This is a genomic window from Xylophilus ampelinus (genome assembly GCF_003217575.1).
Classification (GTDB): Bacteria; Pseudomonadota; Gammaproteobacteria; order Burkholderiales; family Burkholderiaceae_C; genus Xylophilus; species Xylophilus ampelinus.
The window spans coordinates 1-56,239 of sequence record NZ_QJTC01000012.1; the positions used below are offsets into that span (position 1 = coordinate 1).

Below are 56,239 nucleotides of genomic sequence, written 5' to 3' on the forward strand. Positions count from 1 at the left end.
TACAAGGCCGAGCTAATCCATCGCCGGGGACCGTGGAAAACCGAGGAAGCCGTGGAGTTCGCGACCCTCGAATGGGTGTCTTGGTTCAACCACCACCGCCTGCTCGAACCCATCGGGTACATCCCGCCTGCAGAGGCTGAGGCAAACTACCACCGGCAACTCGCCAGTCAAGCCACAGCGCTGGTGGCATGACTTGAACCAAACAGCCTCCGCGAATCCCGGGGCGGTTCAGTTCTTACAACGTGACGCCCTGCATGTAGCTGTCGAAGCGCGCCTCGGCAAAGCGCGACCACAGCAGCTGGTCCTTCTGGAACGCGCGGTAGTCGGCGTACAGCGTCTTCCAGTCGGCGTTCTTCGCGTCCAGCTCGGCATACACCTCCATCGCGGCCTTGAAAGATGCGTCGAGCACCGGCTTGGGGAAGGCCAGGACCTTGGTCTTGGCGCCGACCAGCTGCTTCAACGCCGTGGGGTTGCGGGCGTCGTACTTGGCCTGCATGTCGACGTGGGCGTGCGAAGCCGCGGCCTGCACGACGGCCTTGTACTCGGGCGTGAGGGCGTCGTAGGCCTTCTGGTTGACCTGCAGGTCGAGCTGCAGGGTGCCTTCCCACCAGCCGGGGTAGTAGTAGTAGGGCGCGACCTTGTTGAAGCCGAGCTTCTGGTCGTCGTACGGTCCGATCCACTCGGCCGCGTCGATCGTGCCCTTTTCCAGCGATTGGTAGATTTCGCCGCCGGGGATGTTCTGCGGCACGGCGCCCAGGCGCTCGATTACGCGGCCGGCGAAGCCGCCGATGCGGAACTTCAGGCCCTTGAAGTCTTCGACCGTCTTGATCTCCTTGCGGAACCAGCCGCCCATCTGCGCGCCGGTGTTGCCGCAGGGGAAGTTGACCATGTTGTACTTGGCATAGAACTCGCGCGTCAGCTTCAGGCCGTTGCCTTCGTACATCCAGGCGTTGAGCTGACGGGTGTTCATGCCGAACGGAATGGCGGCGCCGACGGCGAAGGCCTCGTTCTTGCCGAAGAAGTAGTAGCCGGCGGTGTGGCACGCCTCGATCGAGCCCTGCTGCACGCCGTCGATCACGCCGAGGGCGGGCATCAGCTCGCCGGCCGCGTGCACGCTGATCTGGAACTTGCCGCCGGTCATCTCGCCGACCTTCCTGGCGAAGGTCTCGGCGCCGCCGTAGATCGTGTCGAGCGGCTTGGGGAAGCTCGATGCCAGGCGCCAGCGCACGCCGGCCTGGGCATGCACCGACGGCGCGGTGCCGGCGGCGAGGACACCGGCGATCCCGGCATGCTTGATGATGGAACGACGATCCATGGCGTAACTCCGAATTTTTGAATACCGATTCCGGCGGTGGCGCAGCGACGCCGCGCACCCCGGGGTGGGCGGCCCATTCTAGGAATCGTCTTTTGGGTGGCGCAGCGGGTTTTCCCGTGCGGCGGTGCCGGTATTGCAGCACACTGCAGGCTTGCGGCGCGGCCCGCGGCCCTCAGTCGCCGAAGCGCGCGGTGATCGAGGACGCGATGCCGGTCGCGTCCAGCCCCGCGAGCGCCAGCAGCCGCGCGGGGTCGCCGTGCTCGATGAAGCTGTCGGGCAGGCCCAATTGAAGCACCGGGCGCACGACGGCGGCGGCGTTCAGCGCCTCGGTCACCGCGCTGCCGGCGCCGCCCATCAGGCTGCCCTCTTCCACCGTGACCAGCGCGCGGTGGGATTCGGCCATCCGCAGCAGCATCGCGGTGTCGAGCGGCTTGGCCCAGCGCATGTTGACCACGGTGGCGTCGAGCTTCTCGGCCGCCTCCAGCGCGGCGTAGAGCAGCGTGCCGAAGGCGAGAATCGCGATGCCGCTCCCGCCCTGGCGGCGCACTTCGGCCTCGGCATACGGCAGAGCCTCCAGCGAGGCCAGGGGCACCGTACCGACCCCCGCACCGCGCGGGTAGCGCACCGCGACCGGGTGGTCCTGGGCGAAGGCGGTCGAGAGCAGTTGGCGGCACTCGCGCTCGTCGGCCGGGCACGCGACCGCCATGTTGGGGACGCAGCGCAGGAAGGCGATGTCGTAGGCGCCGGCATGGGTGGCGCCGTCGGCCCCGACCAGGCCCGCCCGGTCGAGCGCGAAGACGACCGGCAGGTTCTGCAGCGCCACGTCGTGCACCAGCTGGTCGTAGCCGCGCTGCAGGAAGGTCGAGTAGATCGCCACGACCGGCTTCAGGCCTTCGCAGGCCAGGCCCGCAGCGAAAGTCACCGCATGCTGCTCGGCGATGCCGACGTCGTAGTAGCGCGCAGGAAAGCGCCGCTCGAACTCGACCATGCCCGAACCTTCGCGCATCGCCGGGGTGATGCCGACCAGGCGCTCGTCGGCCGCGGCCATGTCGCAGAGCCATTGGCCGAACACCTGGGTGAAGCTGGTCTTGGGCGCGGTGGCCGGCTTGACCAGCCCCACCGACGGATCGAACTTGCCCGGCCCGTGGTAGGCCACCGGATCGGCCTCGGCCAGCTTGTAGCCCTGGCCCTTCTTGGTGACCACGTGCAGGAACTGCGGGCCTTCGAGAAGCTTGATGTTCTCGAGCGTGGGGATCAGCGAATCGAGGTCGTGCCCGTCGATCGGGCCGACGTAGTTGAAGCCGAACTGCTCGAACAGCGTTGCCGGCACCACCATGCCCTTGGCATGCTGCTCGAAGCGCCTGGCCAGCTCGAACAGCGGCGGTGCCGCCTTCAGCACGCTCTTGCCCACGTTCTTGGCGGCCGCGTAGAAGCGGCCGCTCATCAACTGCGCCAGGTAACGGTTGAGGGCGCCGACCGGCGGGCTGATCGACATGTCGTTGTCGTTGAGCACCACCAGCAGCTTGCCGTCGAGCACGCCGGCGTTGTTGAGCGCCTCGAAGGCCATGCCGGCGCTCATGGCACCGTCGCCGATGATCGCGACCGCGTGGCGGTCTTCGCCCTTCTGCCTGGCGGCCATCGCCATGCCGAGTGCGGCCGAGATGCTGGTCGACGAATGCGCGGTGCCGAAGGTATCGTAGTCGCTCTCAGCGCGCTGCGGAAAGCCCGAGAGGCCGCCGTGCTGGCGCAACGTGAACATGCGGTCGCGCCGGCCGGTCAGGATCTTGTGCGGATAGGTCTGGTGGCCCACGTCCCAGACCAGCCGGTCGCGCGGGGTGTCGAACACCGCGTGCAGCGCGATCGTCAGCTCGACCGTGCCCAGATTGGAGCTGAGGTGGCCGCCGGTCTTCGAGACGCTGTCGATGACGTACGACCGCAGCTCGCCCGCCAGCTGCTTCAGCTCGTCGCGCGACAGGGCGCGCAGCGCCGCCGGATCGTCGATGCGGTTCAGCAGCGCCGGGCCCGCGGCGGCGTGGTGTGGCGTGTGGGCATTGGAATCGGCGTGGGACATACGGATCTTCTTGCTATATCTTTGATAGCTGGTAGCCGGCGTACCGCGCCGACTGGAGCATGGTCTGGCACCGCATCGGCATGGCCCGGCCTAGGACGAGCGCTCGATCACCATGCGGGCCAGGGCCTGCAGGGCGGCGGTGTCGGCGAGATCGGAATCGGCCAGCGCCCGCAGCGCCTCGCCGAGCAGCTCGGCCGCATAGGCGCGGGAGCGGTCGAGGCCCAGCAGCGAGACATAGGTGGGCTTGTCCTGCGCGGCGTCCTTGCCGGCGGTCTTGCCGAGGGTGGCCGAATCGGCCACCACGTCGAGGATGTCGTCGACCACCTGGAAGGCCAGCCCGACCGCGGCGCCGTAGCGCTGCAGCGCGGCCAGCGACCGTGCCGGCGCGGCGCCGCAGGTGGCCCCCATCAGCACGCTCGCCTCCAGCAGCGCGCCGGTCTTCAGGCGGTGCATGTGGCGCAGTTCGGGCTCGGTCAGGGGCAGGCCGACGCTGGCGAGATCGATCGCCTGGCCGCCGGCCATGCCGGTATGGCCGGCCGCCACCGCCAGCCGGCGGCAGAGCGCGGCCTGCACCGCGGGCGGCACAGGCACCGTGTCGGGCACCAGCAGCTCGAAGGCCAGGGCCTGCAGCGCGTCGCCCGCCAGCAGCGCGCCGGCCTCGCCGTAGCGCACATGGACCGTCGGCTTGCCGCGGCGTAGCACGTCGTCGTCCATGCAGGGCATGTCGTCGTGTACCAGCGAATAGGCGTGGATCAGCTCGACCGAGCAGGCGGCGCGCAGCGCGGCCTCGTCCAGCGCGTCGGCGAGCGCCGCGGCGTCCAGGCCGTGGCCCTGCATCCGCGCATCGAAGGGCGCGACCGCCGCCCTGGCACCCAGCACCAGCAGCGGACGCAGCCGCTTGCCGCCGTCCAGCACCGCATAGCGCATCGCCGCGCCCAGCAAGGCCGGCGCGTCCTGCGCGACCCAGTCGCAGAGAGCCTGCTCGACACGTGCGAGGTGGCGGGAACTCCATTCCTTAAAGCCGAAGGCCGGTGCGGGTGCTGTCGCTTCGGCGGCGGCAGATACGGAAAACGTCATGTCGGCGTCCAGGGCTTGATGCCGCTGTCGTCCAGCACCTTGATCTGCGCCTCGACCGCCTGCAGCCTGGCGCGGCAGAACGTCAGCAGCGCGGCGCCTCGCTGGTAGCCGACCAGCAACTGGTCGAGCGGCAACTGGCCGGCGTCGAGCCGGGCGACGAGCTGCTCCAGCTCCTGCACCGCTTCCTCGTAGGTGGCGGGCAGTGCGGCGGCGGTGGGGGTGGCGGGTGCCTTGGGCATCGTGGGTAAATGCGGCGCAAAACCGTCTGGGTTAAACGGTCGATTCTAGGGGGGCATGCCAACCAAGAACGTGTGAAGCCCTGCGGGTGCCACCGACGGCATCCGCCAAGTCCCTACGGCATGCCCACACACCGGCCCGCGATCGGGGGCCGGCGGGTACAATCGGGCTTCCCCGGCCGGCTTCATGCCGGCTTCGCTTTTTCTACTGTGCTCCGCGCACTCCTGTTTCTCCCTGTGGGGAGTCTTAAGAGCGTGTCATGCACTTCGACGTACCCGCGAAAGCCGGAGAGAGGCCCGGCGGCGAGGCGCAGGACGCGCCGTGGCATGGATACCGCAGGCGGACTGCAACGCGGCGGCCGGGCCTCTGCCCGGCTTTCCCGCAGGCAGGCGCTCGCGGGACCCACACGGGCACGTCCAAGTGCATAACACGCTCTAGGTCAGGTCACCCATGTCTGATTTAAGTCTTCGACTGCAGCAGGCCACGAGCCAACTACCGGTTTCCAGCTATTTCGACGAGGCGCTCTTCCGACGCGAACGTACCCGGCTCTTCGAGAACGGGCCTCGCTATGTGGGGCATGCCCTGGCCGTGCCCGAGAAGGGCGACTACTGCGCACTGCCCCAGGAGGGCGAGGGCCGTGCCCTGGTGCGCGGTGCCGACGGCGTGGTGCAGCTGGTGTCGAACGTCTGCCGCCACCGCCAGGCGGTGATGCTGAAGGGCCGCGGTTCGCTCGACGGCCATGCGCCGGGGCATGCCGGCGGCAACATCGTCTGCCCGTTGCATCGCTGGACCTACGACAGCCGCGGCCAGCTGCTGGGCGCGCCGCATTTCGCCGAAGACCCCTGCCTGAACCTGCGCAACTATCCTCTGCAAGAGTGGAACGGTCTGCTCTTCGAGGCCGGACACCGCGACGTGGCCGCCGACCTGGCCGCGATGGGCCCGCGCGCCGACCTCGACTTTTCCGGCCACGTGCTCGACCGGATAGAGATGCACGAGTGCCACTACAACTGGAAGACCTTCATCGAGGTCTACTTGGAGGACTACCACGTCGGTCCGTTCCACCCCGGCCTGGGCCAGTTCGTCACCTGCGACGATCTGCGCTGGGAGTTCGGGCAGGACTATTCGGTGCAGACGGTGGGTGTGGCCAACCGCCTGGGCAAGGCCGGCAGCCCGGCCTACCAGCGCTGGCAGGACCAGCTGCTGCGCTACCGCGACGGCCGCCCGCCCAAGTACGGCGCGATCTGGCTCACCTACTATCCGCACATCATGGTCGAGTGGTACCCGCACGTGCTCACCGTCTCGACGCTGCACCCGATCAGCCCGACCAGGACGATGAACATGGTCGAGTTCTACTACCCCGAGGAGATCGCCGCCTTCGAGCGCGAATTCGTCGAGGCCCAGCAGGCCGCCTACATGGAAACCTGCGTGGAGGACGACGAGATCGCCGAGCGGATGGACGCCGGCCGGCGCGCCCTGCTCCAGCGCGGCGACGACGAGCGCGGCCCCTACCAGAGCCCGATGGAAGACGGCATGCAGCATTTCCACGAGTGGTATCGCGGCGCGATGGGCGATGACCCGACGGCGCGCCTATTGCTATCGAATTGATAGCTACGCATCATCGATTTACGCCGGCTGCAGCCCTTTTCATGCTTAAAAACGGTACCGGCGGCATGAAAGCCGGCTGGATGCTGCTGGCGGCCTTTTTCTTCGCGACGATGGGCGTCTGCGTGAAGATGGCGTCGGCCAGCTTCAACCCGCCCGAGCTGGTCTTCTACCGCGGCCTGATCGGCATGGCGGTGATGGGGTCCTGGCGCGGGCGCGCCGGATACCGCTGGCCACCCGCTACCCCGGCATGCACGCCTGGCGCAGCCTGGTCGGCGTGTTCTCGCTCACCGGCTGGTTCTACGCCATCGCCCACCTGCCACTGGCGACCGCCGTCACCCTCAACTACATGAGCAGCGTCTGGATCGCCGCGTTCCTGGTGGGCGGCACGCTGATGGCCTGGCGGCCGCGCGTCGGCAACGACCGCCCGCCGCTGCAGGGTGCGCTGGTGCTCACCGTGCTGACCGGATTCGCTGGCGTGGTGATGATGCTGCGGCCGACGATCGATCCGCAGCAGATGCTGGCCGGCGTGGTGGGCTTGTTCTCGGGCGTGACCGCCGCCTTCGCGTACATGCAGGTGATGGCGCTCGCGCGGGCCGGCGAGCCCGAGGCGCGCACCGTCTTCTACTTCGCGGTGGGATCGGCCGTGGCGGGCCTGGCGGGCATGGCACTGGTCGGCGTCTCGCCCTGGTCGTGGCAGGCGGCGCTGTGGCTGCCGCCGCTGGGCCTGCTGGCCTCGGGCGGCCAATACTGCATGACCCGCGCCTACGCCACCGCCGGCAACCACCGCGGCATGCTGGTCGTGGCCAACCTGCAGTACACCGGCATCGTCTTCGCCGCCGGCTACGGCGTGCTGCTGTTCGGCGACACGATCGCGCCGATCGCCTGGGCCGGCATGGCGACGATCATCGCCAGCGGCGTTGCGGCCACCGTGCTGCGCGGCCGCACGCCCGCGGCGGGTGACACGGTGCGGCGGCGCTAACGCCACCGCGGCGGTCCGCCCCGGCCGGGGCTACCATTTGGGGCAGCGGTGCGCCACCCCGACGCATCTCCCGCACCGAACGCCCAGGAGCCCCGCCATGCCCCAACCGCACGCCCCCTTCACCACCCTGATCTCCGCGGAGGAATTGCAGGCCCTGCTCGCCGCCAAGGCGCGGGTGATGGTCTTCGACTGCAGCTTCGATTTGACGCGGCCCGAGGCCGGCGCGCAGGCCTTCGCCGAGCGCCACATCCCCGGCGCTCTGCATGCCGACCTGGACCGCGCGCTGAGCGCCAAGCACGGCCTGCCCGGTGCCCACGGCACGGTGGTGGTCGCCCGCGAGGCCGACCGCCCCGCCAGCGGCGGTCGCCACCCGCTGCCGAGCCGCGAGAACTTCGCCATCTGGCTCTCGTCGGTCGGCTTCGCCAACGACATGCAGGCCGTCGTCTACGACCGCAACAACGCCAACTACTGCGGCCGCCTCTGGTGGATGCTGAAGTGGGCGGGGCACGACGCGGTGGCGGTGCTCGACGGCGGCCTGCAGGCCTGGGAGGCCGCGGGCGGCGCGGTGGCGACGGGGCAGGAGCCGTCGCATTTCCAGACCAGCTTCGATCTGCGCGCGCCGCTGCGCACCCTGGTGACGGTGCAGGACGTGGCGGCGCACCTGGGCGAGCCGGGTCGCACCCTGGTCGACGCCCGCGCCCCGGCCCGCTTCCGCGGCGAGGTGGAGCCGCTCGATCCGGTGGCCGGCCATATTCCCGGCGCGCTGAACCGGCCCTTCACCGAGAACCTGGGCCCGGACGGCCGCTTCAAGCCGGCCGAGGTGCTACGCCGCGAGTTCGATGCACTGCTGGCCGGCCGCTCGACCCAGGGCATGGCCGCCTACTGCGGCAGCGGCGTCAGCGCCACGCCGAACGTGCTGGCGGCGGAGCTGGCGGGGCTCGGCCCGATCGGCCTGTACGCCGGCAGCTGGAGCGAGTGGTGCAGCGATCCGTCGCGCCCGGTCGCGACCGGTGAATAAAAGGCCCGGCAGTGACGTCGTGGCGCGGCCTCGGTACCGCGCACGGCCTGAAAATTTTTTTCCGGCGACCTGCCAGCCGCTCCCAAAAAGGTAGCGTGCCATCCTTTTTTCGGCAGCACGGGTCGCGGGTTTTGTCCGACACCGGTTTCCCGCGACCCGCCGGAGGACACGGGCGGCGCGGAAGGCATCCCTCGCGGTGGGTGCGGTTTGCGCGGGACCGCCCGTCGCAACGCCTGATGTAAGGCAAATTCCTACAGAACCGGAGGGAAACCAGACAAAACGCACGGTGAGACGCTGACTTAATTTCTGTTTGGGACGTCTTCACAATCCATTTCACCGAATCGCCTCACATGCAATGTTGCATACGGTCGGAATCGGACCTGAAAAGGACTGACCCCATGAACACCGAACAAATGCTTGCCGAGATCCGTGAAGCCAACCTGACGTATCTGATGCTGGCCAAGAACCTGATCCGCCAGGACAAGGCCGAAGCCGTCTTCCGTCTGGGCATCAACGAAGAATCCGCCGAGCTGCTGGCTTCGCTGTCCTCGGCCCAGGTCCTGAAGCTGGCGACCGGCAATACCCTGCTGTGCCGCTTCCGGGTCGACGACGACATGGTCTGGAACCTGCTCACCAACCAGAGCACGCCCGCCAAGATCGGCAACGAAGCGACCAACCGCCTGCACGGCAACATCCTGATGGCGGGGCGCCTCTCCGAGGTCATTTAGAGCGGCTAACACAACCCAGCGAAGCGGTTCTGGCTAGGCGCCGCATCGCAGACAGTACGAGTAGTACGACAAGGTGCGGCAACGACGCCAGAAGGGTTGTGTTAGCCGCTCTTAGTTCCCCCCAGGCTTCGCGCTTCGCGTCTTCGCCTGCCCCTCGAGGGGCGAAGCCGGCGGACCGGCTGAGCCGGATCCGCGGCTTCCCTGGTGACGGCACCGCCTCCCTCTTCTCAGTTCAGTTTTCAGGAATACCAGCCATGACCGCAGTTGCAGCAGCACCCAAGAGCGTCCTGAACGAATCGCGCCAGATCGAGCGGGCGGCAATGCTCATCAAGATGGGTGCGCGGATGCAGGTGCTCGAGTCCGAGACCACGCTGTCGTACGAGCGGCTGATCCGGCTGTACAAGGAGATCGCGGGCAAGTCGCCGTCGAAGGGCCAGCTGCCCTTCTCGACCGACTGGTTCCTGACCTGGCAGGAGAACATCCATTCGTCGCTGTTCCTCAACATCTACGAATACCTGAGCAAGGGCGCGTCGCTCGAGCCGGTGGATGCGCTGACCAAGGCCTACCGCCTCTACAACGAACAGGTGGACGCCGCCGGCATCGAGCCGCTGCTGTCCTTCACCCGGGCCTGGCGCCTGCTGAAGTTCGTCGATGCCTCGATGCTGGAGATGACCACCTGCTCCAAGTGCACCGGCCGCTTCGTCACCGAGCCGTACGAGAACGCCCGCCACTTCGTCTGCGGCATGTGCAACCCGCCAGCCCGCGCCGGCAAGAGCAAGGCCGCCGGCGCCCTGATGCTGCACTGAGCGCCCGGCAGGCGCCACCGGCGACCTTCGCCTACAGCGTGCCGCAATACCGGGCCACAGAATCGCCCGAATGCAACAACCGCCGCCCTCCCCTCCCCCTGCCGACGGGCCGGACGCCGTGCCGGGCTCCCCCGTCGACGTCGTCACGCCGGCCCCCAACACCCGCCTGATCGAACTGCCGCCCGGCGCCGATCCCGACCAGCCGCGGGTGCTGCTGCAGATGCCGGTGGACGTGCGCAGCATCTCTTTGGTCGTGCTGGCGGTGCTGGCCAGCATCGTCGTGCTGCGCTGGGCCGGGGCCGTCTTCGTTCCCCTGCTGCTGGCGCTGATGCTCACCTATGCGCTGGCACCGGTGGTCGAGTGGTTTTGGCGCCGGCAGGTGCCGCGGGTGCTGACCACCACCGTGCTGCTGCTGACGATCGTCGGCTCGATCGGCTCCACCGCGTACTGGCTGAGCGACGACGCGGCCGAGCTGTTCAACGACCTGCCGGTGGCCGCCAGGAAGGTGCGCGACACCTTGCGCGCCCACAGCCAGCACGGCCCCGGCGTACTCGACACGGTGCAGAACGCCGCCACCCAGATCGAGCAGGCCACCCGAAGCCAGGCTGCGCCGCTGTCGGCCCGCGGCGTGACCAGGGTGCTGATCGAGCGACCGCCCTTCAACATCCGCGACTATCTGTGGAGCGGCACCGTCGGCCTGATGGGCTTCGCCGGGCAGATGATGGTGGTGCTGTTCCTGACCTTCTTCGCCTTGTGCGCCGGCGACACCTTCCGCCGCAAGCTGGTGAAGATCACCGGGCCCAGCCTGTCGCGCAAGAAGATCACGGTGCAGCTGCTCGACGAGATCACCGGCCAGATCGAACGCTACCTGCTGGTGCAGCTGCTGATGAGCCTGGTGGTAGGCGTGGCGACCTGGCTGGTGTACTGGGCGCTCGGCATCGAGTATTCGGCGGTCTGGGGCGTGGTGGCCGGGTTGCTCAACTTCGTGCCTTATATCGGCTCGCTGGCGGTGACCGGCGGCTCGGCGCTGGTGGCGTTCCTGCAGTTCGGCACGGTCGACATGGCGCTGGTCGCCGGCGGCGCGTCGCTGGCGATCCACACGATCAGCGGCAACCTGGTGACGCCGTGGCTCACCAGCCGGGCCAGCAGCATGAACCCGGTGGTGGTTTTCGCCAGCGTGCTGGCCTGGGGCTGGCTCTGGGGCATCTGGGGCCTGCTGCTGGGCATGCCGATCATGATGGTCATCAAGGCCGTTTGCGACCGGGTGGAAGACTTGAAACCGATCGGCGAACTGATGGGCAAATAGGCCTCGTCTTGCTCGTGACAAATCCGAATCCAGGCAGCCCAGCAGTGCGCCGATGCTTACGCGATACCAACGCAAACTCTTACGCCTCTCAGGGAGTGTCAGCGGCGAAACCATCCCCCAGCAAGCGCCGCAGCGTCTGCCGCAGCGGCGTTTCCTCCGGCGCATCGGCCTCGCCGGTGATGCCGTGCCGGGCCCGGCTGCGCGCCTCGGCGGTCCGCATGTCGATCTCGCGCAGCACCTGGCCCTGGTCGAACACGAAGGCGACGTCGGCCAGGGCCAGTACGTCCTCGACGTCGTGGGTGATCATCAGCACCGGTATGCCCCAGCGGGCCTGGACCTGCTTCAGCTCCTGGCGCAGCGCGGCGCGCAGCGCGGGGTGCAGGGCGGCGAAGGGTTCGTCGAGCAGCAGGACGCGGGGTGCGCAGGCCAGCGCGCGGGCCAGGGCGACGCGCTGTTGCTGGCCGCCGGAGAGTGCCCGCGGCCGGCTGTCGGCGAGCGGGGCCAGGCCGAAGCTGTCGAGCAGCGCCTGCACCCGCGCGGCCTCGTCGGGCGACAGGCGTCGCTTGCGCCAGCTGCGCAGGCCGAAGGCGACGTTGTCGCGCACCGAGAGGTGCGGGAACAGCGCGTAGTTCTGGAACAGGAAGCCGACCTCCCGCGCCGGCGCCGGCAGGTCGATGCGGGCCGCCGCGTCGAACAGGGTGCGGCCGTCGATCCGCACATGGCCGGCGTCGGGCTTCAACAGGCCGGCGATGGCCTGCAGGGTGAGCGACTTGCCGACGCCCGAGGGGCCGTACAGCGCGGCGAACGGCGCGTCGGTGGCGAAGCGCGCCGCCAGCGCGAAGCGCCGCTTGCCGTCGACCACCGACAGCTGCAGGTCGACGTCGATCACGGTGTGCGGCGCCCGTTTTGCATCACCGGCACACCCTGTGCATCGCCCTGCGCGCAGGGCCGCTCACGGCTTGCCGAAGCCGTAGCGCGCCAGGATCTGCTGCCCGGCGTCGGAGCCCAGGAAGGCGATGAAGTTTTTCGCCAGCGCCTTCTGCTGGCTGTCGGCCACCACCGCCACCGGGTAGCTGACGGGCGTGTGGCCGGTAGGCGTCAGCACGACCTTGACCTTGTCGCCGGCGATCGCGGCATCGGTGCGGTAGACGAAGCCGGCCTCGGCCTCGCCGCGGCCTACGTAGTCGAGCACCTGGCGCACGCTGTCGGCCTGCACGAACTTCGGCTCCAGTACCGTCCAGAGCTTGGCGGCCTCCAGCACCTGCCGGGTGTAGCGACCGACCGGCACGGTGGCGGTCTTGCCGACGGCGATCCTGCGGACGGCCGGGCCGGTGAGGTCCTGCAGGGTCTTGACGCCGGCACCGTCCTGCGCCGGCTCGATCAGCACCAGGCTGTTGGTGACGAAGTTGGCGCGGGTGGCCGGATCGACCAGCTTCTGCGTGGCGCCGCGGTCCATCGTTTCCTGGTCGGCGCTGGCGAACACGTCGACCGGCGCGCCCTGGGCGATCTGCTGCAGCAGCGTGCCCGAGGCGGCGAAGTTGGTGCGCACGTTGGCGCCGGGGTGCGCGGCCTCGAAGCGCGGCGCCAGCTCCTTGAAGGCGTCGGTCAGGCTGGCGGCGGCCGACACCGTGAGTTGCTGCGAAGCGGCGGTCAAGGGCAGCGCGAGCGCCAAAACGAAGGAGGCGAGACGGGTGGCAGGCATGACGATTTCCTATCGACGGAGGGAGAAGAAGCGGCTGGACAGCACCAGCACCGCGATCGAGAGCACCGAGGTGACGACGACCAGCACCAGCGCCCTGTCGTCGTGGCCGGCCTGCACCGCGTCGTAGATCGCCATCGACAGCGTCTGGGTCTGCTGCGGGATCGAGCCGACCACCATCAGGGACGCGCCGAACTCGCCCATCGCCCGGGCGAAGGCCAGCAGCGCGCCCGCCAGGATGCCCGGCCAGGCCAGCGGCAATGTGATGCGCAGGAACACCGACCAGCGCGACTGGCCGAGCGTGCTGGCCGCGGCTTCCAGGGCGCGGTCGACGCCCGAGAACGCGGCGCCGGCCGACTTCAGCACCAAAGGCAGCGCCACCACGGCCGAGGCCACCACCGCGCCGTGCCAGCTGAAGATGATGGTGTAGTCGAGGTGCTCCCGCAGCCAGCGGCCCGGCGGGCTGCGCCGGCCGGCCGCCACCAGGATCGCGTAGCCGATCACGGTGGGCGGCAGCACCAGCGGCAGCATGAAGACCGATTCGAGCACCTGGCTGCCGAAGAACCGTTTGCGGGCGAACAGCCAGCCCAGCGCGACGCCGGCCACCAGGGCCAACAGCGTGGCCAGCCCCGCCACCTTGAGCGAAAGGGCCAGCGGGAACCAGTCCATGGACAGCAGCAGCGGGGGTATCGTCGTATCCATGCGGGTATGACGGATTGTGGCACAGAGGCTTCGCTGGACGACCGGGTAGGTGCATACGACCCTCGCAGGCAGTTTCGACTGCCGAATCGTGCTCCAGCCGGCGAACGGCGCCGACCACTAGCTATCGATAATGTAGCAAAAGCACTTCCGGGCGCGGCATGCGGCGGGGACGTCGTCCCCCGGGTGCCGCTATCGCGAGCCGCTCAGGGCGCCAGCATCCCGGTCAGCGCGTCGATGTCGGCCGCGGCCGCGGTGCGTGCAGCCGCCTCGATCGCCCGATAGTGCCGCACCACCGCCTCGCCCACGGCGGTGAGCGAGGTGCCGCCGCCGTGCGCGCCGCCGGCGGCGGTCTGCACCGCGGGCGTGCTGAGCGCCCGGTTGGTCTCGTCGACCAGCAGCCAGGCGCGGCGGTACGACATGCCCATCTGCCGCGCAGCGGCCGAGATGGAGCCGGTCTGCGCGATCGTCTCCAGCAGGGCGACCTTGCCGGGGCCGATCGCGATGCTGTCGTCGCGGTAGATCCTCAGCCGGAACTGCGCCTTGGGTGTCATGCCGCCCGCGTCATTCTTCGCCCAGCACCTCGCGGATGGCCTCGGCGGTGTTCTCCGCGTGCTGGGCCACCTGGTCGACGTTGCGGCCGATGACCTCCAGCGCGTAGGTTCCCGAGACGATGCCCCGGTACCAGACCTCGGCCGCCAGCACGTCGGGCGCCATGCCTTCCACCGCCCCCACCAGGCAGTCGATCACCGACTGCAGGCCGGCGTCCGCATACAGCTCTTCGGATTCGAAGCTCACCCGGTACTCGTAGAAACCGGCGCGGCTGCCCTCCACCTCGATACGCACAATCATCGTGCCCTCCTTCATGCTGGGGCACCGATTGTGAACGGCACCGGCCGCGCCCGCCGCGCTCGGCTCGGGCATCGACGGGCAGTTGGCTCGAGAAGCAACCGCCGCCGAGCGGGAAAGGGATACCGCAGAACGTCTGACCGCACGACAACACAAGACGGCGATCATGCTGCTGCGAAAGGTTTACGCCGGCCAAGAGTGTGCTGCCGGGGCGGCCCGACATCGGCCGGTGAATAAAAAATTCGCTTTTATGGCCAAGAAGAGGAATAAACATGCTTTAAATTCGAGCATCTCAACTTAATGGATCAATTTTCCCATGTCCATGCAGTCTTTTTTCGGTAGCGCATTTGTGATTTCGCTCGGAGCGCTCGGCGTCTCGCAAAGCCATGCGCAAGGCGCCTACGAAGCCGTACACAGCGGGCGAGGCACGTTCTACGGATACAACGGTGGCGGCAACTGCAGCCTGCCCGTGCCGAGCGATGTCTTGACCGCGGCCATGAACCAGAGCGACTACAACACGGCCCAGGCCTGCGGTGCGTATATCGAGGTGACCAATCTCAATACGTCCCAATCGGTCCTGGTGCGCATCGACAACCGTTGCCCCGAATGCGCTCCGGGCAGTGTCGATCTGTCGGAGCCAGCCTTCGAGCAGATTTCCCCGCGAGAGGCGGGAATTATTCCGATCCGCTGGCATTACGTCTCGGGCCCGTCGTCTTCCGCCAGCGTGTATTTCAAGGAAGGCTCCAGCCAGTGGTGGGCCGGCATCCAGGTGCGAAACCACCGTAACCCGGTGGCCTCGCTGGCATACCGCGCCAGTGGCTCCGGCGCCGAGTACGTGACCCTCGACAGGGAGATGTACAACTACTTCATCGCACCGAGCGGCATGGGACCGGGCCCGTACGACCTGCGCATCACCGACGTGTTCGGGCAGGTCATCGAGGGGAATGGCATCTCCTTGCAAGTCACCACCGAGATTCCGCTGGGCGCGCAGTTCCCCGAGGTATTGCCGGCGTCGGGCGTAAGCGCGAATGGCAGTAATTCTGCTCCTGCTCCGGCTCCTGCTCCTGCTCCTGCTCCGGCTCCTGCTCCGGCTCCGGCTCCGGCTCCGGCTCCGGCTCCGGCTCCGGCTCCGGCTCCGGCTCCGGCTCCGGCTCCGGCTCCGGCTCCGGCTCCGGCCCAAACGTCCGCCGGCACCCAGGTCAGCGCGATCAGCGACTGGGGACAGGGTTACTGCAACAACGTGACCGTGCACAACCCGAACTCGGCACCGCTGAAATGGTCGGTCACGCTGCCGGTGCAGGGATCGATCTACACACAGTGGAACGCCACGCTCGCACAACACGGTGCGTCGATGTCGGCCAGCGGCGTGGACTGGAATCGGACGCTCGCCCCGAACGCCAGCACCCAGTTCGGTTACTGCGCCAACCGCTGACGCGGGTCAGGCCGCGGTCGCACAAGAGAGGGGTGCGATCGCCGCATCCAGCAGCTCGACCCAGTGCCGCACCGGCACCGCGCTGCCACTCTGCAGATGGGTGATGCAGCCGATGTTGGCCGAGACGATGGTGGTCGGCTGCAGCGCATTCAGGTGGCCTAGCTTGCGGTCGCGCAGCGGATAGGCCAGGCCCGGCTGCAACACCGAATAGGTACCGGCCGAGCCGCAGCACAGGTGCGATTCGCTGGCCGCCATCCGGATGTCGAAGCCTAGCGCGCGCAGGTTCACTTCGACCCCGCCGCGCAGCTTCTGGCCGTGCTGCAAGGTGCACGGCGGGTGGTAAGCGACAACGCCCACGGGCGGTGTGACGCGGGATTTCAACGCCGTAACCAGCTCGGGCAACAGCTCGCTCAGGTCGCGTGTCAAGTCGCTGATACGGCGGGACTTGGCGGAGTAGACCGGGTCGTCGCGCAGGATGTGGCCGTACTCGCGCACCGTGGCGCCGCAGCCCGACGCGTTCATCACGATCGCCTCTGCCTCGCCGCGCTCCACGATCGGCCACCAGGCATCGACGTTGGCACGCATCTGCGCCTTGCCGCCGTCCTGGTCGTTGAGGTGGAATTTCACCGCGCCGCAGCAGCCCGCCGGGGGCGCCACCACCGCCTGAATCCCGGCCGCGTCCAGCACCCTTGCCGTGGCGCTGTCGATATTGGGCATCATCGACGGTTGCACGCAACCCGCCAGCACCAGCACCTTGCGCGCATGGCTGCGGGTAGGCCAGGTACCTGATGGCTGACGCGCGGGCACCTTGGTTTTGAGCATGCCGGGCAGCAGACCGCGCACCGCCTGGCCCAGCTTCATCGCCGGGCCGAAAAGCGGCGACGGCAGCGTCTCCTTCAGCATCCACCGAACGGCCGCCTCCCCGGCCGGCCGCGGCACCTTGCTGTCGACTACCTTACGGCCGATGTCTACCAGATGGCCGTACTGCACGCCGCTGGGGCAGGTGGTCTCGCAGTTGCGGCAGGTCAGACAGCGGTCGAGGTGCAGCTGGGTGCTGCGGGTCGGCGCATGGCCTTCGAGCACCTGCTTGATCAGGTAGATGCGGCCGCGCGGGCCGTCCAGCTCGTCGCCCAGCAGCTGGTAGGTCGGGCAGGTGGCGGTGCAGAAACCGCAGTGCACGCACTTGCGCAGGATGGCCTCGGCCTCCATACCGTCGGCGGTGCCCTGGAATTCGGGGGCGAGTTCGGTTTGCATGGGATGCTGTGGCGGCAGTTGCGCTGGAGGTCTATCGTGTCGCGGTCCCGTCGTCGGGCGCGCGTTCGGGCCAACTACCCGCCGGAGCGGAGCGCGCCGGCCGGTTGAAGATACCAGCCGGATCGAACTCTCTCTGCAACGCACGCTGGATGCGCTCCAGCACCGGCGAGACGGCGTCGAACCGCGGCGAGTGCGCCGATACGGCAGACGCGCGAAACAGCGTCGCATGGCCGCCCGCGGCACGGGCCACGGCCCGCATCCGCGCCGCCGTTCCGGGCGCTGCACGGTACCAGCGCTGGCCGCCGTGCCACTCGACGAGCGGCGTCGGGTCGAGCCCCAGGGCCGGCGCGGTCTGCGCGACGGACAGGCGCCACAGATCAGAAGGTTCCGCACCGCCGTCGAACCAGGCGAGTCGCTGGTGCCTCAGGGCGTTCCATATATCGGACGCGGCCGTGACCCGCTCGCCTCCAAGCTGGGTACATGCTGCCTCGACCGCCGCCACTGCGCCCCGCAGACGGAGGTACAACACGCCCCCGCCGTACTCCTGCGTCCACGCACTGGCATTGAGCGGCAACGGGCGCCCGCCCCAGCCGTGCAGCAGCGCGAGCGCCTCGGTCTGGCTACAGCCGAAACGCAGCGTGGTTTCGGCCGGCATGGTGGGCAGCACCTTCAAACTGACCTCGGCGATCAGGCCCAGCGTGCCCATCGAGCCGGCCAGCACGCGCGACACGTCGTAGCCCGCCACGTTCTTCATCACCTGGCCGCCGAAGGTCAGCACCTCGCCGCGGCCGTTGACCAGCGTGGCACCGAGCACGTAATCGCGCACCGATCCCAGATTGGCGCGGGCGGGGCCGGCCAGCCCGGCCGCCACCATGCCGCCGACGGTTCCGCCGGCAGCGAAGTGCGGCGGCTCGAAGGGCAGGCACTGGCCTTTCTCTGCGAGCGTGGCTTCCAGTTCGGCCAGGGACGTGCCGGCGCGCACAGTGACGAACAGCTCGCTCGGCTCATAGCTGGTGATGCCCGAAAGCGCGTGCGTATCCAGAATTTCGCCGTCGACCGCTCCGCCGTAGAAATCCTTGGTGCCACCGCCGCTGAGACGCAGCGGCGTGCCGTGGGCAGCCGCCGCACGGATGCGGTCGACCATCCTGTCGAGCGTGGGGCAGGCCGAAACCATGTGCCTGTCCTGGAACGTGTTATGCACCGCGACGTGCCCGCGAAAGCCGGGGAGAGGCCCGGCGGCAAGGCGCAGGACGCGTCCCGATACGGATGCCTCTCCCCGACTTTGCCGAAGGGTGGGTCCCGCAGGCGAATACGTCGAAATGCATAAGACGTTCTAGAAACGGGGGATATCGGCGAACGGCTGGGTCTTCCCGCCGCGGACTACCTGCTTGCCGTATTCGGCACACCGCTGCAGCGTGGGGATCACCTTGCCCGGATTGAGCAGGCCCGCCGGATCGAACGCGCGCTTGACGCCGAACATCTGCTCGTTCTCGGCCGCGCTGAACTGCACGCACATGCTGTTGAGCTTCTCGATGCCGACGCCGTGCTCGCCCGAGACCGTGCCGCCCATCGCGACGCTGGTTTCCAAAATGTCGGCACCGAAAAGCTCGCAGCGGTGCAGCTCGTCGGGGTCGTTGGCGTCGAACAGCACCAGCGGGTGCAGGTTGCCGTCGCCGGCATGGAACACGTTGCAGCAACGCAGGCGGTATTTCTTCTCCATCGCCTGGATCGCCAGCAGGATGTCGGCGAGCCGCTTGCGCGGGATGGTCGAATCGAGGCACATGTAGTCGGGGCTGATCCGGCCCGATGCGGGAAACGCGTTCTTGCGGCCGCTCCAGAATGTGAGCCGCTCCGCCTCGTTCTCGCTCACCGCGATCGCGGTCGCACCGCACCGGCGTAGCACGTCGGTCATGCGGCCGATTTCTTCGGCTACCTCTTCGGACGTGCCGTCGGATTCGCACAGCAGGATGGCCTCGGCGTTCAGATCGTAGCCAGCCTTGACGAAGTCCTCGACCGCTGCGGTCATCGGCCGGTCCATCATCTCCAGGCCCGCCGGAATGATGCCCGCCGCGATCACCGCTGCGACGGTATCGCCTGCTTTGCGCAGGTCATCGAAGCTGGCCATGATGCAGCGGGCCAGCTGCGGCTTGGGCACCAGGCGCACGGTGACTTCCGTGGTGATCGCCAGCATGCCCTCGCTGCCTATGACAAGCGGCAAAAGGTCGAGACCGGGGCTGTCCAGCGCTTCGCCGCCGAACTCGACCGGATCGCCCGCAGCGGTAAAACCGCGCACCCGCAGCACGTTGTGCAATGTGAGCCCGTATTTGAGGCAATGAACACCACCCGAGTTCTCGGCTACGTTGCCGCCGATGGTGCATGCGATCTGGCTTGAGGGGTCTGGCGCATAGTACAGGTTGAACGGCGCTGCTGCTTCGCTGATCGCCAGGTTGCGCACGCCGCACTGCACGACCGCTGTCCGGCTCAGCGGGTCGATCTTCAGAATGCGACTGAGCCGCGCCAGCGAGAGTGTCACACCCATGACATGCGGCATGGCGCCGCCGGACAAACCTGTTCCTGCGCCGCGTGCCACTACAGGGATGCCCAGGCCGTGGCAGATCTCGAGTATCGACGCCACCTGCGCCTCGGTGTCCGGAAGCGCCACCACGAGCGGCCGCATGCGGTAGGCCGTGAGCCCGTCGCATTCGTAGGGCGCGGTGTCTTCGTCGTGCCAGATCAGGACGTGCGGTGGCAGTTCGCGTTTCAACGCACGAACGACATCCCGCTTGCGTGCCGCACGTTGCGCAGGGTCCTGCAGAATCGGTGGTGTGGCAACGTTCATCGCGCGTTGGATCAGCGTAAGTCCGACAAGATACAGGATCGACACGAAGATCAAAGAGGGATAACGCGGCCCCCTACTCACCTAGAGCGTGTTATGAACTACCGGGTAGGCAGCCAGGTGCGCAGCCGGGCGGGCAGGTCACCTGATGCAGGCCATGGTCGCGCAGCCGGGCCGCGATCTCGGCCACCGGAAACGGGTACGGTGCCAGGTATTCGACCGCGCCGAAGCCGTCGCGTGCCGCGGCGGCGAAGCGGTCGAGGAAATCGAGTTCCTGGTACAGGAAGGAGAGGTTGGCGGCGAAGCGGGGCATGGGGGGGGTTTCGGCGCGAGGGTGGATCGTGCACAGGCACCCCGACTTACCGCATGTCATGGTCCAATGTCTCATCGCCGAAACGACAGCATCGAAGCTCTTCCGGCAATGGAGGCACTGGCCTTAACGCGCACTTCTTCAGCCCGTTTTCCTGCACAGCTCGCCGCAGAGCTTCTCCCAAATTTTTACGGACTACGGTCTGTACTCGGCCTCCGCAAGAAGCTCACAACACCAGCACCGCCCGAAAATCGTTCACATTGGTATTCGTCGGCCCCGTCACCAGCAAATCCTCCACTGACTCGAAATACCCATAGGCATCGTTGCGCTGCAAATAATCGGCAATCTTGCAGCCCGCCGCGGCACTCCGCTCCAGCGTATCCGGCACGACGAAGGCCCCCGCGTTGTCCTCCACTCCGTCGATGCCGTCGGTATCCGCGGCCAGCGCCCAGACATTCGCTTCGCCTTGCAGCGCCTGCGCCAAGCCCAGGCAGAACTCCCCTGCCCGCCCGCCCCGGCCCTTGGCGGCACCCTCTGCGCGGGGCCGCACGGTGACGGTCGTCTCGCCGCCGGAGAGGATCACGCAGGGTTTCGCGAAGGGCTGGCCGTGGCGGGCGACGGCACGGGCCAGGGCGGCGTGGACCTTGCCGACCTCGCGGGATTCGCCTTCGATCTCGTCGCTGAGGATATAAGCGGGCAGGCCCGCGGCGCGGGCGGCTTCGGCTGCGGCTTCAAGCGATTGGCGGGGGGCGGCGATCAGCCGGACCGTTTGGCCGTCGAAGGCCGGAGCACCGGGCTTGGGGGTTTCGAGGGCGCCGGTTTCCAGCCGGGTGCGCACGGCGGAGGGGATGTCGATCCCATAGCGGGCCAGGATGTCGAGCGCTTCGGCGCAGCTGCTGGCATCCGGCACGGTGGGGCCGCTGGCGATGACCGACGGATCGTCGCCCGGCACGTCGCTGATCGCCAGGGTCACGACCCGGGCCGGCGCGCAGGCGGCGGCCAGGCGGCCGCCCTTGATGCGGGACAGATGCTTGCGCACGCAGTTCATCTCGCCGATGTGGGCGCCCGATTCCAGCAGGGCGCGGTTGATGCGCTGCTTGTCTTGCAGCGTCAGGCCCTCGGCCGGCAGCGTGAGCAGCGCCGATCCGCCGCCGGAGATCAGGCACAACACCAGGTCGTCGGCGGTCAAATCCTGAACCATCTGCAGCATGCGCTCGGCGGCGGCCAGGCCGGCGGCGTCGGGCACCGGGTGGGCGGCCTCGACGAGTGCGATGCGCCGCGGCAGCCCGGGGGGGCGCGGCGGAATGTGGTGGTAGCGGGTGACAACCAGGCCCTCCAGCGGCGCATCGGCCGGCCACAGCGCCTCCAGCGCCTGCGCCATCGCGCCGCCGGCCTTGCCGGCGCCGACCACGACCGTGCGGCCCTTGGGCGGTGACGGCAGAAAGGGACCGAGGGTGTGGATCGGCTGGGCGCGGCGCACCGCCACGTCGAAGAGATGCTGCAGGAAGGCGCGGGGATCGGCGGTGGAAGGCGTCATGGGGCGGGGCTCGGCGGCGGTGGACGAATGGCGGCAGGTGCCGCATTCTGCCGGTCCGGCCGTGGCGCCGCACCCTGCAATACCCTGCACCCGCCGGTGCATCGCGGCCTTTGAAACCGGGTAAATCGTCATGGCCGCGTCACGGCCGACCGGCAGGATGGGCGGGACATGCCCGTCCTTACCGCCCTCCCCGCCGCCGCGCGTCCTGCGGCCTTCACCTTCGCGCAGCGCCGCCGCGATCTGCGCACGCTGGCGCGGCTGATGCGCTATCGCCAGCTCAACGTACTCTTCCAGCCGCTGGTCGATCTGCACGAGGGCACCATCTTCGGGCACGAGGCGCTGGTCCGTGGGCCGGTCAACACGCCTCTGCACACGCCCGATGCACTGCTGGCGCTGGCCCGCGGCGCAGGCGTGCTGGCGATGTTCGAGCTGCTGTGCCTGGAGACGGCACTGGCCGACTGGCACCGGGCGCAGGGCAGCGGGCGGCTGTTTCTCCACATCGGCGCCGATGCGCTGGTGCAGGCGCTGCGCCGCCATGGCGCGGCGGCGCTGCTGGCGCATCTGCAGCGGCTGAAAATCGACCCGCGCATGCTGGTGCTGGAGCTGACCGAGCACGAGCGGATGGCCGACAAGGAGGCGCTGCGCGACGCGGTATGGCTGCTGCGGGCCGGCGGGGTGGGGCTGGCGCTGGACGACTTCGGCGACGGGCGCTCCAGCCTTCTCCGGTCGGAGCTGCGGCCCGAATTCGTGAAGCTCGACAAGTGTTTCATCCGCGCGCTGCACGGCAGCGACGGGCCCGAGAACCTGCGGCTGACGCAGGCGCTGCTGGGCGTAGCCGAGGCGTTCGGCACCCAGCTGGTGGCCGAGGGCATCGAGACGGCGGCCGATCTGCGTTTGCTGCGCGAGCTGCGCATTCCCTGCGGCCAGGGCTACCTGATGGGCCGGCCGGCCCCGCTGCCGCGCCAGCAGGTGGCGCAGGCCGCCCGCACCGTGCTGGGCGAGACGCCATCGCGGGTGCCGCTGCGCCAGCGGCCGCCGATGCGGCCGGGCATGCTGCGCGGCTTTCCGCGGATCGTCGACATCGAGGACGATATCGACGCGCTGGCCGCGATCCTCCCCTCGCACGACCGGCGTTATCTGAGCGACGGCTTCACCGCCGACGGCCGGTACACGGGCATGGGCATCGGCGAGCAGCAGGTGCGCACGGTGACCGCGGCGCCGGCCGCCCGCGCGCACGGCGGCATCCACGGAGATAACCGCGACGGCCAGCCGCGCTTCTTCTACCCGTGCACCACGCGCCCGATCGGCGTGGAGGCGGCGCGCGGTGGCCAGTTCCGCCATGCGGACGAGGTGGCCAGCCTGGCCGCGCCGGCCAAGCACGACGCCAGGTTGGCGCGGCAGCCGGTCCTGGTGCGGACGCCGGAGGCGCCGCGGGCCGCCGCGACGCCGACGGAGCGCGAGCCGTATCTCGGCGGCCGATAGCCGCGGCATCGCCCGGCGCCCCGCCGGCCGCACCGACCGGGCGGCTACCGCACCGGCGCGCCGGCCTGGAACCAGCGGCCGAGCAAGGCGCGCTCGGCCTCGGTGATGCCGGTAGCGTTGTTCAGCGGCATGGTCCGGGTCACCACCGCCTGCTGGTAGACGCCCTGGGCATGGGCCTTCAGCTGCTCGGGCGAGTCGAGGCGCACGTTCTTCATCTGCATGTCGGCGCCGTGGCACCTGTAGCAGCGCTGCTCCAGCACCGTCTTCACTTCGGCATAGAAAACCGGTGCAGCCGGCTCTGCACGCCGACCTCCAGCTACAGAAATAGTAGCAACCGGCGCGGGGCGCAGCGCAAAGATGGTGGCGGCGATCACGGCCACGCCCACCAGCGCCCAGGGCAGCGGATGCCGGTTGCGGCCCAGCTTCCAGCCGTGGCGCAGCACGAAGAACTGGCGGATCGCCGCGCCGGCGAACATCATCGCGATCAGCACCAGCCAGTTCTGCGGATGGGTGTAGGTGAAGCTGTAGTGGTTGCTGAGCATTGCGAACAGCACCGGCAGGGTGAAGTAGGTGTTGTGCACGCTGCGCTGCTTGCCGCGCCAGCCGTGCACCGGGTCGACCGGCTGGCCGGCCTCGATCGCGGCGATCACCTTCTTCTGGCCCGGGATGATCCAGAAGAACACGTTGGCGCTCATGCTGGTGGCGATCGTAGCGCCCACCAGCAAAAAGGCCGCGCGGCCGGCGAACCAGCGGCAGGCCAGCCAGGCCGCGGCGCAGACCAGCACCGGGGTCAGCGCGCCGACGATGGCGTCGCCGTTCCTGCGGCGGCCGAAGAGCTGGCAGATGGCGTCGTAGAGCATCCAGAACACTATGAAGAACGACAGCGCCACCGCTACCGCCGCGCCGGGCGACCAGTCCATCTTCGATGTGTCGACCAGGTAGGCGCTGGCGTTCCAGATGTAGGAGACGGAAAACAGCGCGAAGCCCGATATCCAGGTGCTGTAGCTCTCCCAGAAAAACCAGTGCAGGTGCGGCGGCAGCTGCGGCGGCTTCACCGCGAACTTCACCGGGTGGTAGAAGCCGCCGCCATGCACCGCCCACAGCTCTCCGGTGGCGCCCTGGCGCCTCAGGTCTTCGTCCTGGGGCGGCGTGAGGCTGCTGTCCAGGAAGACGAAGTAGAACGACGAGCCCACCCAGGCGATGGCGGTGATGACGTGAACCCAGCGCAGCAGCAGGTTGACCCAGTCGAGAAGATAGCTTTCCATGTGTCTGGAACGCCGCGCGGAGGACGCGGTCTGCGAGTGGCACGCTGCTCACCACTGCGGGCGCTCTGAGCAGAAATGGCCGCGAACCCGGGACGTGTCGCCGTCCCCCGCTCCGCTGCGACCTGTGCCGGCAAGTGTATGCAATTCGCAGGCCGCCGGGTGGGGCAGCGCGTCAGGACCCGCCCTGCGAGCCCAGGGTTTGCAACAACTGTGCCGCCACCGCCACGGCGATCACCTCCGGCGCCTTGCCGGCGATGCCGGGCAGGCCGATCGGGCAGACGACCGCATCCAGCTCGGCCGGCGCGAAACCGCGCGCCTCCAGCCGGCGGCGGAAGGTCGCCCACTTGCTGCGGCTGCCGATCAGGCCCAGGAACGGCAGGTCGCCGTGGCTCCGCCGGCGCCGCAGGCAGGCGGCGACGATGTCGAGGTCTTCCGCATGGCTGAAGCTCATCACCAGCACCCGCGAGCCGGCGGCCAGCCCGGGCACCGCCGCCTGCACCGGATCGGAATGCTCGCAGGTGGCATCGGCCGCCGCGTCGGGCGGAAAGATGCCGTCGCGGCTGTCGATCCAGGTGAGCGCGAAGGGCAGCGGCGTCAGCACACGGGCCAGCGCGGCGCCGACATGGCCGCCGCCGAAGAGCGCCACCGGGCTGCGTGCCGCCGACAGCCGCGCGCGCAGCGCCGCCCCATCGGCCGCGCCCACCGGCTCGAAGCGCAGATACACCACGCCGCCGCAGCACTGGCCGAGCGACGGGCCCAGCGGATAGCGCCGTACCGGCTCCGTGCCGCCCTGCCCGGCCAGCCGCAGCCGCGCCTCGGCCACCGCGTCGAACTCGAGCCGGCCGCCGCCGATGGTGCCGACCAACGCATCGGCGAACACCGCCATCCAGGTGCCGGCGCCGCGCGGCACCGACCCTTGGGTAGACTCCACCGACACCAGCACCGCCGCGGCCCGCGGCAGGCGCTGCAGCAGGGCACTCAAGATGTCCACGTCGCGTATTTCCTTTGTTCGCATTCTGACCCGAGGGCCGTCACCCATGCCGCCTGAACCGCCCCGCCGCCCCTGGATCGTGGCCGTGCTGCTGTCGGCCGCAGCCGCCATCGTCGCATCCTGCAGGTCGGGCACCGACACGCCCGCACCGTCGCGGCCGAAGACGCCCGATCCCGCCGCGCCGCCGGTGGCCAGCGGCCCGGTGCCGGGCGATCAGGGATCGGCCCGCGCCTCGTCGGCCGCCACGCCGCGCGCCTACCGGCAGGACGGCGCCACCCACCTCTACGGCCTGAACGCGCAGCGCATCTACAAGGGCAAGCTGCCGCCGCTGCTCTATGCGATCGGCACCCTGCAGGTCCACATCGACGCGGCCGGCAAGGTCGGCAAGCTCGAATGGATGCGCGCCCCACGCCATGCGCCCGAGGTGATCGCCGAGATCGAGCGCACCGTGCGCGCCGCGGCGCCCTTCCCTGCGCCGGTACGCCTCGGCAAGGTGGTCTACACCGACACCTGGCTCTGGGACAAGAGCGGCAGGTTCCAGCTCGACACCCTCACCGAAGGGCAGAACTAGGCGCTGCCCGGCGACATCAGCTGCCGCGGTAGGTGGAATAGGACCAGGGGCTCACCAGCAGCGGCACGTGGTAGTGCCGGTCGGCATGGGCGATGCCGAAATCGATGCTCACCACGCTCAGGAAGTTCGGCTCGGGCAGCCTCACGCCGCGGCTGCGGAAATAACCCGCCACGTCGAAGGACAACCGGTAGGTGCCGGTGCGCAGGCTTGCGTGGTCGAACAGCGGCGCATCGGTGCGGCCGTCGTGGTTGAGCACCATGCGCTGCAGCAGCGTGGCCGCGTCGCCGTGGGTGGCGTAGAAGGTGACGGCCATGCCCGCGGCGGGGCTGCCGTGCATCGTGTCGAGAACGTGGGTGCTGAGGCCCATGGGCACTTCCTTCGGCTGTGGGGACGGGCGAACGCGGCGCGGCATCATCTTCGCGCGCAATGACGCCCAGTGTATGCAGGCCGTCGCGTCGCTCCCCTGAAAGCGGCTGCCGCGCATGCGTGCGGAGATTTACAAATCGATTCCACACGGGACAGCGCCGATCCGCGCCTTCGATGGCACCAATACCTGCTCTTCATGCACCCGATGTCGGGCATTCCTCCATCCATCCACGTAATGGGAGATCTCCATGCGACGCACCGCTGCTTTCCTTCTGGCCTTCTCGTCTTCGCTGCTTGCCCTGCCGGCCCTGGCCCAAGTGCGACTCGACCAGCTGGCCGATATAGAGCGGGCTCTGGCAGCCGGCGGCGATGTCGCCGTGTCCATCGACCTGTCGCAGTGCACCGGCAAGGACGGCGCGCGCCCCACCCAGACCCGCGGCGGCCTGCGCATCGGCGCCTACCGGATCGTGGAGGACGGCACGCTCTCCTTCAGCGATGCCCATTTCACCGTCGCCCGTGACGGCCAGCCGATCCAGCAACTGCTGCGCTACCAGGTCCGCCCCGATCGCAGCATCGATTTCACGATGTTCGTCTTCGATCTGCCCAGCTACCAGGCGCGCTCGGCCGTGCTGGCCTACCGATGCGGCATCAACCAGGGCATCCAGTTCCACGTCCGTTGACAACCACCGCCGCGTTGCAGCGCAGGCCGGGGCGATGCGCCCCGGCCCGGCGCATCAACGCACTGCGCAATAGCCGAACTCGGCCTGCGCGTTCGGTGCCAGCGTCTTGTTCCATGCGACGCCCGAGGCCGATAACTGATTGCCCGATTGCGTCCAGACGGCGTTCCACACGTTATTGACGGTGCCACGTGTCGTCAGCTGGATCTTCCAGTCGCCGCTGGCACTCCCGGTGTTGGTGACCTGTACACGCTCGCAGTAGCCTGCGTTCCATTCGCTGGTCGTCGTTTCCTGGACGCTGAAGCTGACGGTGCCAGGTGCAGGTGCAGGTGCAGGTGCAGGTGCAGGTGCAGGTGCAGGTGCAGGTGCGGGCGAGGGTGCGGGCGAGGGTGCGGGCGAGGGTGCGGGCGAAGGTGCTGGCGCCGGGGCCGGGGCCGGGGCCGGGGCCGGGGCCGGGGCCGGTGCCGGCGCGGGGGCAGCGCTGCCGTTTCCCCAGAGCCGCTTCAGCAACGCAATCTTGTCGGTTCGCACCGTGGTCCAGTCGTCGTCGACCAGACCGCCGGTGTCGCCGCTGTTGGGATTCCACGACCAGTAGAAGCCGCTGCGGATGCCCTTGCTGATCAGGTAGTCGACCAGCTTGTTCTGCCACTGCACGTCCCGTGCGTCGCCGCGGCCGTACTTGCCGCCGAATTCGCCGAGCAGCACCGCTTGGCCCGCCTGCACGAAACGGCCGAAGTGCTGCTCCCAGATCGCCGGCATGTTGTTCGGGAAATCGGACGCGTTGAAGTACGACTGCACGTAGACGTCGGGCCCGTAGGCATGCGGCGCCAGCAGCAGTCTGTCGGCCGGGATGTTGAGCGGCGTGCAGGCCAGGGGCTCGATATTGCCGCCCCACCAGTGGCCGCCGCTGCTGGAGCAGTTGGCGCTGTCGACCACGCCTTCGACCACGATCAGCCACCGGGGTGCCACCTTCAGCACCTCGGCCGACGCACGCTCGGCCGCACGGTTCCAGTCGGTTGCGGCGTTGCCGGCGCCCCAGGTGGCCTGGCCATGGGGCTCGTTCTTCAGGTCGATGCCGATCACGCCCGGCAGGTTCTTGTAACGCTGCGCGACGAAGACCAGATCGCTGATCCACTGCTGTTCACTGTAGTTGGAGGTGTACCAGAGTTCCGAGATGCTCTGGCAGTCGGGGGTGTGGTGGTCGAGCAGCACGTACATGCCGCGGCTGCTGAACTCCTGGACCACCTTGTCGAGCACCTGCAACGCGCTCAGGCCTTGCAGATCGGGGTTGCGGCTGTAGTCGATGCTGTTGGGCGCACCGCCGCGCAGGGTCTGCGGACAGAACGGCAGGCGCACGGCGTTGAAGCCCTGTCCCTGGATCTGCGTGACGACGTCCTTCCAGTTGCGGGCCCACAGCCCATGCACCACCTGGGTGCCAGTTTCGAAACCGAACCAATTCACGCCGCGGAGTTGGACGGGGGCCCCGTTATCGTCCACAACGCTTCCGGCGTCGATGGCATAACTCCAGGAAAATTGGCTGGCGGCCAACAGAGTGCTTCCCAGGACAAATGTTTTCAAGAAATTTTTCGTTGCCATGATCATCCCTTTTTTAGTGGTCATCAAAATGCGGCACCGCAGCAATCGCTGCCTTGCCGCGCATATCGACGGATTGCCCGCCAAAACCAGCGCCCGCGCATTGTCATTTGACACAATGAATAAACAATGCAAAAAAATTGCAAGTGCGCTTTGCAAGCGTGAGCAAATGAACCTAAGCGCCTTTCCTTGTCCAGGCACCCCATGACACGGCCCTCCCCGGCTTACGACTCCACCCTTGTCTATCCGCGCGACCTGGTCGGCTACGGCCGCCATCCACCACAGGCGCAGTGGCCGGGCGGCGCGCGGATCGCGGTGCAGTTCGTCCTCAACTACGAGGAAGGCGGCGAGAACGCCACGCTGCACGGCGACGCCGGGTCGGAGCAGTTCCTCTCCGAGATGTTCAACCCGCCGGCCTTCCCCGATCGGCACATGAGCATGGAGGGCATCTACGAGTACGGATCGCGCGTCGGCGTCTGGCGCATCCTGCGGGCCTTCGAGGAGCGCGGGCTGCCGCTCACCGTGTTCGGCGTCGGCATGGCCCTGCAGCGCCATCCGGACCTGACCCGCGCCTTCGTGGAACTGGGCCACGAGATCGCCTGCCACGGCTGGCGCTGGATCCACTACCAGGGCGTGGACGAAGAGACGGAGCGCGCCCACATGCGCCTGGCCCTCGACACCATCGCGCGGATGACCGGCGTGCGGCCCGAGGGCTGGTACACCGGCCGCGACAGCCCCCGCACCCGCCGCCTGGTGGCCGACGACGGCGGCCTGGCCTACGACAGCGACTACTACGGCGACGACCTGCCCTTCTGGATGAAGGTGCGGCGCACCGACGGCACGGTGGTGCCGCGCCTGGTGGTGCCCTATACGCTCGACACCAACGACATGCGCTTCTCACTACCCCAGGGCTTCGCCCACGGCGAGGACTTCTTCACCTACCTGCGCGACAGCTTCGACGCGCTGTACGCCGAAGGCGCCGAAACGCCCCGGATGCTCAGCATCGGCATGCACTGCCGGCTGCTCGGCCGGCCGGGACGCATCGGCGCGCTGCACAAATTCCTGGACCACATCCAGAAGCACGACCGCGTCTGGATCTGTCGCCGCATCGACATCGCCCGCCACTGGCAGGCGGTGCACCCCTGCACGGAAGGCACCTGATATGCCAGTCACCCTGGACCAACTCAATGCCGCGTCGCCCGCCGAGGCGGCGGTGCTGCTCGACGGCCTGTACGAGCACTCGCCCTGGATCGTCCTGCAGACCGTCGCCGCCGCCGCGCCGTTCCGCTCGGTGGCGCATTTCAAGCATGCGCTGGCGGCCACCGTGTCGGCCGCGCCGACGGAGGCGCAGCTGGCGCTGATCCGCGCCCACCCCGAGTTGGCCGGCAAGGCGATGGTGGCGCAGTCGCTCACCGCCGAATCGACGCACGAGCAGCGCGCCGCCGGGCTGACGCAGTGCACGCCCGAGGAGTTCGCCCGCATCCAGCAACTCAACGCCGACTACAACGCGCGCTTCGGCTTCCCGTTCATCCTGGCGGTGCGCGGGCCGCGCGGCACCGGGCTGGGCAAGGCGCAGATCATCGCCACCTTCGCCCGCCGGCTGCGCCACCACCCCGACGCCGAGCGCGACGAGGCGCTGCGCAACGTCCACCGCATCGCCGAGATCCGGCTCGCCGACAAGTTCGGCACCGCGCCCACGCTGGGCGACGCGGTGTGGGACTGGCAGGAGGCGCTGGCCGCGTTCAGCGATCCGGGCTTCGCCGAGCAGGGCCAGCTCACCGTGCTCTACCTCACCGAGGCGCACCGGGCCAGCGCCCGCCGCATCGCCGAATGGATGCGCGAGAGCGGCTGCGACAGCGTGGCCATCGACGCGGTCGGCAACGTCGTCGGCCGCTACGAGGCCGGCGCCGGCCCGACGGCCCCCACCCTGATGACCGGATCGCACTACGACACGGTGCGCAACGGCGGCAAGTACGACGGGCGGCTGGGCATCTTCGTGCCGCTGGCCTGCATCCGCGAACTGCACCGCCAGGGCCGGCGCCTGCCCTTCGCGATCGAGCTGGTGGGCTTCGCCGAGGAGGAAGGCCAGCGCTACAAGGCGACCTTCCTCGGCTCGGGCGCCCTCACCGGCGACTTCCAACCCGAGTGGCTCGACCAGCAGGATGCCGACGGCGTCACGATGCGCGCCGCGATGCAGCAGGCGGGCCTGCCCGCCACGCTGGAGGCCATCGCCGCGCTGCGGCGCGACGCGGCGCGCTACCTGGGCTTCGTCGAGGTGCATATCGAGCAGGGGCCGGTGCTGGCGGAACTCAACCTGCCGCTGGGCATCGTCACCTCGATCAACGGCAGCGTGCGCTGCGTCTGCGAGGTCATCGGCACCGCCAGCCACGCCGGCACGACCCCGATGGACCGCCGGCGCGACGCCGCCGCGGCGGTGGCCGAGCTGGCCGTCTACCTGGAGCAGCGCGCCTCGCTCGACGGCGATTCGGTCGGCACCATCGGCATCCTGGAGGTGCCGGGCGGCTCGCTCAACGTGGTGCCCGGCCGCTGCCGCTTCACCCTCGACATGCGCGCCCCCGACGACCCGCAGCGCGACGCCCTGGCCGCCGACGTGCAGGCGATGCTGGCCGCGATCTGCGCCCGCCGCGGGGTGCACTTCACCTTGGAAGAGACCGAGCGCGCCGCCGCCGCACCGAGCGCGCCCGAGTGGCAGGCCCGCTGGGAGGCGGCGGTCGAGTCGCTGGGCGTGCCGCTGCACCGCATGCCCAGCGGCGCCGGCCACGACGCGATGAAGCTGCACCGCATCCTGCCGCAGGCGATGCTCTTCGTGCGCGGCGAGAACGGCGGCATCAGCCACAACCCGCTGGAGAGCAGCAGCAGCGAGGACATGGACCTGGCGGTGCGCGCTTTCCAGCGGCTGCTCGACCGACTGGAGACCGACACCGCCGCCGCCGTCGCGACCTGATTCGCAACGCTTTGCTATAGTATTGATAGCTATAGGTCGGCGCCATTCGTCGGCTGCAGGCACTTTTTATTCCTAAATCAGCCACTGCGCGCCGCAGCGGCTTGCGCCATGACCGACTCCGCCCACGCCACCGACTACGACCGCCTCGACGCCTGGATCGACGCCCACTTCGACGAAGAAGTGCGCTTCCTGCAGGAACTGGTGCGGGTGCCCACCGACACGCCGCCCGGCCACAACGCGCCGCATGCCGAGCGCACCGCCACGCTGCTGAAGGCCTTCGGCTTCGAGGCCGAGCGCCATCCGGTGCCGCAGGCCGAGGTGCGGGCCTGCGGCATGGAATCGATCACCAACCTGGTCGTGCGCCGCCGGTACGCGGACGGCGGCCGCACCATCGCGCTCAACGCCCACGGCGACGTGGTGCCGCCCGGCGACGGCTGGTCGCACGATCCCTACGGCGCCGAGATCGACGGCGGCGCCGTCTACGGCCGGGCCACCGCGGTGAGCAAGGGCGATTTCGCGAGCTTCAGCTTCGCGGTGCGGGCGCTGGAATCGCTGGGCGCGCCGCTCAAGGGCGGGGTGGAGCTGCACTTCACCTACGACGAGGAGTTCGGCGGCGAACTCGGCCCCGGCTGGCTGCTGAAGCAGGGCCTGACGAAGCCCGACCTGCTGATCGCCGCCGGCTTCTCCTACGAGGTGGTGACCGCCCACAACGGATGCCTGCAGATGGAGGTGACGGTGCACGGCAAGATGGCCCACGCCGCCATCCCCGCGAGCGGCGTGGACGCGCTGCAGGGTGCGGTCGCCATCCTGAATGCGCTCTATGCGCAGAACGCGGCCTACCGCCAGATGCGTTCGCAGGTCGAGGGCATCACCCACCCCTACCTCAACGTCGGCCGGATCGAGGGCGGCACCAACACCAACGTCGTGCCCGGCAAGGTGGTCTTCAAGCTCGACCGCCGGATAATTCCCGAGGAGCACCCGGCCGAGGTCGAGGCGACGATCCGACGGCTGATCGCCGACGCGGCCGCCACGCGGCCGGGCATCACCGTCGACGTCCGCCGCCTGCTGCTGGCCAACGCCATGCGGCCGCTGCACGGCAACGCGCCGCTGGTGGAGGCCATCCAGAAGCACGGCCAGGCCCTCTTCGGCCAGCCGATCCCGGCGAGGGGCACCCCGCTCTACACCGACGTGCGGCTGTACGCCGAGGCCGGCATCCCCGGGGTGATCTACGGCGCCGGCCCGCGCACCGTGCTCGAATCGCACGCCAAGCGCAACGACGAGCGACTGCATCTCGACGACCTGCGCCGGGCGACCAAGGTGATCGCACGCGCCCTGCGCGACCTGCTGGCCTGAGCGGCGCATCGGCAGCGGCGGCAGCAAGACCCCACCCATGTTCCGCTTCAAGATCTCGATGGCCCTCGGCTTGCTGGTCGCGCTGGTGTGCGTGCAGGCCGCCTTCGTCTACATGGGATCGGTGCGGGTCTACGACTATGCGCAGCACAGCCGGCTGGCGAGCGACATCATGGCCGAGCTGGTGGATCTGTCGGCCAACAAGCAGCGGCTGCGGGTCTGGGCCTTGCAACGCCTCATGAATGCGGCCGAAGCGTCGCCCGAGACCCGCATAGCGCTGCTGGCCCAGATGCGTGCCAGCGCCACCACCCTGCAGGACCTGGCGCGCCGCGACCAGGAACTGCTGGAGAAGCTCTCGGGCCAGTCCATGGTGGAGCCGCCCGCGGACGGCCAGCGGCTGGTGGCCATCGCCGACCTGCTCGACGACGACATCGTGGCGATGCAGCACCGGCTGCTGGAGCTGGCGCCGCTGACCACCGGCTCCGACTTCGGCGCGGTGTGGCAGGAGCTGGACGGTGTGTTCAACCCGGCCCGCGTCCGCAATCTGCGCGACCTGGTCGACAGCGCGATCAAGCGGCAGCGCCAGGTGGTGCCGGCCGCCCGGGCCGTGACCGCCAGCATGCTCGACGCCTTGCGGATGCAGGCGATCGGCATGGCGGCTGTCACCCTGCTCGCCTCCATCGTGATGGCGCGCTGGCTGGGCAGCCACCTGCAGCAACCGCTGGCCCGTTTGATGACCGGCATCCGGCAACTGCAGGCCGGCCAGCTCGACCACCGGGTGCGGATCGAATCCGAGGACGAGTTCGCCAAGGTGGCCGAGCAGTTCAACGCCATGACCGACGAGCTGCAGCAGCACCGCACCCGCGCCGACGCCACCCGACAGCAGCTCGAGGCCGCGGTGCAGGACCGCACCGCCGAACTGCGCCAGGCCCACGAGACGCTGCAGCGCATCGACGAGCGCCGGCGCCAGCTCTTCGCCGACCTGAGCCACGACCTGCGCACCCCCGCCACCGCGATCCGCGGCGAGGCCGAGATCGCCCTGCGCGGCGCCGACCGGCCGGTCGCCGAATACCGGCAGACGCTGTCGCGCATCGTCGACGGCGTGGGCCAGCTCTCGGACGTGGTCGACGATCTGATGCTGGTCGCCCGTGCCGATGCCGACCAGCTGATCCTGCGGCCGGCCCCCGTGGAGTTGCTGCCCCTGGTGCAAGAGGCAGTCGAGCAGGCCGGCGTGCTGGGAGCGGCACGCAGAGTACGCGTCTGCCTGGAGTTCCCCGAGAACGCGATGTCTGCCTCCATCAGGCTGCATGCGGACGAGGACCGCCTGCGCCGCGCTTTGATGGTGGTCCTGGACAACGCGGAACGGTATTCGCACGAGGGCGGTACCGTACGCGTGCGGTGCTCGCGCGACGGCGACAGAGCCCGCGTCACGGTGCAGGACGAGGGCATCGGGATCGACACCGACGAAATGCCCCTCGTCTTCGAACGCTTCGTGCGGGGGCGGCGTGCCCGGCTCCACCGCGCCGACGGCAGCGGCATCGGCCTGTCGATCGCGAACGCGATCGTGACAGGCCACGGTGGCACCATCTCCATCGCCAGCCAGCGGGATGCCGGAACTGCCGTGCACATCGTGCTGCCGCTGGCTGGCGCGGCCACGGTGCCTTCGGCATCCGACGCCGATGCCTAGAGCGTGTCATGCATCACACGCTCCGAGGCCACATCACGGGCGATCGCAAAATCATTTCCGCAGGCAGAAACCGTGCAGCGCATGAAAGTGGAACCATGAGCATCCTGGTGGTCGAGGACGATATCCGCGTAGCCGATTTCCTGTTGCGCGGCTTGCAGGCCGAAGGCTACCGCGTGCAACTGGCCCGCAGTGGCCCCGAGGGGCTGGAGGCCGCGCGCACCGGCAATCTTCAGTTGCTGATCCTCGACCTGATGCTGCCCGGCATCGGGGGCCTGGAGCTGTGCCGGACGCTTCGCGCGGAGGGCCATCAGGTGCCGATCCTGATGCTCACCGCCATGGGCAACCTGGAGGACAAGGTGCATGGCCTGCGACTGGGCGCGGACGACTACCTGACCAAACCTTTCGCCTTCGATGAACTGCTGGCACGCATGGAGGCGCTGCTGCGCCGCAGCCGCAGCCGCACCCAGCCACCACGGCCCGCGGCGCTTCGGGTGGCCGACCTGGTGTTCGACCGGGAGCGGATGCAGGCGAGCCGTGCCGGGCAGCCGCTGGCGCTCACGCCGAAAGAACTCGCTTTCCTGGAGGTGTTGATGGCCGCGCCCGGCCGGGTGCACAGCCGCGAGCGGATCCTGTCGCGCGTCTGGGGCTCTAGCGAGGATCCGCTCACCAATGTGGTGGACGTCTACGTACGGCGCCTGCGCGCCAAGGTGGACGAAGGCCACGCCCTCCGGCTGATCAAGACAGTGCGAGGCTACGGGTACAGGCTCGACGATACCGCCCATTAGAGCGTACGGCGGCGGCGATGCAGTTAAGCTCGAACCCCCGAAACCCGGGGCACCGAATCCAGGAACCCTCCTCCAATGTCCCAGACCCTCTCCCCCGCCGAACAAGCCCTGCGCGACGCCGCGCGCGAGTACCACCGCACCCCCGTCCGCGGCAAGATCTCGGTCACGCCTTTGAAGCCCCTGTCCAACCAGCGCGACCTCTCGCTGGCGTATTCGCCCGGCGTCGCCTATCCCTGCCTCGACATACAGGCCGACCCGTCGCTGGCCTACGACTACACATCGCGCGGCAACCTGGTCGGCGTGATCACCAACGGCACCGCGGTGCTGGGCCTGGGCGACATCGGCCCGCTGGCCGGCAAGCCGGTGATGGAGGGCAAGGGCTGCCTGTTCAAGAAGTTCGCGGGCGTCGACGTGTTCGACATCGAACTGGCCGAGCGCGACCCCGACAAGCTGGTCGAGATCATCGCCGCGCTGGAGCCGACGCTCGGCGGCATCAACCTCGAGGACATCAAGGCGCCCGAGTGCTTCTACATCGAGAAGCAGCTGAGCGAGCGGCTCAACATCCCGGTCTTCCACGACGACCAGCACGGCACCGCGATCATCTCGTCGGCCGCGCTGCTCAACGGCCTGGAGCTGGTGGGCAAGCGGATCGGCGAGGTGAAGGTGGCGGTATCGGGCGCCGGCGCCGCGGCCATCGCCTGCCTGGACGTGATGGTCGGCCTGGGCGTCAAGCGCGAGAACATCTTCGTGGTCGACTCCAAGGGCGTGATCCACGACGGCCGCACGAACCTCGACATCTCGAAGCAGCGCTACGCCCAGAAGACCGATGCCCGCACCCTCGCCGACGTGGTGAACGGCGCCGACGTGTTCCTCGGCTGCTCGGCCCCCGGCGTGCTGACCGCCGAGATGGTCAAGACCATGGCCGACAAGCCGATCATCCTGGCGCTGGCCAACCCCGAGCCCGAGATCCGGCCCGAGCTGGCCAAGGCGGTGCGGCCCGACTGCATCATCGCCACCGGCCGGTCGGACTATCCGAACCAGGTCAACAACGTCCTGTGCTTCCCCTACATCTTCCGCGGCGCGCTCGATTGCGGCGCCACCAAGATCACCGAGGCGATGAAGCTCGCCTGCGTGCGCGAGATCGCCGACCTGGCCAAGGCCGAGACCAGCGACGAGGTGGCCGCCGCCTACCCGGGCCAGGAGCTGGTCTTCGGCCCCGACTACCTGATCCCTACGCCGTTCGACGCGCGCCTGATCCTCAAGATCGCGCCCGCCGTCGCCCGGGCCGCGCAGGCGTCGGGCGTGGCTACCCGGCCGATCGAGGACTTCGACGCCTACCGCGAGAACCTGACCCGCTTCGTCTACCAGACCGGCATGTTCATGCGGCCGGTATTCGCCGCCGCCAAAGTGGCGCCGCAGCGCGTGGCCTATGCCGAGGGCGAGGACGAGCGCGTGCTGCGCGCGGTACAGGTCGTGATCGACGAGCAGCTGGCCCGGCCGATCCTGATCGGCCGCCCCGCGGTGATCGAGGCGCGGGTGCTGAAGGCCGGCCTGCGGATCAGGCTGGGCCACAACGCCGAATGCGTCGATCCCGAGGACGACCCGCGTTTCCGCCAGTACTGGGAGGCCTACCACGGCGCGATGGGCCGCAACGGCATCACGCCCGAGGCCGCCAAGGCAGCCGTGCGCCGCAGCAACACCCTGATCGCCGCGCTGATGGTCCAGCTGGGCGACGCCGACGCGATGCTTTGCGGGCTGGTCGGCCGCTACGACCACCACCTGCAGCATGTGCAGGACGTGATCGGCCTGAAGGAGGGCGCGCACGAGTTCGCAGCCCTCAACGCGCTGATGCTGCCCGAGCACACGCTCTTCATCGCCGACACCTACATCAACGACGCGCCCGACGCCGAGCAGCTGGCCCGCATCGCGCTGGCCGCGGCCGAAGAGGTGCGGCGCTTCGGCCTGCCGCCGAAGGTGGCCTTCCTGTCGCATTCCAATTACGGCACCTCGACCCGGCCGTCGGCGCTCAAGATGCGGGCCGCGCACGAGCGCTTCCGGGCGTTGGCGCCGCACATCGAATCCGACGGCGAGCTGCACGGCGATGCGGCCCTGTCGGAGACCGTGCGGGGCAACGCGGGCCTGGCCGACAGCGCGCTGACCGGCTCGGCCAACGTGCTGGTCTGCCCCAATCTGGATGCGGCCAACATCCTGTTCAACGTGCTCAAGACCACCAGCGGCCAGGGCATGACGATCGGCCCGATCCTGCTGGGCGCCGCCGCGTCGGTGCACATCCTCACGCCGTCGTCCACCGTGCGCCGCATCGTCAACATGACGGCGCTGGCCGGGGCGAAGGCGCTGACGGGTTCTGCGCAGACCTGATCCCGCGCGGTCCATGGTCGGGAATGGCGGGGCGCGCAGCCCGTGCCGTTCCCTTCACCGACCGCCAACCGCCCGATCCATGCCGAACGACCCCACCCCCGCGCAGGACGACGCCGCCAGTTCCCCCGATCCCCTGACCGACGGCGCACCCTGGATGCTGTGGGGGCCCTACCTGGCCGAGCGCCAGTGGGGCACGGTACGCGAAGACGCCAGCGAGAACGGCGAGGCCTGGGAAGCGCTCACCCACGACATGGCCCGCAGCGTGGCCTACCGCTGGGGCGAGGACGGCATCGGCGGCATCAGCGACGAGCATCAGCGCCTGTGCCTGTCGCTGGCGCTCTGGAACGGGCAGGACCCGATCCTGAAGGAGCGGCTCTTCGGCCTGTCGAACGCCGAAGGCAACCACGGCGAGGATGTGAAGGAGCAGTACTGGTACCTGGACAACCTGCCCGACCACCGCTGGATGCGGATGGTCTACCGCTATCCGCAGACCGCTTTCCCCTACGCGCAACTGGTCGCCGAGAACGCGCGCCGCAGCCGGGCCGAGCCCGAGTACGAACTGGCCGACACCGGCATCTTCGACCAGGGCCGCTACTTCGACGTGGAAATCGAGTGTGCCAAGGCCGGCGAGCACGACCTGCTGCTGCGCTACACCGCCCACAACCGCGGCCCGGACGACGCGCCGCTGCACCTGCTGCCCACGCTCTGGTTCCGCGCCGACCCCGCTGCCAACGGCGATATGCCGGCGGGCCTGTCGGCCGGACCCGATGGCGGCCTGATCGCACAGCACCCGACCCTGGGCCGCTACACCTGCCATGTGCAGAGCGACGGCGGGGCGCCGCAGTGGCTCTTCACCGACAACGCCACGAACGCCGCGCGTGCCGAGTCGCTCGGTGCCCGGTCCTGGCCCACGCCGCCCGGCACCCGCGGATGCTTCAAGGACGCGTTCCACGACCGGGTGGTGCACGGCGATGCGGCCGCCGTATCGGCCGAGCCGCGCGGCAGCAAGGCCTGCGCCTGGTGCTCGCTGCAGGTACCCGCGGGCGGCAGCGTGTCGGTGCGGCTGCGACTCTCCCGTGAGCCGGCCGCGCAGCCCTTCGCGGATTTCGACCGCGTGATGGCCGTTGCGCACGCAGGGGCGGATGTCTTCTACGCGCGTCGCCAGGACCCGGCCCACACCGCCGAACAACGCGCGCTTCAACGCCAGGCCTGGGCCGGACTGCTGTGGAGCAAGCAGTTCTACGTCTACGACGTCTCACACTGGCTCGACGGGGAACCGGGATGCTCCTCCCTGCCGGTCTCCCGCAAGAAAGGCCGCAACGCCGGCTGGCGCCACATGCGGGCGCACGACATCGTGCTGATGCCCGACAAGTGGGAGTACCCCTGGTTCGCATCGTGGGACCTGGCCTTTCATGCCATCGCGGTGGCGCCGGTCGATCCGGCGCTGGCCAAGCGCCAGCTCACGCTGCTGCTGCACGACCGCTACATGCACCCCAACGGCCAGATCCCGGCCTACGAATGGAATTTCGGCGCGGCCAATCCACCGGTGCAGGCGCTGGCGGCCTGGAAGGTCTACCAGACCGATGCCGCCATCACCGGCACGCCCGACACCGCCTTCCTGCGCCACGTGCTGCACCGGCTGATGCTCAACTTCACCTGGTGGGTCAACCGGCAGGACAGCAGCGGCAACAACATCTTCCAGGGCGGCTTCCTGGGCCTGGACAACGTGGGCGTCTTCGACCGCAGCCAGCCGCTGCCGGGCGGCGGCGTGCTGGAGCAGGCCGACGGCACCAGCTGGATGGCGATGTACGCGCTCAACCTGATGCGCATCGCGATGGAGCTGGCCCTGGACGACCCGGTCTACGAAGACCTGGCGATCAAGTTCGGCGAGCATTTCTTCTACATCGCCGGCGCCATGGCCAACATGGGCGGCGTGGAGGGCGCCGGCCTCTGGGACGAGGAAGACGGCTTCTACTACGACCAGGTCAAAATGCCCGACGGCGCCAGCAGCCGGCTGCGCCTGCGCACCGTGGCGGGCCTCGTCCCCTTCCTGGCGGTAGAGGTGCTCGACGCCGCCCGCGTCCGCGAGCTGGGGCGGCTGCGCCACCACCTGCAGGCATTCCTGCAGAGACGGCCCGACCTGGCGGCGCTGGTCAGCCACTGGCAGGAGCCGCATGCGCACGGCGCGAACGGCCAGGAGAACAGCCACGAGAGCCTGCACCTGTTCAGCCTGCTACGCGGCCACCGCATGAAGCGGGTGCTGCGCCGGGTACTCGACGAGAAGGAATTCCTGTCGCCGCACGGCATCCGTTCGGTGTCGAAGGTCTACGGCGATCGGGCCTTCGACTACGCGCTGGGCGACACCCACTACGGCCTGCACTACACCCCGGCCGAAAGCGACAACGACATGTTCGGCGGCAACAGCAACTGGCGCGGGCCGGTGTGGATTCCGCTCAACTACCTGATCGTCGAATCGCTGCGACGCTTCCATTCCTACTACGGCGACGACTTTCGGGTCGAGTGCCCCACCGGCTCGGGCCGGATGATGTCGATTCGCGGCGTCGCCGATTTCCTGCAGGCGCGGCTGCTGTCGCTCTACCTGCCCGGCCCCGGCGGCCAGCGCACCGGCTGCGGCGCGCCCGGCGAGCAGCAGGCCACCGACGGCATGCTGCTGTTCCACGAATATTTCCACGGCGACACCGGCCGCGGCCTGGGCGCCAGCCACCAGACCGGCTGGACCGCGCTGCTCGCGGTGCTGCTATAGCGGCACCTGCTTCTTCCACATCGCCCACCCAAGGACCTCCATGTCACGCCTCACCGGAAAAAAAGCCCTCGTCACCGGTAGCACCCAAGGCATCGGCGCGGCCTGCGCCCTGCGACTTGCGCAGGACGGCGCGGATGTCGTGCTGAACGGCCGCGACCCGAAGAAGCCGCCGCAGGATCTGATCGCGCAGATCGAGGCGCTGGGCCGCAAAGCGGTCTACCTGGCCGCCGACGTCGGCGATGCGAAAGGCGCTTCCGACCTGGTCGACCGCGCGGTCGAGGCCCTGGGCGGGCTCGACCTGCTGGTGAACAACGCCGGCCTGGAAAAGCGTGCCGATTTCTGGGACGTGACCGAGGAAGACTACGACCTGGTGATGAACGTCAACCTGAAGGGCGTTTTCTTCGCAGCCCAGGCCTTCGTACGCCACCGCCGCGCGGTGCGGCAGCCCGGCGCCATCGTCAACATGAGTTCGGTACACGAGGAGATCGCGTTTCCGCATTTCGCGTCCTACTGCGCCAGCAAGGGCGCGCTGCGGATGCTGACCCGCAACCTGGCGACCGAGCTGGCGCCGCTGGGCATCCGGATCAACAACGTCGCACCCGGCGCGATCGCCACGCCGATCAACACCGCGCTGCTGCAGAACCCCGCGCAGCGCGAGGCGCTCGAAGCGCAAATTCCGCTGGGCCGGATGGGCACGCCGGAGGACGTCGCCGGGCTGGTGGCGTTCCTGGCGAGCGAGGACGCGGGCTACATCACCGGCAGCACCCACTTCGTCGACGGCGGGCTGACCTACCACTACACCGAGCAGTAGGTGAAGGCACGCGTCGCGACGCCCTGCAGGCACAACGCAGCCGCGCGCATCCTCGCGGAGCGTGGCGAAGCGGCCGGCGTGTGCAGGGGCGGGCACCCTCGCGGTGCATCGGCGCACCACGACGATCTTTGAGCCGGTGCAGGCCCGGTTGACGCAGGCACTGTTTTTGCTCCGTGTAGATATCAGTAACTTTCTACACGGAAGCCTTACCCATGACCAAGCGCGCGTTCCTCCGCTCCACCTTCCAGATGGCCGCCGTGGCGGCCGCGATGGCGCTCGGCACCGTTCAGGCCCAGGCCCAGACGCCGACGCCGGTCAAGTTCCAGCTGGACTGGCGTTTCGAAGGCCCGGCCGCCCTGTTCCTGGTGCCGGTCGCCAAGGGCCACTTCAAACAGGCGGGCCTGGACGTGACGGTGGATGCGGGCAACGGCTCGGGCGGCACGGTCACGCGGGTCGCCTCGGGCAGCTACGACATCGGCTTCGCCGACCTGGCCTCGCTGATGGAGTTTCATGCCAACAACCCCGAGGCGCCGAACAAGCCGGTCGCGGTCATGATGGTCTACAACAACACGCCGGCCTCGGTGATGGCGCTGAAGAAGTCGGGCATCGCCAAACCGGCCGACCTGGCCGGCAAGAAGCTCGGTGCCCCGGTGTTCGACGCCGGCCGCCGCGCGTTCCCGATCTTCGCCAAGGCCAACAACGTCGGCTCCGTGCAGTGGACCGCGATGGACCCGCCACTGCGCGAGACGATGCTGGTGCGCGGCGACGTGGACGCGATCACCGGCTTCACCTTCACCTCGCTGCTGAACCTGGAAGCCCGCGGCGTGAAGGCCGCCGACGTGGTGGTGTTGCCCTATCCCGACTACGGCGTGAAGCTCTACGGCAACGTCATCATCGTCTCTCCCAAGTTCCTGAAGGAAAAGCCCGAGGCGGTGAAGGCTTTCCTCGCGGCTTTCGCCAAGGGCGCGAAGGAAGTGCTGGCCAACCCGGCCGCCGCGGTCGAGACCGTCAAGGCCCGCGACGGCATCGTCAACAGCGAGCTGGAAACCCGCCGCCTGAAGCTGGCGATCGACACCGTCATCGACAGCCCCGATGCGCGCGCCGAAGGCTTCGGCCAAGTCAACGCCGGCCGTCTGGCGCTGATGGCGTCCCAGGTCTCCGACGCCTTCGCCACCAAGACCCGCGTCAACCCCGAAGCGGTCTGGAACGGCGGCTTCCTGCCGCCGGCCGTTCAGCTCGACGTGCTGCCGCGCAAGTGACCGGCCAGGCACCGGGCGGTGGAACGTCCTCCCACCCGGCGCTATCGTTTTAATAGCTAGTAGTCGGCGCGGAATGCCGGCTGCAACCTCATTTCATTCATAAACGCATGCCCACCGCCGCCGAACCGCACTTCGTCTATTTCCGAGACGTCTGGCTCGCCTACAACGAGGAATTGCTGCGCGCCAACCATTTCGCGGTCGAGGCGATCGACCTGCAGGTGCGCCGCGGCGAGTTCATCGCGATCGTGGGGCCGTCCGGCTGCGGCAAGTCGACCTTCATGAAGCTCACCACCGGGCTGCGCATGCCGTCGATGGGCAAGATCCTGATCGACGGCCAGCCGGTGACCGGGCCGCTGAAGATCTCGGGCATGGCCTTCCAGGCGCCGTCGCTGCTGCCGTGGCGCACCACGGTCGACAACGTGCTGCTGCCGCTCGAGATCGTCGAGCCGTTCCGCTCCAGCTTCAAGCAGCGGAAAGCGGAGTACGTCGAGCGCGCCCGCGCGCTGCTGCGGAAAGTGGGCCTGGGTGGCTACGAGGACAAGTTCCCGTGGCAGCTGTCGGGCGGCATGCAGCAGCGCGCCAGCATCTGCCGCGCCCTGATCCACGAACCGAAGATGCTGCTGCTCGACGAGCCCTTCGGCGCGCTCGACGCCTTCACCCGCGAGGAGCTGTGGTGCATCCTGCGCGACCTGCAGGCCGAGCAGGGCTTCAACGTCATCCTGGTCACCCACGACCTGCGCGAGAGCGTGTTCCTGGCCGACACGGTCTACGTCATGAGCAAGAGCCCGGGCCGCTTCGTCGTCAAGCGCGAGATCGACTTTCTCCGCCCGCGCCCGCTGGAGCTGACCTACACCAAGGAATTCACCGACATCGTGCTGGAGCTGCGCAGCCACATCGGCGCGATCCGCTCGCCGGTGCTGCACAACACCGCCGCACCCGCCACCGCCCTGCCGCAATAACGAAGACCGAAACGCCCCATGCGCAACAAGAACCTGGAACGCTGGTCCCCCTGGATCCTGCTGGTGATCACCATCGCGCTCTGGCAGATCGTCTGCAGCGCCTTCGACATCTCGGAATTCATCTTTCCGAGCCCGCTGCGCATCTGGACGCAGTTCATGGAATACAAGGCGATCATCGCCGGCCACGCCTGGCGCACCTTCTGGGTGACGATGGTGGGCTTCGGCATCGCGATCGTGGTGGGCGTGCTGCTGGGCTTCGTGATCGGCAGCTCCCGCCTGGCCTATGCCGCGATGTACCCGCTGATGACCGCCTTCAACGCCCTGCCGAAGGCCGCCTTCGTGCCGATCCTGGTGGTGTGGTTCGGCATCGGCGTGGGGCCTGCGATCCTCACCGCGTTCCTGATCAGCTTCTTCCCGATCATGGTCAACATCGCCACCGGCCTGGCCACGCTGGAGCCCGAGCTGGAAGACGTGCTGCGCGTCCTGGGCGCCAAGCGCTGGGACGTGCTGGTCAAGGTGGGCCTGCCGCGGTCGATGCCCTACTTCTACGGCTCGCTGAAGGTGGCGATCACGCTGGCCTTCGTCGGCACCACCGTCTCGGAAATGACCGCCGCCAACGAGGGCATCGGCTACCTGCTCATCTCCGCCGGCTCCAGCATGCAGATGGGCCTGGCCTTCGCCGGCCTGCTGGTGGTGGGCGCGATGGCGATGGCGATGTACGAGCTGTTCAGCGTCATCGAGAAGCGCACCACCGGCTGGGCGCACCGCGGATCGAATGCCTGACCGCGGCGGACCCACCGGCGCGCCGATGACTCCCGCCCAGGCCGTCGTCGCCCTGCGCCGCGCCAACGCGGTGGCAGAACGTGCGATGGCGATGGGCCGGCACCCCTTCGGCGCGCTGCTGGTCGCACCCGACGGCGAGACGGTGCTGGCCGAGCAAGGCAACATCGACACGGTCAACCATGCCGAATCGACGCTGGCCCGCACGGCCGCATCGACCTACCCCGGTGCCTACCTGGCGCGGTGCACCCTGGTCACCACCTTCGAGCCCTGCGCGATGTGCGCCGGTACCGTCTACTGGGCCGGCATCGGCCACCTGGTCTACGGCGCGGAAGAGACCGCGCTGCTGGCGCTGACGGCCGACCATCCCGAGAATCAGACCCTGGCGCTGCCCTGCCGCGAGGTCTTCGCCCGCGGCCAGCGCCCGGTGCGGGTCACCGGCCCGGTACCGGAAGTCGCCGACGAGATGGTGGCCCTGCACCGCGGTTTCTGGGACTGGCCGCACGGCTGAGAGCCGAAACGCCGTGGGCGCTGCAGTGCCGGCACCACGGGTTCCCGAGCCGTCTTTGCCATGCCAGACTTGCGGCATGCGTGCACTCATCGCCCTGGCCCTGGTTTCGTCCTCGCTGTTGCTGGCGGCCTGCGGCAGCGGCCCACCCACCAGAGCTGCGCGCCCCCCGGTCTACCGCGAACTCACACCCCAGGAATGGAGCAACATCGCGATCCACGCCCTGGGCCTGGTCGGCACGCCCTACCGCTACGGCGGCGACACGCCGCAGGGCGGCTTCGACTGCAGCGGCCTGATCGGCTACGTGTACCGCAGCCAGGCCGGCGTGGCGCCGCCCCGCACCGTGGCACAGCTCGACGGCTTCGGCGAACCGGTCGACGCGTGGTCTGTCCGCACCGGGGACCTGGTGATCTTCGGCAGCGGCCGGCCGAACCATGCCGGCATCTACGTGGGAGAAGGCCGCTTCGTGCATGCGCCGTCGAGCGGCGGAGAAGTACGGCTGGATCGTTTGGACAGCCGCTACTGGTCGCGGCAGGCGGTAGCGTTTAGGCGACCTTGATTCGGCGAGCAGACTTCGTTTGCCTCAGCGTCGTCCAGCGTAGTAGTCTGTATCGCATGCGATGGGCCTTGCGACACTCCACAACGGCTTCGCAACCGCCACCTCCCGCTAGTTGGTGGCCGCCGCCTGATACAGGGTACGGATCGCTGCCGTCCACTGCGGGCCGAACGACGTATGGGTGAACTTCTTGTAGGCAAATGATGTCATGCCCACCTGGACGTCTTTCACGGGATCCTCGTCCGCCGAAAACCAAGGTGAGCCGCTGACGCCAGAGCGCGCGTTCCACTCCAGGCCTTCAATGGCATAGTCCTTATTCATCCACGGGTTCGGCTCGGCGGAGCTGATCACGCGCACAGGCGCGTTCGCATTGGCACCGGGGTCGGTGTTGTAACCGGTTGCCAGATATTCGTTGTCGTCCTCCTGACCGGCAAAGAGGACGCCAGATGCCCCGACAGTATTCGACAGCGTGGCGCCGGAATGCTTCATCGCCACGGGAGCCTCCACCTGGAAGAACGCAGTATCGTAGTCGACGGCTCGGCCTACGACCCAATCATTATGGGCCGTGATGGTCGTCGCGGCCCACACACCGTAGGGGGCGCCGCCGTTGTAGGATGGCACGAAAACCAAGTCCGATACGAACTCCCCTTTTAGGGCAGAGACGCATCGCCCGGAAGTGGCTACGACGTTCCCGGAGTCGGAGACGACCGCGTTGCCAGTACAGCGCTGGTCTATGCCGTTTGCCCGAAAGAAGACTACGCCGAGGTGGTCTGCGACGGAGAATCCGGGAACCGGCACAGACGGATCCGTCTTCTGCGTTCCTACCGCTCCTTCCACCACCTTCAACCCTGCGCCCAAGTTTTCATCACGGACCAAGGCCGAATTCTCCGATCCTGGCGGGTCGCCGTCGACCGGGTTGGCATCCACGAAGGATGCGGAAACCGCAGCTTGCATCCGTGCGGGCGTCCAGTAGGAAGTACTCTCGTCTCGCTCAGCCAACGGCACTACGTGCTGCACGATGGCGCCAGCGGAGAGTTTGCTCGACTTGGTGCTTGCAGCCGCGCCGGTAATCGCCAGGATAATGATAATAGCGCAAGAGGTGCGCAGTAGCGTGGTTCGCTGAAAATGTGCCATGCGTTTTAATCCCTTTATTTTACCTGGAGCCGAATACTCCAGGTGAATAAATATAATTTAAATTGACTGCAAATACAACGAATTTTTTTGTTTCATCTGTATTATTGCGTGGATAACACCGACCGTGACCAGCCAGAAGCTCGGGCAGGACTGACTTGCCCCGTAAAACGTATTCCCTGCTAAATTTTTCAATTCAAGCACGGAGAATACGAATAACAAAGATGATGGGCGCGCACTATACGCTCGAATTCAAGCAGGAGGCGGTGAGGCTGGTCAACGGTGGTCAGAGCATCGGCACATTGAGCGTCATAGGCCTGCGCCACGCGCCGCAACGATGCGGTCGATAAATTCTTCACTCCATGCACCGAGAAAGATTTGCTGACTGGCGATGCTCACACGGTCCTCTGGCTGGAGTTGCCGATACGTGCTGCTGGCGGAGGGCCTGGACATCTGCGGACCTTATCGGGTGGCAGGTGTTGCGCTTCAGGTTTGAATCCGCCGTGCACTGATGCAGCGTGCGCAAGTCGCTGGTGCTCCGCATGTAAAAGAGAGAGGGGCCTCAGTGATTCGCTGCGAATTCCTACCAGTCCAACCACTTCAAGTATCAGCACTTCACAGGTGGTTGCTGTTCACGGCAGGGCTCTTGACGCAGTTTGCCCAACATTTTTCGTACGACCAACAAAAAAGCACCTAGCGTCTCCGCTAAGTGCTTGTTTCATCTACCAAATCTGGTAGGCGCGATTGGAATCGAACCAACGACCCCCACCATGTCAAGGTGGTGCTCTAACCAACTGAGCTACGCGCCTGTGGCTTGTCTGCCAAGACCGCTATCATAGCATTAAAAATCAGCCTGTCGAACCGATCCGCATCGCGGCATTCGAGCCGAACCGTTGGGGGAGGTTGTGCCGACGCTTCACCGCCTGCGCGCAGACCGCACGCCGGGCACCGAACCGACGGCGCCCAGCACCTTGCTCAGGCGCCCCGAGTCGGCGATCTCGACGGTGAACGTCATCCACGCGGTGCCCTTGACCGACTGGGTCTGCACGCCGACGACGTTGGTCTTCTCCTTGGCGAACACCTCGGAGATATCGCGCAGCAACGCCTGCCGGTCCGCCGCCTCGATCATCACGTCGACCGGGTAGACGTCGGCCACCTCGCGCTTGGAGGCGCCCCACTCCACCTCGATCACCCGCTCGGGCGCGCGGGCCGACATCTCGCGGAAGTTGCTGCAGTCGCTGCGGTGCACGCTGACGCCGCGGCCGCGGGTGACGAAACCCAGGATCGGATCGGGCGGCGCCGGCTTGCAGCACTTGGCCAGCTGCGTCATCAGCGAATCGAGTCCCACCACCAGAACGCCGCCGCGCGGCGAGGTCTCGACGCTGTTGGCCGAGCGGCGCAGCACGTAGTCGTCGGGCTCCATCGCCGGGACTGGCGGGCGCAGCAGCGTCTCGATGTTGCGCAGCGAATACTCGTCCTTGCCGACGGCCTCGAACAGGTCGTCGGCCGCCTTGAAGCCGAGCTGTCCAGCCAGGTCTTCCAGGTTGACGCTGGTCTTGCCTCGGCGCTGCAACAGCTTCTCGACCGATTCGCGGCCCCGCGCCACCTGCTCGTGGGTGATCAGCGCGTTGAACCATGCGCGTACCTTGGCGCGCGCCCGATGGCTGGTGAGATAACCCAGCTCGGTATTTAGCCAGTCGCGCGACGGTCCGCCTTCTTTGGCGACGGTGATCTCCACCGTCTGGCCGTTCTGCAGCGGCGTGTCGAGCGTCACCATGACGCCATCGACCCGCGCCCCGCGACAGCGATGACCGACGCTGGTGTGCACGCTGTAGGCGAAATCGACCGGTGTGGCGCCCTGCGGCAGCTCGACCACGGCCGCATCGGGCGTGAGAACGTAGATGCGGTCCTCGAACAGGCCGCGGCCGCGGTGGTCGTCCGACAGATCGCGCTCCCAGGCCAGCAGCTGGCGCAGCACCGCGATCTTGGCATCGTACTCGCTGCTGGCCGACACGCCGGCATAGCCCTTCTGGCCGGCCTCCTTGTAAGCCCAGTGCGCGGCCACGCCGTGTTCGGCGTGGTCGTGCATCGACTGGGTGCGGATCTGGATTTCGACCGGCTTGCCGACCTCGTCGCGCACCACCGTGTGCAGCGACTGGTAGCCGTTGGGCTTGGGCCTGGCGATGTAGTCGTCGAACTCCTCGACGATCGGCGAGAAGCGCTCGTGCACCCAGCTCAGGGCCGCGTAGCAGTCCTTCACCGTGGGCACGACGACGCGCAGCGCACGGATGTCGAAGACCTGGTCGAAGCCGAGCGACTTGCCGCGCATCTTGCGCACGATGCTGTATATGTGCTTCGGCCGGCCCTGGACCGTCGCATCGATGCTGCGCTTGCGCAGCTCCGACTCCAGGCCGGCGCGCAGTTGCTCCATCGAGACTTCACGCTCGACGCGCTTCTCGTCCAGCAGCCGAGCGACGTCGCGGTAGGTGTCGGGCTCCAGAAATCGGAAGGCCAGGTCCTCCATTTCCCACTTGATCTGCCAAATGCCCAGGCGGTTGGCCAGCGGCGCGAAGACGTGCAGCGATTCGCGCGCGATGCTCGGCGCCATCGGCACCTTATGCGAAGCGCAGTAGCGCAGCGTCTCCAGCCGCGAGGCCAGCCGCAGCAGCACCACCCGCAGGTCGCGCGAGAACGCCAGCAGCATCTTGCGCACGTTCTCGGTCTGCACCGCCGGATCGTCGACCAGCTGCGCGGTCGAGTGGGCACCCCGCGCTTGCTTCTGGACGTGGATCAGACGGTTGGTCTCTACGGCGAGATCGGCGTACTGCTCGCCGAAGGCCCGGGCGATCGTCTCGCGCGGCCGGGCCAGGTGTTCGCAGGCGTGCACCAGGTAGTTGGCCGCGCGCATCGCCTCCGAGCCGCCGATGCCCCGCAGGATGGCCGACACGGCATCGGCATGCGCCAGGGTGTTCTGGCCGGATTCGAGCAGCTCGTTGGCGAGAAACGGTTCGGCGAAGGCCCGGGCCCGGACGAGGGCCTGGTCCTGTTCGGGCAGCGCATGCGCGGTCGCCACGATCAGCTCGGAGACCGGCTCCCGCGGCGGGCTGTCCACAGCACCGGGTGCGACGACGAGGCTCTTCATGCGGGAACCGTGTCGCCCAGCAGGAAGTCGCGCACCACCGTCACCTGGTCGGCCGCGACCAGGGTGGGCGCATGACCGACGCCCGCGAACTCGACCACGCGGGCCCGCGGCCCCCGCCGGGCCATCGCATCGGCCGTCGCGCGGCTCAACAGGTCCGACTGCGCGCCGCGCAGCAGCAGGGTTTCGGCACCGATGCGGTCGTACAGCGTCCACAGCAGGGCTTCGGACTGCGCGGCGACCTCGGGCGTCAGGGCCCGCACCGCCGCCGCGATGCCGGCGTCGTAATGCAGGCGCACCGCACCGGGCTCGGCACCGGCGGCATCCGCGCCATCGGCCGGCACGAACATCGGCCCGCTGAGGGCCGCCCACTCATCGTCGGCATGGGGCCCGAAGCCCCGGGAAACCGCCCGCAGCGCCGCGGCGCCCTCTTCGGCCGAGGCAAAGACCATCGAAACACCCAGGTACGCGGAAATGCGCTGCACCGCGTCCCATTCGATGGCCGGGCCCACGTCGTTCAGCACCATGCGCCGCACGGGTACCGGTACCGGCAGGCCCGGCTGGCCGGCGACCACCATGCCGATCAGGCCGCCCATGCTGGTGCCCACCCAGTCGAGCGTCCGGATCGGCGCGGCGGCCTGCAACTGTGCGAGAAGCGCCAGCATGTCGGCCGCATACAGCGGAATGCCGTAGTCCATGGGGTCCTGCAGCCAGTCGCTGCGGCCCCGCCCGACGACGTCGGGGCAGACCACGCGGACATGCGGCGCCAGGGCACGCGCGAGCACATCGAAATCGCGGCCCTGGCGCGAGAGGCCGTGCACGCAGACCACCACGTGCGAATGCGCAGGATCGCCCGTCGCGCCCCACTCCCAATACGCCATGCGGTGGCTGCCGTCGTGCGGCTGCGCTCCGCGGGGGGCGCCGGGCAGGCCCGGGCAGGTGACGTGGTGGAGTCGGGGTTCAGGCATGGGTACAGGACCGAAAACGGAAGGCTGCGAGCCTCCACGGCGGGGCCGATAATGGCTGAGAACATCCTAATTCATCCGGAAGAACTTCCATGCTCACAGGAAAAACGGCTCTCGTCACCGGCTCCACCAGCGGCATCGGGCTGGGCATCGCGGAGGCCCTGGCGCGCCGGGGGGCCAACATCGTGCTGAACGGTTTCGGCGATGTGGAAGGCCCGCGCGACCGGGTGCAGGCCGCGGGCGCGGCGGCCGGCATCTCGGTGATCCACCACGGCGCGGACATGTCCCGACCCGACGAGATCGCCGACATGATGGCAGCGGCCGCCAAGGTATCGGGTGGGGTCGACATCCTGGTGAACAACGCCGGCATTCAGCACGTGGCCAACGTCGAGGATTTCCCGGTGGAGAAGTGGGACGCGATCATCGCGATCAACCTTACCAGCGCGTTCCACACCACCCGGCTCGCCTTGCCCGCCATGCGCGCCGCCAACTGGGGTCGGATCGTCAACATCGCCAGCACGCACGGGCTGGTCGCCTCGCCGCAGAAATCCGCCTACGTGGCGGCCAAGCACGGCATCGTCGGCTTCACCAAATCGGTCGCATTGGAAACGGCGACGACCGGCGTGACCAGCAATGCGATCTGCCCCGGCTGGGTGCTGACGCCGCTGGTGCAGAAGCAGATCGATGCACGCGCCGCGACCGGTGGCGATGCCCAGCAGGCCGAGCGCGAACTGCTGGGGGAGAAGCAGCCGTCGCTCCAGTTCACGACGCCCGAGCAGCTCGGCGAACTGACCGTCTTTCTCTGCTCGGACGCCGCCGTCAACGTGCGTGGCGTGGCGTGGCAGATCGACGGCGGGTGGACGGCGCAGTAATGCTCAGCGCAAGGCCGACGGCGATCCGGCCTCTAACCGGATTGCCAGGGGGGCTTCTCACTGCTGCTGCAGCTGCACGGTGCCGGAGATGTTGACTACGACGGTGGTCTTGCCGGCTTCGACAGGCACCGCCTCATCCGATACAGCCTTGGACGCCGCCATCGCCATCATGCGCGGCATCGCCGGCACCATGCTGTTGACGTTGACGTTGACCGAGATTTCGCGCAGCGTGTAGTGCGGGAATCCGAAACCCTTCGCCAACTCCGAAGCCTTGGTCTTGAAGCTTTCTATCGCGCGGGTCTGCACTTCGGTCTCGGCCTGGAGCCGTTGTTCGCGGCTCAGTCCGAATGCGGTGCGCGATACGGTCATCGTGTCGATCTTGCCGGCGGTGGAGGTGATGCGCGAGAAGTCGCGGCCCTCCAGAACCAACTCCGCGTTGCCGGTCCACGAACCGATCTTTCCCTCCTTGGTATAGCGCGGCTGCAGGCTGAAATTGCCGGTGCGCACATCCATCTGGCCCGGCTGGCCCGCAGCCTTGGCCTTGGCCAAGGCGGCTTCCAGCGCCTGCTTCAGCTGCGTCTGCACGACGCCCGGATCGGCCCCCGTGCGGGTGGTGCCGAGCACCATCGTGAGCATGTCCTGGGCGATGTCGCCTTGCGCATCCGCGTTCAGCTGCAGCACGTTCTTCGGCTCGGGCGATGTTTGGGCAAAAGCGGCGGTAGCCGAGACGAGAAGCGCTGCGAGCGCGAAGTTTTTAATCGTATTTTTCATGGATTTCCTGGTTGATTGAAGGGTGCGAAACCGTACAACACCCCACCGACCGCGCATGTTGACGGCACATCCGCAAATTGCTGGGCGGGGCCGCAAGACTTGTAACAGTTGGTCGGGAAATGGCGCTTTTCCCTGATTTCAGGCCACAAAATGGCCGCTGTTACAAATTTTGGAATGCCCATGACCCAAGCTGCAACCCGTACCGACAAGATCCTCGTGGTGGATGACGACGCCCGCATTCGCGATCTGCTGCGCCGCTATCTGACACAAGAGGGCTTCGAGGTCATGGTCGCGGAAGATGGAAAGGCGCTCAACCGCATCTTGCTTCGAGACACCGTCGACCTGATCGTTCTGGACCTGATGATGCCGGGCGAAGACGGCCTGTCGATTTGCCGCCGCCTGCGCGCGGCCAACGACCGTACGCCGATCATCATGCTGACGGCCAAGGGCGAGGACGTGGACCGCATCGTCGGTCTGGAAGTCGGTGCAGACGACTATCTCGGCAAGCCGTTCAATCCGCGCGAGCTGCTGGCCCGCATCCACGCGGTGCTGCGCCGCCGACCGCCGCAGGAGGCTCCAGGTGCTCCATCGGGCGACAACGAGGTCGTGGCATTCGGCCCCTTCTCCTTCGACCTGGGAACGCGCGCCCTGCAGAAGAACGGTGAGGAACTGCCGCTGACAACCGGCGAGTTCGCGATGCTCAAAGCGCTGGTGCGCCACCCGCGCCAGCCGCTGTCGCGCGAGAAGCTGGCGCTTCTGGCCCGCGGCCGCGAGTTCGAGCCCTTCGACCGAAGCCTGGACGTGCAGGTGTCGCGCCTGCGCAAGTTGGTCGAGGTGGATGCCGCCGCGCCGCGCTACATCCAGACGGTGTGGGGCGTGGGCTACGTGTTCGTACCCGACGGTGCCAACTAAGGGTCTCGACCCTTGAGCGCATGGGCAGGCGATGCCATCCTTGCCGCATGCTTATCCACTCGTTCGGCGCGGTTGCCGCGTTTCATCTCCCATGGCGGTAATTGCTTCTCCTCCCCTTCATGGACTAGCCGAGCCGGACCTGGGAAAAACGCCTGATTCCGAGCCGATGGCGGACGATGCGCCCCGCGCCCGGATCGGCCTCAACCTGTTCTGGCGCACGTTCTTCCTGCTGGCGATCCTTCTGGTGGGGAGTATCCTGGCTTGGTTGCAGACGCTGCGGGCACTCGAGTTCGAACCCCGGGCCCTGCACACCGCCCAGCAGATCGCATCCCTCGTCAACCTGAGTCGCGCGGCCCTGATCCACGCCGACGCGATCGCCCGCGTGTCGCTGATCAAGACGATGGCCGACCAGGAGGGCGTGCGCATCGTGCCGCGCGAGCCGGGCGACACTTTCGAACCGCTGGAAAACAGCGCCCTCGGCAAGCGGATGACCGAGGAGTTGACCGAGCGCCTTGGCCGGGGCACCGTGATCGCCAGGGAAGTGAATGGCGAGCCGGGCCTGTGGGTCGGCTTCGCGATCAACGGCGACTCCAACTGGCTGCTGCTCGACCGCGCGCGGTTCAGTCCCGCGGGCGGCAAGACGTGGCTGATTTGGCTGGTGACGGCCGCCGCCCTGTCGCTGGCCGGTGCCGCGGCGATCGCGCGGCTGATCAACCGCCCACTCAAGAAGCTGTCGTCTGCGGCCAACCGGGTGCGCGAGGGCGACTTCGCCACCAGCCCGCTCGACGAGCAGGTGGTGACCAGCGAGATCCGCGAGGTCAACATCGGCTTCAATCGGATGGCGCGTCGGCTGGCCCAGTTGGAGCATGACCGGGTGGTGATGCTGGCCGGCATCTCGCATGACCTGCGCACGCCGCTGGCACGGCTGCGGCTCGAGACCGAGATGAGCGTGGCCGACCCCGATGCGCGCGACCACATGGTGGCCGACATGTCGCAGCTCGACGCGATCATCGACAAGTTCCTGGATTACGCCCGGCCCGACCATGTCGACCTGAAGCCGATCGGCCTGGCCGATGTGGTCGCCTCCTGCACCTACGCGGTCGAAGACCACGACGAGCTGCAGATCCGGGTGGACGTGGCGGGCGACCTGAAGGTGATGGCCGACGGCACCGAGCTGGCCCGCGTCGTCTCCAATCTGATCGAGAACGCGCGCCGTTACGGCAAATCGCCCGGCACCGACGTTGCCGAGGTCGAGATCGATGCGCAGGCGCGCGACGATAAGGTGATCCTGCTGGTACGCGACCACGGACACGGCGTACCGCCCGAGATACTGGTCAACCTGACCAAGCCCTTCTTCCGCGGCGACACCGCCCGCACCTCGGCCACCGGTGCCGGCCTGGGCCTGTCGATCGTCGACAAGACGGTGCGCCGCATGGGTGGCAAGATCGTGTTGAGCAACGCGCCGACCGGTGGTTTGAGCGCGCGCATCCAGTTGGCTCGCGCGTCGTCCGATGGTGCCGCAGTGGTTGCAACCGGGCAGGAAAGAAGGTCGTGGCGGCCGTCCGTCATCCGCAAGCCGCTATCTAAACAATAGCACAACCGCGCGGGCCTCCATGCTGCGGCCCTCTCCCACAGGCCCCAGCTTCTCGGCCGTCTTGGCTTTGACGTTGATCTGGCCGACCTCGATGTCCAGGACCGATGCGATCCGGGCGCGAATGGCCGACATGTGCGTCATGAGCTTGGGGGCCTGGGCGATCACGGTGCTGTCGATATTGCCGATCTGCCATCCCTCGGCCCGGACACGGCGGATCGCCTCCTCCAGCAGGAGGGCCGAATCCGCGCCGTGGAACCGGGCATCGGTGTCGGGAAAATGAGTGCCGATGTCGCCGAGCGCCGCTGCGCCGAACAGCGCGTCGGTGATCGCGTGCAGCAGGACATCCGCATCCGAATGGCCCAGCAGACCGTGCGTATGCGGGATCTCGACGCCGCCGAGGATCAGTTTGCGATCGTCCACCAGGGCATGTACGTCCCAGCCCTCGCCGATGCGAATATTGTTCATTTTCGATGTCCGAGAGGATGATGATCGATATGCGGCGCAGACCGGCGGGCTCAACCGCCGCGTCGTACGCTGGCGGCCACGCGCTTCCGGTGGTCCAGCACCGCCTCAGCCAGCGCGAAATCTTCGGGCCAGGTGACCTTGAAGTTGAGTGCGCTGCCGGTGACCAGCAGCGGATGCAGGCCCACCGCCTCCATCGCGCTCGACTCGTCGGTCACCCCGGGCTCCGCCGTGCGCAGCGCCTGGGCGAGTATGCCGATCCGGAACATCTGCGGCGTCTGGGCCAGCCATTTGCCGGCGCGATCGATCGTCGCTCCGACCCGGCCGGCATCTGCCATCTTGAGCGTGTCGGACAGGGGCAGCGCGAGCAGGCCCCCGACCGCATCTGCCATGCAAGCGTCGACCAAGCGGTCGATCTGCTCGGTCGTGACCAAGCAGCGTGCGGCGTCGTGCACCACCGCCCAGTCTTCGTCCGAGGCGCCCCCTGCCTGCAGGGCGGCCAGCCCGTTGGCCACGCTGTCCGCCCGCGTCGCGCCTCCGCACGCGGCCACGCGCCACCGCCCATCGAGCGGCGCGTGTTGCGCGAAGAACCGGTCGCCCGGAGCGACTGCGACGACCCCGCCGGCCAGGCGTGCCACACCCGCGAAAGCCGCGAGCGTGTGGAGCACCATCGGCCGGCCGGCCAGAAGCCGGTATTGTTTCGGCTCGCCCCCGCTCCCGGCACGCGCACCGATGCCGGCGCAGGGCACGACGGCCCATACACGTGCCGACGACGAAGATGCGGTCGGGAAGAACGGATCGGGTGCCGCCGGGGTGGTTGTAGGAATAGGCGCAGACATGCGGGCAAGCGGGGCGGGCGGGCGGCAGGAAAAGAGCCGCCATTCTAG

At 68.2% G+C, this 56,239-nt stretch carries 50 protein-coding genes, 1 tRNA gene and 3 pseudogenes; 28 read left to right on the top strand and 26 right to left on the bottom strand.

Features of this window, described 5'->3' with window-relative positions:
• A pseudogene (locus DFQ15_RS09200) lies at window positions 1-192 on the top strand (IS3 family transposase); the annotation flags it as partial.
• A gap of 43 nt (window positions 193-235) precedes the next feature.
• Here DFQ15_RS09200 and DFQ15_RS09205 read toward each other — a convergent pair.
• The 4 genes from DFQ15_RS09205 to xseB all read right to left on the bottom strand — a co-directional run bounded on the left by DFQ15_RS09205 (window position 236) and on the right by xseB (window position 4,702).
• Window positions 236-1,315: a TRAP transporter substrate-binding protein gene (locus DFQ15_RS09205; protein ID WP_110465705.1), complete on the bottom strand. Its 1,080-nt coding sequence runs from the start codon at window positions 1,313-1,315 to the stop codon at window positions 236-238.
• 172 nt (window positions 1,316-1,487) lie between these two features.
• Complete coding sequence (gene dxs / locus DFQ15_RS09210) at window positions 1,488-3,386, bottom strand: 1-deoxy-D-xylulose-5-phosphate synthase (RefSeq protein ID WP_110465706.1); 1,899 nt, start codon at window positions 3,384-3,386, stop codon at window positions 1,488-1,490.
• A gap of 90 nt (window positions 3,387-3,476) precedes the next feature.
• Window positions 3,477-4,463 (bottom strand): polyprenyl synthetase family protein, encoded by a 987-nt coding sequence (locus tag DFQ15_RS09215; protein WP_110465707.1) that lies wholly within the window; start codon window positions 4,461-4,463, stop codon window positions 3,477-3,479.
• Window positions 4,460-4,702 carry an exodeoxyribonuclease VII small subunit gene (gene xseB / locus DFQ15_RS09220; protein WP_110465708.1) on the bottom strand — a complete coding sequence of 81 codons (243 nt, stop codon included), beginning with the start codon at window positions 4,700-4,702 and terminating at the stop codon, window positions 4,460-4,462. Before xseB ends, DFQ15_RS09215 begins: the two co-directional genes overlap by 4 nt.
• Window positions 4,703-5,150: 448 nt before the next feature.
• Between xseB and DFQ15_RS09225 the strand changes: the two genes are divergently transcribed.
• Window positions 5,151-6,305, top strand: a complete 1,155-nt coding sequence (locus DFQ15_RS09225) for an aromatic ring-hydroxylating oxygenase subunit alpha (RefSeq protein ID WP_110465709.1) — start codon at window positions 5,151-5,153, stop codon at window positions 6,303-6,305.
• A gap of 10 nt (window positions 6,306-6,315) precedes the next feature.
• Here the strand turns inward: DFQ15_RS09225 and DFQ15_RS17810 are convergent, their stop codons facing one another.
• Window positions 6,316-6,453 (bottom strand): hypothetical protein, encoded by a 138-nt coding sequence (locus DFQ15_RS17810; protein ID WP_233504393.1) that lies wholly within the window; start codon window positions 6,451-6,453, stop codon window positions 6,316-6,318.
• On the opposite strand from DFQ15_RS17810, the pseudogene DFQ15_RS09230 reads away from it, so the two are divergent.
• The 5 genes and pseudogenes from DFQ15_RS09230 to DFQ15_RS09250 all read left to right on the top strand — a co-directional run bounded on the left by DFQ15_RS09230 (window position 6,386) and on the right by DFQ15_RS09250 (window position 11,142).
• Window positions 6,386-7,284 (top strand): annotated as a pseudogene (locus DFQ15_RS09230) (DMT family transporter). The gene DFQ15_RS17810 and the pseudogene DFQ15_RS09230 overlap by 68 nt on opposite strands.
• A 97-nt stretch (window positions 7,285-7,381) precedes the next feature.
• Window positions 7,382-8,302 carry a sulfurtransferase gene (locus DFQ15_RS09235; RefSeq protein ID WP_110465710.1) on the top strand — a complete coding sequence of 307 codons (921 nt, stop codon included), beginning with the start codon at window positions 7,382-7,384 and terminating at the stop codon, window positions 8,300-8,302.
• Between the two features lie 398 nt (window positions 8,303-8,700).
• The gene (flhD, locus tag DFQ15_RS09240) at window positions 8,701-9,030 is read left to right on the top strand and encodes a flagellar transcriptional regulator FlhD (RefSeq protein ID WP_055837713.1); all 330 of its coding nucleotides are present in this window, start codon (window positions 8,701-8,703) and stop codon (window positions 9,028-9,030) included.
• Window positions 9,031-9,284: 254 nt separating this feature from the next.
• Complete coding sequence (gene flhC / locus DFQ15_RS09245) at window positions 9,285-9,836, top strand: flagellar transcriptional regulator FlhC (RefSeq protein WP_055837711.1); 552 nt, start codon at window positions 9,285-9,287, stop codon at window positions 9,834-9,836.
• 118 nt (window positions 9,837-9,954) lie between these two features.
• A complete protein-coding gene (locus DFQ15_RS09250) occupies window positions 9,955-11,142 on the top strand; it encodes an AI-2E family transporter (RefSeq protein ID WP_233504381.1) in 1,188 nt (395 codons plus the stop codon).
• A gap of 88 nt (window positions 11,143-11,230) precedes the next feature.
• Here DFQ15_RS09250 and DFQ15_RS09255 read toward each other — a convergent pair whose 3' ends face one another.
• The 5 genes from DFQ15_RS09255 to DFQ15_RS09275 all read right to left on the bottom strand — a co-directional run bounded on the left by DFQ15_RS09255 (window position 11,231) and on the right by DFQ15_RS09275 (window position 14,392).
• Complete coding sequence (locus DFQ15_RS09255) at window positions 11,231-12,031, bottom strand: ABC transporter ATP-binding protein (RefSeq protein WP_110465712.1); 801 nt, start codon at window positions 12,029-12,031, stop codon at window positions 11,231-11,233.
• 63 nt (window positions 12,032-12,094) lie between these two features.
• The gene (modA, locus tag DFQ15_RS09260; protein ID WP_110465713.1) at window positions 12,095-12,844 is read right to left on the bottom strand and encodes a molybdate ABC transporter substrate-binding protein; all 750 of its coding nucleotides are present in this window, start codon (window positions 12,842-12,844) and stop codon (window positions 12,095-12,097) included.
• Window positions 12,845-12,853: 9 nt separating this feature from the next.
• Window positions 12,854-13,543, bottom strand: coding sequence for a molybdate ABC transporter permease subunit (modB, locus tag DFQ15_RS09265; RefSeq protein WP_110465714.1), 690 nt, complete (start codon window positions 13,541-13,543; stop codon window positions 12,854-12,856).
• A 203-nt stretch (window positions 13,544-13,746) separates the two neighbouring features.
• Window positions 13,747-14,094: a winged helix-turn-helix domain-containing protein gene (locus DFQ15_RS09270; RefSeq protein WP_110465715.1), complete on the bottom strand. Its 348-nt coding sequence runs from the start codon at window positions 14,092-14,094 to the stop codon at window positions 13,747-13,749.
• Between the two features lie 10 nt (window positions 14,095-14,104).
• The gene (locus tag DFQ15_RS09275; protein WP_055837795.1) at window positions 14,105-14,392 is read right to left on the bottom strand and encodes a hypothetical protein; all 288 of its coding nucleotides are present in this window, start codon (window positions 14,390-14,392) and stop codon (window positions 14,105-14,107) included.
• 346 nt (window positions 14,393-14,738) lie between these two features.
• Between DFQ15_RS09275 and DFQ15_RS09280 the strand changes: the two genes are divergently transcribed.
• Window positions 14,739-15,821: an expansin EXLX1 family cellulose-binding protein gene (locus DFQ15_RS09280; protein WP_233504383.1), complete on the top strand. Its 1,083-nt coding sequence runs from the start codon at window positions 14,739-14,741 to the stop codon at window positions 15,819-15,821.
• A 6-nt stretch (window positions 15,822-15,827) separates the two neighbouring features.
• On the opposite strand, the gene glcF is transcribed toward DFQ15_RS09280, so the two are convergent.
• From glcF to DFQ15_RS09305, 5 genes and pseudogenes are all read right to left on the bottom strand, one after another.
• Entirely contained in the window at window positions 15,828-17,075 is a 1,248-nt protein-coding gene (gene glcF / locus DFQ15_RS09285; protein ID WP_110465717.1) for a glycolate oxidase subunit GlcF, read from the bottom strand.
• 31 nt (window positions 17,076-17,106) lie between these two features.
• Entirely contained in the window at window positions 17,107-18,249 is a 1,143-nt protein-coding gene (gene glcE, locus DFQ15_RS09290) for a glycolate oxidase subunit GlcE (RefSeq protein WP_110465718.1), read from the bottom strand.
• Between the two features lie 159 nt (window positions 18,250-18,408).
• Entirely contained in the window at window positions 18,409-19,914 is a 1,506-nt protein-coding gene (locus DFQ15_RS09295; RefSeq protein ID WP_110465719.1) for an FAD-linked oxidase C-terminal domain-containing protein, read from the bottom strand.
• A gap of 100 nt (window positions 19,915-20,014) precedes the next feature.
• Window positions 20,015-20,224 (bottom strand): annotated as a pseudogene (locus DFQ15_RS09300) (hydroxypyruvate isomerase); the annotation flags it as partial.
• 223 nt (window positions 20,225-20,447) lie between these two features.
• Complete coding sequence (locus DFQ15_RS09305) at window positions 20,448-21,758, bottom strand: glycerate kinase type-2 family protein (RefSeq protein ID WP_110465720.1); 1,311 nt, start codon at window positions 21,756-21,758, stop codon at window positions 20,448-20,450.
• Between the two features lie 168 nt (window positions 21,759-21,926).
• Between DFQ15_RS09305 and DFQ15_RS09310 the strand changes: the two genes are divergently transcribed.
• Window positions 21,927-23,240 carry an EAL domain-containing protein gene (locus DFQ15_RS09310; protein ID WP_110465721.1) on the top strand — a complete coding sequence of 438 codons (1,314 nt, stop codon included), beginning with the start codon at window positions 21,927-21,929 and terminating at the stop codon, window positions 23,238-23,240.
• Between the two features lie 44 nt (window positions 23,241-23,284).
• Here the strand turns inward: DFQ15_RS09310 and DFQ15_RS09315 are convergent, their stop codons facing one another.
• Complete coding sequence (locus DFQ15_RS09315) at window positions 23,285-24,505, bottom strand: urate hydroxylase PuuD (protein WP_110465722.1); 1,221 nt, start codon at window positions 24,503-24,505, stop codon at window positions 23,285-23,287.
• 172 nt (window positions 24,506-24,677) lie between these two features.
• Window positions 24,678-25,496 (bottom strand): xanthine dehydrogenase accessory protein XdhC, encoded by an 819-nt coding sequence (xdhC, locus tag DFQ15_RS09320; protein WP_374941018.1) that lies wholly within the window; start codon window positions 25,494-25,496, stop codon window positions 24,678-24,680.
• Between the two features lie 46 nt (window positions 25,497-25,542).
• Here xdhC and DFQ15_RS09325 point away from each other — a divergent pair, with 46 nt between their 5' ends.
• Window positions 25,543-26,067: a hypothetical protein gene (locus DFQ15_RS09325; RefSeq protein WP_110465724.1), complete on the top strand. Its 525-nt coding sequence runs from the start codon at window positions 25,543-25,545 to the stop codon at window positions 26,065-26,067.
• A gap of 16 nt (window positions 26,068-26,083) precedes the next feature.
• Here the strand turns inward: DFQ15_RS09325 and uraH are convergent, their stop codons facing one another.
• Window positions 26,084-26,434, bottom strand: coding sequence for a hydroxyisourate hydrolase (gene uraH / locus DFQ15_RS09330; RefSeq protein WP_110465725.1), 351 nt, complete (start codon window positions 26,432-26,434; stop codon window positions 26,084-26,086).
• A 247-nt stretch (window positions 26,435-26,681) separates the two neighbouring features.
• Here uraH and DFQ15_RS09335 point away from each other — a divergent pair, with 247 nt between their 5' ends.
• The gene (locus DFQ15_RS09335; RefSeq protein WP_110465726.1) at window positions 26,682-27,113 is read left to right on the top strand and encodes a VirK family protein; all 432 of its coding nucleotides are present in this window, start codon (window positions 26,682-26,684) and stop codon (window positions 27,111-27,113) included.
• Between the two features lie 54 nt (window positions 27,114-27,167).
• Here DFQ15_RS09335 and DFQ15_RS09340 read toward each other — a convergent pair whose 3' ends face one another.
• Entirely contained in the window at window positions 27,168-28,571 is a 1,404-nt protein-coding gene (locus DFQ15_RS09340; protein WP_233504385.1) for a cellulase family glycosylhydrolase, read from the bottom strand.
• A gap of 133 nt (window positions 28,572-28,704) precedes the next feature.
• Here DFQ15_RS09340 and DFQ15_RS17105 point away from each other — a divergent pair, with 133 nt between their 5' ends.
• The 14 genes from DFQ15_RS17105 (at window position 28,705) to DFQ15_RS09405 (ending at window position 45,509) form a co-directional block, all read left to right on the top strand.
• Window positions 28,705-28,911 (top strand): hypothetical protein, encoded by a 207-nt coding sequence (locus DFQ15_RS17105; RefSeq protein ID WP_146228710.1) that lies wholly within the window; start codon window positions 28,705-28,707, stop codon window positions 28,909-28,911.
• Window positions 28,908-29,864 carry an allantoinase PuuE gene (gene puuE / locus DFQ15_RS09345; RefSeq protein WP_110465728.1) on the top strand — a complete coding sequence of 319 codons (957 nt, stop codon included), beginning with the start codon at window positions 28,908-28,910 and terminating at the stop codon, window positions 29,862-29,864. Before DFQ15_RS17105 ends, puuE begins: the two co-directional genes overlap by 4 nt.
• Before the next feature lies 1 nt (window position 29,865).
• Window positions 29,866-31,668 carry a 2-oxo-4-hydroxy-4-carboxy-5-ureidoimidazoline decarboxylase gene (uraD, locus tag DFQ15_RS09350; RefSeq protein ID WP_110465729.1) on the top strand — a complete coding sequence of 601 codons (1,803 nt, stop codon included), beginning with the start codon at window positions 29,866-29,868 and terminating at the stop codon, window positions 31,666-31,668.
• A gap of 108 nt (window positions 31,669-31,776) precedes the next feature.
• A complete protein-coding gene (locus tag DFQ15_RS09355) occupies window positions 31,777-33,021 on the top strand; it encodes a M20 family metallopeptidase (protein ID WP_110465730.1) in 1,245 nt (414 codons plus the stop codon).
• 37 nt (window positions 33,022-33,058) lie between these two features.
• Entirely contained in the window at window positions 33,059-34,705 is a 1,647-nt protein-coding gene (locus DFQ15_RS09360) for a sensor histidine kinase (protein ID WP_110465731.1), read from the top strand.
• Between the two features lie 95 nt (window positions 34,706-34,800).
• A complete protein-coding gene (locus DFQ15_RS09365) occupies window positions 34,801-35,490 on the top strand; it encodes a response regulator transcription factor (RefSeq protein ID WP_110465732.1) in 690 nt (229 codons plus the stop codon).
• Between the two features lie 75 nt (window positions 35,491-35,565).
• Window positions 35,566-37,869, top strand: a complete 2,304-nt coding sequence (locus DFQ15_RS09370) for an NADP-dependent malic enzyme (protein ID WP_110465733.1) — start codon at window positions 35,566-35,568, stop codon at window positions 37,867-37,869.
• A gap of 79 nt (window positions 37,870-37,948) precedes the next feature.
• Entirely contained in the window at window positions 37,949-40,633 is a 2,685-nt protein-coding gene (locus tag DFQ15_RS09375; protein ID WP_110465734.1) for an MGH1-like glycoside hydrolase domain-containing protein, read from the top strand.
• A 40-nt stretch (window positions 40,634-40,673) separates the two neighbouring features.
• The gene (locus tag DFQ15_RS09380) at window positions 40,674-41,444 is read left to right on the top strand and encodes an SDR family NAD(P)-dependent oxidoreductase (RefSeq protein WP_110465735.1); all 771 of its coding nucleotides are present in this window, start codon (window positions 40,674-40,676) and stop codon (window positions 41,442-41,444) included.
• A gap of 212 nt (window positions 41,445-41,656) precedes the next feature.
• Window positions 41,657-42,703 carry an ABC transporter substrate-binding protein gene (locus DFQ15_RS09385; protein ID WP_110465736.1) on the top strand — a complete coding sequence of 349 codons (1,047 nt, stop codon included), beginning with the start codon at window positions 41,657-41,659 and terminating at the stop codon, window positions 42,701-42,703.
• 107 nt (window positions 42,704-42,810) lie between these two features.
• Complete coding sequence (locus DFQ15_RS09390; RefSeq protein WP_110465737.1) at window positions 42,811-43,662, top strand: ABC transporter ATP-binding protein; 852 nt, start codon at window positions 42,811-42,813, stop codon at window positions 43,660-43,662.
• Window positions 43,663-43,680: 18 nt separating this feature from the next.
• Window positions 43,681-44,445, top strand: a complete 765-nt coding sequence (locus tag DFQ15_RS09395; RefSeq protein ID WP_055833773.1) for an ABC transporter permease — start codon at window positions 43,681-43,683, stop codon at window positions 44,443-44,445.
• Entirely contained in the window at window positions 44,438-44,953 is a 516-nt protein-coding gene (locus DFQ15_RS09400; RefSeq protein ID WP_110465738.1) for a nucleoside deaminase, read from the top strand. Before DFQ15_RS09395 ends, DFQ15_RS09400 begins: the two co-directional genes overlap by 8 nt.
• Window positions 44,954-45,029: 76 nt before the next feature.
• Window positions 45,030-45,509, top strand: a complete 480-nt coding sequence (locus DFQ15_RS09405) for a C40 family peptidase (RefSeq protein ID WP_110465739.1) — start codon at window positions 45,030-45,032, stop codon at window positions 45,507-45,509.
• A gap of 108 nt (window positions 45,510-45,617) precedes the next feature.
• Here DFQ15_RS09405 and DFQ15_RS09410 read toward each other — a convergent pair whose 3' ends face one another.
• From DFQ15_RS09410 to DFQ15_RS09425, 4 genes are all read right to left on the bottom strand, one after another.
• Window positions 45,618-46,640, bottom strand: a complete 1,023-nt coding sequence (locus DFQ15_RS09410; protein WP_199399849.1) for a trypsin-like serine peptidase — start codon at window positions 46,638-46,640, stop codon at window positions 45,618-45,620.
• Between the two features lie 729 nt (window positions 46,641-47,369).
• A tRNA-Val gene (locus DFQ15_RS09415) sits at window positions 47,370-47,446 on the bottom strand.
• A gap of 107 nt (window positions 47,447-47,553) precedes the next feature.
• On the bottom strand, window positions 47,554-49,779 hold the full coding sequence (locus DFQ15_RS09420) for a RelA/SpoT family protein (RefSeq protein ID WP_110465740.1): 2,226 nt from the start codon (window positions 49,777-49,779) through the stop codon (window positions 47,554-47,556).
• Window positions 49,776-50,744, bottom strand: coding sequence for an alpha/beta fold hydrolase (locus DFQ15_RS09425; RefSeq protein WP_110465741.1), 969 nt, complete (start codon window positions 50,742-50,744; stop codon window positions 49,776-49,778). Before DFQ15_RS09425 ends, DFQ15_RS09420 begins: the two co-directional genes overlap by 4 nt.
• 89 nt (window positions 50,745-50,833) lie before the next feature.
• On the opposite strand from DFQ15_RS09425, the gene DFQ15_RS09430 reads away from it, so the two are divergent.
• Window positions 50,834-51,613, top strand: a complete 780-nt coding sequence (locus DFQ15_RS09430) for a 3-hydroxybutyrate dehydrogenase (protein ID WP_110465742.1) — start codon at window positions 50,834-50,836, stop codon at window positions 51,611-51,613.
• 57 nt (window positions 51,614-51,670) lie between these two features.
• Here the strand turns inward: DFQ15_RS09430 and DFQ15_RS09435 are convergent, their stop codons facing one another.
• Window positions 51,671-52,384, bottom strand: a complete 714-nt coding sequence (locus DFQ15_RS09435) for an SIMPL domain-containing protein (protein WP_110465743.1) — start codon at window positions 52,382-52,384, stop codon at window positions 51,671-51,673.
• Between the two features lie 180 nt (window positions 52,385-52,564).
• On the opposite strand from DFQ15_RS09435, the gene ompR reads away from it, so the two are divergent.
• Both ompR and DFQ15_RS09445 read left to right on the top strand, forming a co-directional pair.
• The gene (gene ompR, locus DFQ15_RS09440; RefSeq protein ID WP_055835473.1) at window positions 52,565-53,296 is read left to right on the top strand and encodes an osmolarity response regulator transcription factor OmpR; all 732 of its coding nucleotides are present in this window, start codon (window positions 52,565-52,567) and stop codon (window positions 53,294-53,296) included.
• A 166-nt stretch (window positions 53,297-53,462) separates the two neighbouring features.
• A complete protein-coding gene (locus tag DFQ15_RS09445; RefSeq protein ID WP_110465744.1) occupies window positions 53,463-54,890 on the top strand; it encodes an ATP-binding protein in 1,428 nt (475 codons plus the stop codon).
• Here DFQ15_RS09445 and ispF read toward each other — a convergent pair.
• Together ispF and ispD are read right to left on the bottom strand one after the other, a co-directional pair.
• Window positions 54,876-55,355, bottom strand: coding sequence for a 2-C-methyl-D-erythritol 2,4-cyclodiphosphate synthase (gene ispF, locus DFQ15_RS09450; RefSeq protein ID WP_110465745.1), 480 nt, complete (start codon window positions 55,353-55,355; stop codon window positions 54,876-54,878). The two genes, DFQ15_RS09445 and ispF, sit on opposite strands and share 15 nt — an antisense overlap.
• 50 nt (window positions 55,356-55,405) lie before the next feature.
• Window positions 55,406-56,191, bottom strand: coding sequence for a 2-C-methyl-D-erythritol 4-phosphate cytidylyltransferase (gene ispD / locus DFQ15_RS09455; RefSeq protein WP_110465746.1), 786 nt, complete (start codon window positions 56,189-56,191; stop codon window positions 55,406-55,408).
• Window positions 56,192-56,239: the final 48 nt, after the last annotated feature.

Excerpts from the sequence above, each read along its gene's own strand:
- DFQ15_RS09205 (WP_110465705.1), bottom strand. The coding sequence starts at position 1,315 with ATGGATCGTCGTTCCATCATCAAGCATGCCGGGATCGCCGGTGTCCTC.
- dxs (WP_110465706.1), bottom strand. The coding sequence starts at position 3,386 with ATGTCCCACGCCGATTCCAATGCCCACACGCCACACCACGCCGCCGCG.
- DFQ15_RS09215 (WP_110465707.1), bottom strand. The coding sequence starts at position 4,463 with ATGACGTTTTCCGTATCTGCCGCCGCCGAAGCGACAGCACCCGCACCG.
- xseB (WP_110465708.1), bottom strand. The coding sequence starts at position 4,702 with ATGCCCAAGGCACCCGCCACCCCCACCGCCGCCGCACTGCCCGCCACC.
- DFQ15_RS09225 (WP_110465709.1), top strand. The coding sequence starts at position 5,151 with ATGTCTGATTTAAGTCTTCGACTGCAGCAGGCCACGAGCCAACTACCG.
- DFQ15_RS09235 (WP_110465710.1), top strand. The coding sequence starts at position 7,382 with ATGCCCCAACCGCACGCCCCCTTCACCACCCTGATCTCCGCGGAGGAA.
- flhD (WP_055837713.1), top strand. The coding sequence starts at position 8,701 with ATGAACACCGAACAAATGCTTGCCGAGATCCGTGAAGCCAACCTGACG.
- flhC (WP_055837711.1), top strand. The coding sequence starts at position 9,285 with ATGACCGCAGTTGCAGCAGCACCCAAGAGCGTCCTGAACGAATCGCGC.
- modA (WP_110465713.1), bottom strand. The coding sequence starts at position 12,844 with ATGCCTGCCACCCGTCTCGCCTCCTTCGTTTTGGCGCTCGCGCTGCCC.
- modB (WP_110465714.1), bottom strand. The coding sequence starts at position 13,543 with ATGGATACGACGATACCCCCGCTGCTGCTGTCCATGGACTGGTTCCCG.
- DFQ15_RS09270 (WP_110465715.1), bottom strand. The coding sequence starts at position 14,094 with ATGACACCCAAGGCGCAGTTCCGGCTGAGGATCTACCGCGACGACAGC.
- DFQ15_RS09275 (WP_055837795.1), bottom strand. The coding sequence starts at position 14,392 with ATGATTGTGCGTATCGAGGTGGAGGGCAGCCGCGCCGGTTTCTACGAG.
- glcF (WP_110465717.1), bottom strand. The coding sequence starts at position 17,075 with ATGCAAACCGAACTCGCCCCCGAATTCCAGGGCACCGCCGACGGTATG.
- glcE (WP_110465718.1), bottom strand. The coding sequence starts at position 18,249 with ATGGTTTCGGCCTGCCCCACGCTCGACAGGATGGTCGACCGCATCCGT.
- DFQ15_RS09295 (WP_110465719.1), bottom strand. The coding sequence starts at position 19,914 with ATGAACGTTGCCACACCACCGATTCTGCAGGACCCTGCGCAACGTGCG.
- DFQ15_RS09305 (WP_110465720.1), bottom strand. The coding sequence starts at position 21,758 with ATGACGCCTTCCACCGCCGATCCCCGCGCCTTCCTGCAGCATCTCTTC.
- DFQ15_RS09310 (WP_110465721.1), top strand. The coding sequence starts at position 21,927 with ATGCCCGTCCTTACCGCCCTCCCCGCCGCCGCGCGTCCTGCGGCCTTC.
- DFQ15_RS09315 (WP_110465722.1), bottom strand. The coding sequence starts at position 24,505 with ATGGAAAGCTATCTTCTCGACTGGGTCAACCTGCTGCTGCGCTGGGTT.
- DFQ15_RS09325 (WP_110465724.1), top strand. The coding sequence starts at position 25,543 with ATGCCGCCTGAACCGCCCCGCCGCCCCTGGATCGTGGCCGTGCTGCTG.
- uraH (WP_110465725.1), bottom strand. The coding sequence starts at position 26,434 with ATGGGCCTCAGCACCCACGTTCTCGACACGATGCACGGCAGCCCCGCC.
- DFQ15_RS09335 (WP_110465726.1), top strand. The coding sequence starts at position 26,682 with ATGCGACGCACCGCTGCTTTCCTTCTGGCCTTCTCGTCTTCGCTGCTT.
- DFQ15_RS17105 (WP_146228710.1), top strand. The coding sequence starts at position 28,705 with ATGATCATCCCTTTTTTAGTGGTCATCAAAATGCGGCACCGCAGCAAT.
- puuE (WP_110465728.1), top strand. The coding sequence starts at position 28,908 with ATGACACGGCCCTCCCCGGCTTACGACTCCACCCTTGTCTATCCGCGC.
- uraD (WP_110465729.1), top strand. The coding sequence starts at position 29,866 with ATGCCAGTCACCCTGGACCAACTCAATGCCGCGTCGCCCGCCGAGGCG.
- DFQ15_RS09355 (WP_110465730.1), top strand. The coding sequence starts at position 31,777 with ATGACCGACTCCGCCCACGCCACCGACTACGACCGCCTCGACGCCTGG.
- DFQ15_RS09360 (WP_110465731.1), top strand. The coding sequence starts at position 33,059 with ATGTTCCGCTTCAAGATCTCGATGGCCCTCGGCTTGCTGGTCGCGCTG.
- DFQ15_RS09365 (WP_110465732.1), top strand. The coding sequence starts at position 34,801 with ATGAGCATCCTGGTGGTCGAGGACGATATCCGCGTAGCCGATTTCCTG.
- DFQ15_RS09370 (WP_110465733.1), top strand. The coding sequence starts at position 35,566 with ATGTCCCAGACCCTCTCCCCCGCCGAACAAGCCCTGCGCGACGCCGCG.
- DFQ15_RS09375 (WP_110465734.1), top strand. The coding sequence starts at position 37,949 with ATGCCGAACGACCCCACCCCCGCGCAGGACGACGCCGCCAGTTCCCCC.
- DFQ15_RS09380 (WP_110465735.1), top strand. The coding sequence starts at position 40,674 with ATGTCACGCCTCACCGGAAAAAAAGCCCTCGTCACCGGTAGCACCCAA.
- DFQ15_RS09385 (WP_110465736.1), top strand. The coding sequence starts at position 41,657 with ATGACCAAGCGCGCGTTCCTCCGCTCCACCTTCCAGATGGCCGCCGTG.
- DFQ15_RS09390 (WP_110465737.1), top strand. The coding sequence starts at position 42,811 with ATGCCCACCGCCGCCGAACCGCACTTCGTCTATTTCCGAGACGTCTGG.
- DFQ15_RS09395 (WP_055833773.1), top strand. The coding sequence starts at position 43,681 with ATGCGCAACAAGAACCTGGAACGCTGGTCCCCCTGGATCCTGCTGGTG.
- DFQ15_RS09400 (WP_110465738.1), top strand. The coding sequence starts at position 44,438 with ATGCCTGACCGCGGCGGACCCACCGGCGCGCCGATGACTCCCGCCCAG.
- DFQ15_RS09405 (WP_110465739.1), top strand. The coding sequence starts at position 45,030 with ATGCGTGCACTCATCGCCCTGGCCCTGGTTTCGTCCTCGCTGTTGCTG.
- DFQ15_RS09410 (WP_199399849.1), bottom strand. The coding sequence starts at position 46,640 with ATGGCACATTTTCAGCGAACCACGCTACTGCGCACCTCTTGCGCTATT.
- DFQ15_RS09420 (WP_110465740.1), bottom strand. The coding sequence starts at position 49,779 with ATGAAGAGCCTCGTCGTCGCACCCGGTGCTGTGGACAGCCCGCCGCGG.
- DFQ15_RS09425 (WP_110465741.1), bottom strand. The coding sequence starts at position 50,744 with ATGCCTGAACCCCGACTCCACCACGTCACCTGCCCGGGCCTGCCCGGC.
- DFQ15_RS09430 (WP_110465742.1), top strand. The coding sequence starts at position 50,834 with ATGCTCACAGGAAAAACGGCTCTCGTCACCGGCTCCACCAGCGGCATC.
- DFQ15_RS09435 (WP_110465743.1), bottom strand. The coding sequence starts at position 52,384 with ATGAAAAATACGATTAAAAACTTCGCGCTCGCAGCGCTTCTCGTCTCG.
- ompR (WP_055835473.1), top strand. The coding sequence starts at position 52,565 with ATGACCCAAGCTGCAACCCGTACCGACAAGATCCTCGTGGTGGATGAC.
- DFQ15_RS09445 (WP_110465744.1), top strand. The coding sequence starts at position 53,463 with ATGGCGGACGATGCGCCCCGCGCCCGGATCGGCCTCAACCTGTTCTGG.
- ispF (WP_110465745.1), bottom strand. The coding sequence starts at position 55,355 with ATGAACAATATTCGCATCGGCGAGGGCTGGGACGTACATGCCCTGGTG.
- ispD (WP_110465746.1), bottom strand. The coding sequence starts at position 56,191 with ATGTCTGCGCCTATTCCTACAACCACCCCGGCGGCACCCGATCCGTTC.